A 55,296-nucleotide genomic window follows, 5' to 3' on the forward strand; every position below is an offset into this window, starting at 1 on the left:
GTGAGAGAGAACCGTCCTACCAGGGGCTTTACGTCTGCCCGCCACCGGGGCAGGGCTGCCCGAATCGTCCGGACACCAGAGCCTCATCCGGCTTCGCGTAGATCATTTCGCTGAGAAAACCTCACTGAACAGCTTTTACAAGCCTTCTCTGTTTTCTCAGTAGTTGGGGAAGTCACGACCAAAGTTTTCCGGCTGCGAGGTGGTCTCTTGTGGGACCCGCATAGAAAGGTACAGGTTAGGAATGTGGCCCCGGCCGCCCTCATAGGACGATTTCTTGGGGACCACCTGGGGACCACACGGTGTGCGCGTACCCGAACGACCGAGGCGTTCCTCGCGCAGCACCGGATCGAGAAGCACCAATTGCCCCAAGAACGGCGGCCTTCAACTGGACTGGCTGCACCAGCTCGACGAGAAGGGGCAGACCTTTCGATAGCACGGTGAAGGGTGACAAGGGACAGGGGTTGGTACGTGTCCACTGCTGAGCCCGCCACCAGTCGATCACCGATCCCACCCACGCGGCGGCCGCGAAAGCCAGCCGCGAACAGGCTCGCATGCGGCTGCCCCTTACCGACCAAATGCAGTTTGAGCAGCGGGGTTTGGATATCTATGACCGCATCCTCGGCGTCATCGACGGCGGGCTTTCCACCGGTGAGAGAGTCGCCTGATGGCCAGCAAGCGGACCACGAAGGGCCGGGACCCTGCGGCTCACTCACTTCGGCACCTCCGGCAGCGCAGGCACCGTCGAGATGGACTGGATGGTGGACTCCCACTCCCCAGTCCGCGTGTTCTTGAACCGAAGATGCAGTACCTCGAACTCGTCCGGCACCCAGTCGAACTCGCCGACCTCGTCCTGGTCGAAGATCTGGTGTTCCGCGAACAGCTTGGCGAGCTCGATGTCCGTGGACGCCTGCATGATGAACTTGCCGACCTTAACGACGTGCATCATCGGACGGCCCTGCGCCTCCGCCTCCCGGACGCTCTCCCAGAACGGCTCGTACCTCCTGGCGGACTTGGTCATCCCAACCCACTCGTCGCGCCTGATCTCGCTCACTTCGGCCCCTCCAGCTTGCTCGTCGTCACCGGCGTCCAGCTCTGCACATACTCCACCTTCGGCGCCTTCGCGACCGCTAGGCGGTTGGCCTCCTGCACGGACTCCGCTTCCGCCTCCACACGCAGCGCCGCGTGACCGTGCAGAGCCACCGTGTGTCTCGCGATTACCTCAACCCCTTGCGCCTCAGGACCATGACCACGCCGTAGAGAACGCACAGTCCCAGACTTATCCGATCAAGAAAGATCCGGACCGTACACGGGCCACACACCCCAGTCAGAGTGAGTCCGGACCAACCCGGACATCACTGTGGCTGCCATGCGCGCGGCTGGGCTCTCCATCGTTCAGTGAGCTGGGCAAAGGTGAGCAGCCCACGCCCGCCCTGGTCCATACGCTAGGCACGGCAGAGGTGCTAGGTGTGCTGTTCGGACAGGTTGGTGACACGGCTGGCTGGTGGGTGGCCGCGGGGTGCAGAGCACCATGCAGCTGTGGAGCAGAGCCCCACAGCTGGGGCGGCAACCGTGGTCGTATCGCCACGGTTGGCCCGCGCTTCCGGTAGAAACATCTTGCTGCACATGTTCGTCCGGAAGACGCGCGAGAAGCCCCCGCCCTAGTGGTCCCAGGCATTCCCCTTGGAGAACGCCTGGGACCACTGCGGTGCGGCGGTACGGGCGGGCATCGACCGCAGCGCGCCAGCTCGCGGCCAGCGTCACCCGCCGACTACTGGCCGAGGAGTAGCCGCGCAACGACGGAAGCCGCCGCCCGGGATGAGCGGGGGCCTTCCGTGCTGCTGCCGGTCGGGGGTGACGCTGCCAAGGGTGGGGACAGCAGGCAACGGAGCGTTTTCGATCTGCTCGCCGTAAGGAACGATTGAATTCGGCCACATTTAAGGCTCTGTTCGGCGGCCTGCAGTGCGTCCGTCCTGCCTCTTAAGACCACACAGGCATTCTGTACACCAGTGCAAGACGACGTAAGCGGGCTGGTCAGTGAATGCCCGCTCATGCAAACCGGCAGGTCAAATGCCCTAATTGAGCTTGCTGACGGGTTGGGTTACCCAAATTGGCCGGTGGCGGATCTGTGCGCTAGCGGTATGTGGCCGGAACAGATCCGTTATAGCGTCCTATCGCTGCTGTCACCGGACAGGGCGACAGTCACACCATGCGGCGCCAAAACACGTTGCCGCGCGGACGGCTCTCGGCATCATCCTGGGGGCGTCCTCATGCACGGCGGCCGGGTGCTCCAACACCCGGCCGCCGCAGGAACCAGCGGGCCATCATCCGCTGATCAGTAGCTCAACCCAGTCATAGATTGGAGCTCAGTTATGAGAGTACCAACCCAAATTCCGGTGAAGCCGGTTCCGTCACCTGCTGGGACGGCCAGCGGTAACCGGATTTCCGGATGGACCTCCTTCCTCGCCAGCCTGTCGATCTTGCTGCTGGCGGCCGGGGCCGCGGCGCTGATCCCCGCGCCGGAGGTCCGGCCAGCGCCGGCGCCGGTGACCGTCGAGGTGCACCAGATGTGCACGGGTGACGGTGCGGTCTGCCACTTCGAGCGGTAGCCGAACACTCGGAAAGTCCCCGCCCCGGGTATCCGGGACGGGGACCTACGTGCCCCCTCTATGGGCACTACTTCGCAGGTCAGCCCCCGCTACCCCAGCACCAGCCCCCCGCTAGCCTCAATACCGGTGACTTAAGGTTTGCTTGGTCGGGTCTTGATTGGTGGGTTGATCGGGGCGGTGCGCCAGTGCGGGGCGATGGTCACGGCGTCGGCGGGGTCGCGGGTGGGCTGGGGCCAGGTGCGGTGCTCGGCGCGTTTGACGCCGAAGTTGGACATCTTGCGTTCGACGACGCGAGGGTTGGAGCGCCTGCGTCGCGGGGCAGGAGGCGGGCGGTGATTTCGCGGAGTCCGTCGGTCAGCGCCGTGGCCAGGTGGTCAGGGGGAAAAGGCCGCCTGCGCGGTGACCTGGCGGCGGGCGAGGCGGATGGCACGGGTGAAGGAGAGCCGGTTGGGGTCGAGGTCGGCGGTCCCGGCGGCGTCGTGCATCAGGGCGCGGATGGCGTGGTGGACCAGCAGGTGTCCCCAGACCTCCTGCTCGACTCCGCCGGGTGAGCGGGAGCGCAGAACCTGGGCGGGGCCGCGCTGGTGGGTTTTCAGCTCATCCAACGCGTTCTCGAACTCCCACCGCTGGTGGTAGAGGGCGGCCAGTTCGGTGGCCGGGGCGGCCCCGGGGTCGAGGATGGTGGTGATCAGACGGTAGGGCGCCTCCGGCTCGGGCCGCCCGGAGTCGTCGAGCGTGTACTCGATGACCCGCACCACCTGCGGGTCGGCGCACCTTCGGTGGTCCCTGGCGGCGACGATCTCCGACAGATAGGAACCGTCCGGCAGTTCCTCGCGCACGGGCAGCACCTGGTGGGCACGGATGCGCCACAGCAGGTCCGCCCCGCCGGCCGACGCCGCCCGCCACAGCTCCAGACCGGTGAAGCCGCGGTCGGCCAGCAGCAGATCACCCTCGCCCAGAGCCCCGAGCACCTCACGGGCCAGCACGGGTTCGGACACGGTCCGCGGACCCAGAGCGGCGGCGGTGATGGCATGGGTGCCGCACTCGGCCAGCGCCACCACCCGCACCTGCGGGAACGCACACCGCTCGGTGCGGTGCGTCTTCGGGCGCCCAAAGTACACGGCGTTCTCCTCGCTGTCGGGAACATCGAAGACCGTGCCGTCGACGGCCATCACCCGCCACCGGCGATAGAAGGCGCCCGGGGTCGACTCTGCCGCCAACGGCCGGGCCACCCGAGCGAACAGAGCCTTCAGCGGTTCCGGACCGAGCTTCGCCCGGGCCCGGGAGATCGCCGCCGTGGTCGGCACCTGCCAGGACCCCGACCAGCGCTTCGCCCAGGCCAGCCCGTGCGTCAACAGCCGGGCCACCTCCTCGTATCCCTGGCCGGAGAACAGGCACATGGCCAGCACGAAGTAGACCACCACGCGCGGCGGCAGCAGCCGGTTGCGCTGCCCGGACCGCCCGCACTCGGCCACCACCGCATCCACCACCTCCGGCGGGAACGAGCGCGTCAGCAACCCGATCGCGATACGGTCCGACAACCGCTCGTCCGTCTCCGGCTTGACCTGACCCGGCCGCGGCATCCCGGCACCTCCCCGCCGGCACCCTACCAGCTCAGACCTTAAGTCACCGGTATTGAGGCTAGACCGCTTGGTTCAGCGACCGCCGAACACTCGCCGCAACAAAGGGAATTCGGGGAGAACCCGACACATGCCCGCAAGCAGCCGATCCCTTCAGGGATTGTCAGTGGTATGGGGGACGATAGCCTCCGTACTGATTGGCCTGTGGGGGACATGGTGCACCTGAGTCGTATTGCTGTCAGTGGCTTTCGGGCAAGCACGGAGGGGGAGATGGTCTGCGATCTCCCGGGTCGTTTCAGTGTGCTGATCGGAGCCAACGGCGCTGGGAAGACGACACTCACGGACGCCCTCTACCTGGCGCATCCCGCCAGCCGTTTCCCGGTCCTGCCTAGATACGGATCCGCCACGCTCGCGCCCGAAAGGTCCACCCGCAGCATCGAGGTTTCCTACAAGCTGGGCGACAGCCTCACTGGGGAAGGCCGCCTGGGGCGCCAGTTACACGAGGCCGACCACCGTCCCCTCGGTCACGTCGCCCAGAACTGGGGTGTCACGCTGAGCCGTCGGCTCGGAAGCGTCGCCACGAAGATCGAGAGCGCGCACGGCAGGTCCTCGGACCTGGACCCGTACAAGCTGATCTACCTGCCGGCGTGGCGCTATCCGCTCGACGAGCTGGCACGCCGCGAGGCGCGGATCCTGGTCGAACTGCTCCGTGCCGAGCAGCAGCGTCTGAACGGCACCCGGAATCTGGTGGGACTCCGGGCACGCGCCTCCCAGCTGCTCGAGGAGCTGGCCAAGGAGAGCATCATCGACACCGTCGAGAAGCGGATCGGCGGATATCTCACGGACCTGTCGGCTGGAGTGGACCGCCAGTGGCCGTACATACGCGGCCAGGTCATCGACGACACCTATCTGGCCCGCGTGCTGGAAATCATGCTCGCCGTCATGGAGGGACGGAAGTTCGCTCGGCCACTGGAAGTGTCCGGGCTGGGGTACGTCAACCTGCTGCACATCGCCGTGACACTGGCGGCGATACCGGACTCCACCGAATCTCCGCAAGCAGAGGCCTGGCCCCCCTGGGGCACCTCAGACCAGCCGCCCCTCACCGAGGAGGAGCAAATCCGAGAGGCGACTCTGAACCTCGAACAGGCACAGGCGGACGCCGACGCGGAGGAGGACTCCTTCTTCGGTACGAAGCCATTCCACGCGACGGTCGTCATCGAGGAACCCGAGGCCCACCTCCATCCGCAGTTGCAGCAGGCTCTGGTCCGCTACCTGCGCAGGACCGTCAAGAAGCGACCCGAGCTGCAGGTCGTCCTCTCCACCCACGCAACAGACGTCATCACGTCCTGTGCCCCAGAGGAGCTCGTCGTCGTCCGCCGGACGGCACGGGGAAGGGTCTGCCGCACCGTCGCCGACGTCGTACCGGACAAACACCGTGCCGTCACGCTGCGGAAGACACGGCTCCACCTGGACGCGAGCCGGTCCGCCGCACTCTTCGCCGAGCGCCTCGTGCTGGTCGAGGGCGTCACCGACGCCGCTATCGTCCGGGAGTTCGGCAGGACGTGGGCCGGCGTGGACACACGAAAACACTCGTTCGTCGACGCGCTCAGCATCGTGCACATGGGCTGGAAGGTCGGACCGTGGCCGGTGCATCTGCTGGCGACCCGGGGCAGCGAGCTGTGCACCAGGCTGGCGGTCCTCGTCGACAGCGATCTCCCCTTCGAGAGCGAAGAGCGCACGAAGCCGAAATGGATCTTCGATCACGACCCCTCGATCGTCGACGCCTTCGTTAGCCACCCGACCTTGGAACCGTCCATCACCGAGGGCAACGAGCACCTGATCGAGGCCGCCCTGAAAGAGGTCAGACTGGAGGTGCCGGAGGTGACGGCCCAGACCGTGCACGAGCTGTTTCGCAGTGCCCGGAAGCCCAAGGGCGAGCAGCCCGGTATCCCGGCGGGGCTGGGTTCCAGCAAGAAGGGCGACTTCGCGCTTGCCTTCGCCGGTCTCCTCGCAGAGGCCAACGAGGCGGGCCCCGAGCAGTCGTCGAACCTCCCGACTGTGCCCGAGCACATGCGCCAGCTGTTTGAGTTCCTCTACGCGCCCGACGCAATTGCTGAGGACGGCTCCGGGTCGGAGAAGGAGCCCTTCACGCCCCTCGAGGAGCCGGACTGGCTCGCGGTGGTGAAGGAGGAACGGGATAGGGATGACCAACCCGTTGAGGAGATGGAGGACTTCCACTGGCCGGACGAGGAGGAGAGCGACTGGGCGTCCGGATACGAACCGTTGTCGGAAGCACCGGAACCGGATGCACCGCCCTGGGATGAGCTACTTCTCAAGCGTCCCTCCCCCAAGGGGGCCTGGCCTACGGCCGCGCTTCGAACAACGGGCTCCGATGAGTAGCCGCCGGCCTGGCAGACCGGTCCTCACGCCGGAGCAACTCCTTGTCGCTGCGAGCCCTCACCGCCTTCTCTACATAGAAGCGTTCCCGGGTTCGGGGAAGACGACCGTCTCGCACCAGCGCTTCGGCCTGCACCGCTTCGCGCGCACGACCGACCACCGGGCGGTCGTGGCAGTCAGCTTCACTCGCTCGGCCACGGAGGAGATACGCAGCCGCGTGTCCCAACAGTGGGGCCCTTCAGCCCTGACTTGGCCCCATCGCATCGTCACGCTAGACACCGTCCTCAACGACCTTCTCACTCACCTCCTGCGTTCCCGGGTCCTCCAGTGGCCGGGAAACCACGAAGACCTGGAGGTGCTGGACACATGGCCAAGCCACCTGCCCACCATCCGAACAAAAGCAAAACCGGTCCTCCGCCTCGTGGGCACCCGCGTTGTCACCACCTACCAGGTGGAAGACGAACCGAATTACCACATCAAGCCGGTGGACTTCTCCTCCACGGTCGGAGAAGGGCGGTGCACCCACGAGAACGTGCGTGAGGTCCTGCGCGACGCCCTCGGTACCGAGGAGATCCGCGCCCGGGTCACGGCCTACTTCACCACGGCGATCAGGTCACTACTCGTCGATGAGGTCTACGACGCGAACGACCTGGACGTGGAGATCATCCGTGTGGCGGCGGACGCGGGACTGGCCGTCACCCTGGTGGGAGACCCCTGGCAGGCTCTCTACGCCTTTCGTGGCGCCCGCCCGGAGAGCGTGCGCCAGCTCCTCGGACTGCTGGAGTTCGAACGCGGCGAGCTCCGGACCACGTTCCGATGGCGCGACAGCGTGACCCAGACTTCACTGACACAGGGACTACGCCGCGGGGAGAGCACTATCCTCCCCTCGGGAGCGGCGAAAGACGTCGATGTCGTGCTCGCGCGGAAGTGGCATTCGCTGTGGGACTGCGCCCCTCATGTCCTCCCCCTGGCCACTGCCAGGTGGAAGATGGGGCCGCTCCAGAAAGCTTTGTGCACCTTACTTCTGAACGAACTCACTCAGACGGCCCTCGGCCTGCCGGCCTTGTTCCTCCCGGAGGCCTGGACCACCCTGGGCATCCAGGAGGTCGAGACGTTCGAGAAGCTGCGCCCGGACCTGCAGAGCGCGCTCCAACGCCTGGCGGGCCAGGACGATCTCTCCGAGGTCTGGACCGCCTTGGTGCGTACCGTGGTCGCCGCGGTACGCGTCGAACCGCCGGTGGGGCACAATCGGACACCACGCAAGGCTCTCGGCCACCTGCGCAGGCGCCTGAACGTCCAGCACGAGTGCCTGGTACTCGGTCTGACCTGTCACCAGGCGAAGGGCAGGGAATGGGACAGGGTCGGAGTGCGGCTGGAGGAGTCTGACGTGGCTGCGCTCCGCAAGGGCCTCGCCCCAGGTGACGAGGCCCACCGTGCGCTCTACGTCGCGCTTACCAGAGCACGACACCTCAGCGTCATGGTGTGAGAGCTCTTGAGCGCTGTCGTCCCCCTCCGGCCCAGCTGTGTTCACCTCTCCGAGCCACACGGAGATGTGGCCGATGACAGAGCCCGCCAGGCGTATCCACCGCCCCAGACGTAGACGATCACGATGATCAGCGTCTCATCAGACGTGCTCTGCTGCCGCACCCTTCTTCTGAACGATGAGGCAGACGGCGCGGCTGGACGACTCGCCGTCTTGGTGCCTAAGAGTTGTCCCGTAAATGATCTGTGACGTACCTGGTGGCCTGCTGGTTTCTGCGTCACCCGGCCAGGGTGAGGTTATGCAGGTGGGCGATGCCGAGCATGGCATGGTGAACGCCGTCGCCTCTGAGGCGGCAGTCGCGCAGAATCTTCCAGGCCTTCATGCGGGCAAAGGTGTGCTCGGCGCGGGCGCGGACCCGGCGGTGGGAGGCGTTGTGGTCCTCCTTCCAGGCGGGCAGGTCCCCGTCCCGGTGCCGGCGGTAGTGCGGGATGGTCAGTAGCGACAGCGATGCGTGGAGCCGCGCAAGAGCAAGCTCCAAGGCACGATGAGTCAGTTAACCCAGCAGACGTTACTCGTTACGCCCGGCCCCAGCGGAAGATCCCCTGCTCGGCTTGGGCAAAGTCCCACCGTGGGCCCCGCGAGCCCATTCAGCTCGGCCGTGAAGGCGTCGTTCAGCCCCTCTGCCAGTGCGTACCGTACGAGTCCACCACCGAGTCGACCAGTGCCGGGAGTCGTCGTTCACGCCGTTTCCGGGGCACAAGGACCGCCTCCTGTGGAAGCCGCACAAGAAGGTTCATACCGGATGTGTGGCATGGACTGCCCTCGCGCGGCAGTTCTTTGGGGACCAGCCGGGGACCACACGGTGTGCGTACACCCGAACGACCGGGGTGTTCTTCACGCAGCACCGGGCCGGAAAGCACCGATTGCCCCAAGAATGGCGTCCTTGGGCTGGACTGGGGGTCAAGGGGTCGCAGGTTCAAATCCTGTCGTCCCGACAGCACCGAGGGGCGCTCCGGCCGGGGAGAAACCCTAGCCGGAGCGCCCTTCGTGTTTGGCGGCACGTAAGCGGTTCTACTGCCCCTCTGGGGCCCACACGGGGACCATGCCCCAGAAGAACTCCTGATTTGAGTGCTTCTGCTGGGAAACCAAAAGCATGCCTGGTCTCTCCCCGGTCATGGGACGGCTATAACACCCGTCACACCATCCACGGCAGTCACTCTCCGTGACGAGACTGACGTGCCTGACCCATATTGGCGACGTGCTGCATACGCGCGAGCGCAGCCCCCTCTGGGGAGAATCTGGGGAGTATCGGCGGCGCTGGGGAGCGCCTGGGGAGAATCAACCGTGCAACGCGACACGACCCGGAAAGACGTCGAAAGGCTCATCTGCGCAGGTCAGCCATGGGCGTGGCCGCATCACCGCAGGTCAACGCCACTGGGTGGGCAACTTCACGACATAGGTGCCCAGGTCGTCGGCCTCGACGATGCCGGGCAGCGAGCCGCCCTCGCGCAGGGGCGTCACATAGCGCGTGGCGGTGACTTCGGGAAGCATTTTCACAGGCTATCCGACATGCTGACCTTGCAATCCACGGTCGGCCCCAAAGACCCTCGGACCGGGGATCCCGCCGGAACCACTCCCGAACCACCCTGGGGAGAATCCGGGGAGTTTCAGCCGGCGCCCGGCCTCCCCCGCCTGCCCCGCCTCCCCAGCAGACCGTCCATGACGGTGCGCCCCCTGCTCCCGGCCTCCGGCATGAAGTGAGCATAGTAACCGAGCGTGACGGCCGGCGAGGAGTGCCCGAGCCACCGCGCCAGGGTCACCACGGACTCCCTCGCCTCCAACACGACCGAGGCGTAGGTGTGCCGCAGCACATGGAAGCCGTCCTTCGGCGCAGCCTCCCGCGGAACAGCTCAGGGAGCCCGAGTGGTCCCCGCGCGAGCGTGGGTGGTCCGGAAGTCGGTGCGGGTGCGGTAGCCGGCCGAAGCGTTCTCACAGGTCTTCAGCGGCCCGTCGAGCGCGGCCACCGCCCCCGGGGCAGGGGCGGAGGTCGCCGTCTCCGAGCGGTTCACCGGGGCCGTATCGGTCATCGGAACGGTGAGGAACACGTTCGGCGCGGCTCCCACACCCCTCCCGCGGAGGTCCGCACACCGCCTCGGACCTCCGCGGTGCTTTTCCGTTCAGCGCCCTGCCCTGCGGCGGTCGCGGCGCTGTCCGCCCCGCCGCCGGGCCCTGGCGATGAGAGGGTCGGCGAGCGGGGCGGAACGGTCACCGGCCCGCCGCTCCCCGGCATCCGTCCGCGGGAAGGCGGCTTCTCCCCCTCGGCCGATCCTGGCCGCCAGGGCACGGATCGAGGGATGTGCGAAGAGGTCGAGCACGGAGAGGGTCCCGTCCAGTTCCTTCCGCAGGGCGCGGTGAGCGCGTACCAGGGTCAGGGACGTCGCTCCCAGTTCGAAGAACGAGCGATCGCGGTCGAGGTGCTCGGGATCGGCACCGATGAGACCGGCCAGAGCGGTGGCCACACGCAGTTCCGTGGCAAGGTCCCGTCCGTCGTCGCCGGCCGTGCGGACCGTGAGAGGCACTCGGCCTCGGACGGGCTCGGCCGGCCGCAGGCTCCGGTCGGCCAGCGCGGCGGGGTCGGCGCTCCTCCACGCGGACCGGCCGCCGGTCAGGAGGGACAGCAGATCGGTGTAGGCCGTGAAGAGCGCGTCCAGGTACCCGGGCGGGAAGGCCGCCTCCACAGCGTCCCAGTTGACGCGCAGTTCGCCGTTCTGCTCGAAGACCTGGCAGTCCAGGACGACGTGCGGGGTCTGGCTGACGGCGTACACGGTGCGGCCGAACCCGTCCAGCAGTTCGGAGGCGTCGGTGGAACCGCGCGCCCCGGAGGTGCTGCCCAGACCGCTGGAGAAGACCACCGGCAGCAGCACCTGCCGCCCCCTGCGGGCCGTCATCTCCCTGAGCACCTCGTTGCCGTGGACACCGGCGGGCCCGGAGGCGTGTTCCAGATCCGACCACAGCCGGTCCTGCGTCCGGCGGACGCGTCCGGCGATGTCCGGCGCCGGGTCCTCGACACCGAGCAGGACCGTGGAGGTGTAGTCGCCGATGACGCCCTCGTGGCGCTCGGGCCGGTCGAAGGTGGTCAGGACGAGGGTGAAGCGGTCGCTGCCCGTTCCGGCACGCAGGACGTCGGCGAAGGCGGTGAGCAGCACGGCCGTCGGTGTCACCCGGTGGCGCCGGGCGAGGTCCCGCAGCGTGCTCCACCGCTCGGCGCCGAGGACGGTCCTGCGGCGGGTGAAGCGGACTCCGTCCGGACCGGGCGGGGTGATGGGGAGTGCGGGGCCGTCCGGGAGTTCGGCGGCCCTTCGCTGCCAGTACCGCGTGGCCTCGGCCCGTCGCCGGCCGTCGGCCGCGGCGGAGCACTCGTGTGCCCACTCGGCGAATGCGGCGGACGGCGGCGGGGGCAGCGCTCCGGGGTCCCGGTAGGCGGTCAGCAGGTCGTCCACCAGCGCGACCGCACTCCGCGCGTCGCAGAAGAGCAGGTCGAGACCGAAGTGCAGCCTCCAGCCGCGCTCCTCGGTACGGGTGGCCGCGAGGTGGAGCATCGGGCTCCGCGTCGGGTCGAGGACCCGGTGGGACCTCTCGTGGCGCAGGCGCGACAGCTCCTGCCGCGCCGCGTCGGGGGCGAGGCCGCGCAGGTCGTACACGTCGATCTCGGGCAGTGGCGGTTCGGGCAGGACGGTCTGCCGGGTGTCGTCGGTGACGACGGCCCGCAGCATCGGATGCCGCCGGACGACGGTGTGCAGTGCGGCGCGGAGGCGGTCGATGTCGAGGTCGTCCAGGTCGGCCTCGGTGTAGTAGTGGGGTCCGACCGCGTTCCCCAGCCAGGTGTCGGCTCGGCCCACCAGGTAGGCGAGCTGCATCTCGGTGAGGGGAAAAGTGGAGGGAAGGGGACCGGGGAGCGGCGCTGGTGCGCCGGCGTCGGGAACGACGCCGGGAACGGCGTCGGTGCCGGAAGCGGCGTGACCGGTCACGCCCACGGTGAGCAGTGCGCCGTCGGCGCCGACGCGTACGTCGTGGAGCGTGCGTCCGTGCTCGCCGGTCCGCCGCCGCAGCTCGCGCAGCCAGCGCGCGGCGGCCTCCAGGGCGTCGGCCGGATCCTGGCCGCGGGACGGCTCCAGACGCACGGTCAGGTCCAGGCCCTCGGGTGCGGGCGGGAGCGGGAGGTGTGCGGGAGCCGGGTGGTGGGGCTCGCCGGCGGCGGCCTGCGCCGGAGCGTCGTACGCCGTGCCCGGGGCGGGTGGCGCGGCGTACGCGTCCAGCAGGTCGGTGAGCGAGTCGAAGGCCGCCAGCCGCTGGAAGGAGGGGCGCTCCGCGCCGTGGTCCTCGATGGCGTTGGCCAGCCGGACCACGTCCAGTGACGTCGCTCCCGCGGCCAGGAGTCCGGTGCCGAAGTCGGCCTGCGGTCCGAGGATCTCGCGCAGCACCGCCTCCAGGGCGCCGCGGTCGGCCCCGCCGGCGGGTTCCCCCTCCGCGGCGGGGCCGGCGGGGACGGCGGACGTCTTCGGGGTGGCGTCGTCCGCTGCCGGGCGGGGCCCGGGTACCACCGCCTGCGGGAGGGCGGGGGAGGGCTCGGCCGGCGGCTCCTCCCTCCTGGGAGAGCGGAAGGGGTCGGGAAGTCTCCTGTGGTCGACCTTGCCGTTGTCGCTGACCGGGAGGGCGTCGAGGCGGACGTACCGGCCGGGGAGCATGTAGTCCGGGAGCCGCTCGGCCAGCGCGCGGGTCAGCTCCCGGTCCGTGGGCGAGGTCGCCTCGGCCGGCGCGGTCAGGGCGATGTAGGCGACCAGCCGGGGCCTGCCGTCGGGGCCCGGGACGGCGGCGGAGACGGCCTGCCGGATTCCGGGCAGTCGGCTCAGGGCGGCGTCGATCTCGCCCAGTTCGATGCGGTGGCCGCGGACCTTGACCTGCCGGTCGGTGCGGCCCAGGAACTCGATCTGCCCGTCGGGGCGACGGCGGCCGAGGTCGCCGGTCCGGTAGAGCCGCTCTCCCAGGACCGGGTGGACGGCGAACCGCTCGGCGGTCTGTGCCTCGTCGCCCAGATAACCGCGGGCCAGCCCGTCGCCGGCGATGAACAGCTCTCCGTCGGCCCCCACCGGGCAGGGCCTGCCGTCGGTGTCGAGGACGTGGAAGAACTGCCCGCGCAGCGGACGGCCGTAAGGGATGCTCGGCCAGTCGGGGTCCACCTCGCCGATGGGATAGGTGATGGACCAGATGGACGCCTCGGTCGCGCCGCCCAGGCTCATCACGCGGGCGCCGGGGGCCAGGGCGCGCAGCCGGTCGGGCAGGGTGACGGGTATCCAGTCGCCGGAGAGCATCACCAGGCGGAGGGAGGCCAGTCGGCGGGACGCCTCGCCGGGGTCGGCCTCCGCGTACTCCACCAGCATCTCCAGGAGCGCGGGAGCGGTGTTCCACACCGTCACGCGGTGCTCGCCGATGAGTTCGCACCAGTGTTCCGGGTCGCGCTGCCGCGCGGTGTCGGGCAGGACGAGTGCCCCGCCGGCGCCCAGGAGGCCGAAGACGTCGTAGACGGACAGGTCGAAGCTGAGTGCGGACAGCGCCAGCACCCGGTCGTCGGCGGTGACCGCGAACCGGTCGGTGATGTCGTCCAGGGTGGTCCGGGCGGCCCGGTGCTCGATCGCCACGCCCTTGGGCGTTCCGGTGGATCCGGAGGTGAAGATGGCGTACGCGAGCTGGTCCGGGCGGGCGTCGCCGCGTACCGCAGCCGTGGGGCCGGTGTCCGTGCGTCCGTCGGCGTCGACGGCCAGGGGGCTTACGCCGGGGGGCAGTTGGGCGGACCCGTCGGCGGCGGTCAGGGCGAGCCGGACCCGGGCTCGGGAGCAGACGGCCTCGATACGGGCGGCGGGCCAGGCCGGGTCGACCGGCACGTATCCGGCGCCGGTGCGGGCGACCGCCAGCACGGCGGCGATCTGGGCCGGGCTCTTGGGGAGCGCCACCAGGACCAGTTCCCCGGGGCCGGCGCCTTCGGCCGCCAGCCGTCCGGCCAGCCGTTCGGAGCGTTCGGCCAGTTCGCCGTGGGTCCAGCCGGTGCCGGGGGCCAGGACGGCCGGGTTGCCGGGCAGGTCCTGCGCGGCCCGCCGCAGCGGGTCGTCCAGGAGGGGCCCGCAGTCGCCGTAGGGGGCGCGGTCCAGTCTCTCGGGTTCGATGAAGGCCGGGTCCCAGCCCAGTTCGACGCTGTGCCACGCCCGGTCGTCCTTGGCCAGCAGGCGCAGCAGCCGCTGCTGCGCCTCGGCGAGCCCGTCGGCGAACCCGGCCGGGAACGCCGCGTCCACAGTGTCCCAGCACAGCCGCAGGTCGCCGTTCTCCTGCCACACGAGGTGGTCCATGAGCACCTGGGGTGTCTGCGACACGCCGAAGACCTCGGTGCCGAGCGCGCGGGCGGGGGGCTCGTCGGTGCCGACGCCGAGGCCGGAGGTGAAGACCACGGGGTGGCGGACCGTTTCGGCGCCGGCGGTTTCCGCGCCCGCGGCGGCGGAGAGTTCGCGCATCACCTCGACGCCGGAGAAGGAGCGGTGCTCGATGGCCTCCCACAGGGTGTGGTTCACCTTGCGCGCGTGGTCGGCGAAGCCGCTCCAGGCCAGCGGGTCGGGAGGCGTGACGCGGACCAGAGCGGTCGTGGTGAAGTCGCCGACCAGGTGCTCCACCCCGGCCACGTCCTCGGGCCGGTCGTAGAGGGTGGTGTTGACGGCGAACGGCTCGGTGGCGCCCCAGCGGGCCAGCACCAGCGAGAACGCGGCCAGGAGGACGGAGGTCGGGCTGACTCCCTGCCGGGCGGCGCGCTCGCGCAGCTCCCGCCACTCCGCCGCGCGCAGGCACCGGCGGTGGCGGGTGAAGCGGGCGCCGCGGATGGTCTCGGGGGCGGTGGTGCGGGGGAGGGCCGGGCCGTCCGGCAGGGTCCCGAGCCGCTCCCGCCAGTAGGCGCGGTCACGGGCGTGGCGGGCCAGTTCCGCCGGGTCGGTCTGCCGCCGTCGCACGATGTCGGTGAAGTCGGTTTCGGCGGTGGGTAGTTCGGCTTCCGGGTCGGTGAGGAGTTCTCCCCACTGGCGCATGAGCAGCCGCCAGCTCGCGAAGTCGATCACCAGGACGTCGAAGCCGACCAGCAGTCGCGTCCTGCCGTCCGGCAGCAGGACGGCGTGCAGGTCGAACAGCGGCCATTCCTGGGCCGGGCGGACCTGGTGGGACCGCTGCTCGCGCAGGTCCGCCAGCGCCGTCTCCACCTGCCGGTCCTTCGCTCCCCGCAGGTCGGTGCGGCCGATGGTGTAGTGGGGCGGTTCGGCGAGTGTGTGCTGACGGCCGTCCCGGCCGATCACGGTGCGCAGCATGGGGTGGTGGCGAACGAGCCGGTTCCACGCCGCTTCCAGTCTGCCGAGGTCGTCCTCCTGGTCGGGGGCGGACCGCTGACCGGGGTCGCGGTCGTACTCGTGGTACCAGAAGGTGGCCACACCGCCCAGCGGGAAGTCCTCGCCTCGCCCGGCCCAGTAGGCGGCCTGGACGGCGGTGAGCGGCGCGGCGCCGGTGTCCGGGGAGTCCTCCGGCGGCGGCGCGGCGGTTCCCGGCCGCGCCGCCCGGTCCCCCCTTCCGCGTGCCGCCGTCCAGTCGAGCAGCAGCGCACCCACGGTGCGGTCGCCGAGGAAGGCCGGCAGCGGAAGCCGCACACCGGTGTGCCGTTCGACCGCCCTGCGCAGCCGCAGCGCGCCGAAGGAGTCCACTCCCAGATCGCCCAGCCGCAGGCCGGGGCGCAGCTCGGCCTTACCGCGTGCGGCGGCTTCGGCGATCAGTTCCAGCAGAGGTTCCGCCTCTGCCGGAAGCTCGGCGAAGTCCTCGGTGTCGTCGATGGCTGCGTCGGGTCGGCGCATGTCGGATCCCCCGTTCAGGTTGTCGAAGCCATGGCGGAATCCGTACCGCCTCGCACTCCGCGACCAGACTTATCGACAACGAAAACGATTGTCAATTAGTGTGTGCGGGGTCGTCGGCCTCACCCGCCGGCCGTTTGTGACCGTCAACAGCCCTGCTCGGAACGAGGTTTCGCCGTGAGCACCGACACACGGCCGTCGGCCGCCGAGGACGTACGGCCGATCGATGCGGCGCCGGACACCGCGGCGGACGGCCCCTGCGCCGGCCCGTCGTGGGAACTGCTCCGCCTGGTGCGTCCGGTCCGCGGCCGCCTCGCCCTGGCGGCGGCCGCCCAGACGGTGGCCGTGCTGGCGTCCCTGGTCCCGCTCGCCGCGGTCGCCGAACTCGGCCGGGCCCTGCTCGACGGCGACTCCGCCGCCGCGTGGCGCGCGGCATGGGCCGCGGCCGGCGCCGTGCCGGTGCGGGCCCTCTTCCTCGCCGCAGCGACGACCCTGACCCATCTCGCCGACAACGACCTCCAGCTCCTGCTGCGCCGCCGCCTGGTGGACCACGCCGGACGGCTGCCGCTGGGCGCGCTCGACGACGGAAGCGCCGGGGCCCTGCGCAAGGCCGTGGCGGACGACGTGTCGGCGCTGCACCACGTGGTCGGACACACCCTGCTCGACCTGGTGGCCTCCGTGGTGGCGCCGGCCGCCGCGCTGCTCTACCTGTTCACCGTGGACCCGCTGATGACCCTGGTGACGCTGGTGCCGGTGGCCGCCGGTCTGCTGCTGCACCGCAGAGCGCTCGCCGACGCCACGGCGCGCATGCCCGAGTACCACGCGGCCACCGCCCGGCTGAACTCCGCCGCCGTGGAGTTCGTCCACGGCATCACGGTGGTCAAGACGTTCGGACAGGCCGGCCGGGCACACCACCGCTTCGGCGAGGCCGCCGCGCGGTACGCGGACTTCGTCTCCGCCTGGGCGCGTTCGGTGACCCGGTACACCGCCTGGAGCCAGATCGCCTTCTCGCCCGCGACCGTCGTGGCGACCGTCCTGGCGGGCGGCACGGCCCTGCTGCAGACGGGGCGGCTGGAGCCGCCGGACCTGCTGCCCTTCGTGCTGCTGGGGCTGGGACTGACCGCCCCCGTCCTGGCCCTCGGCTACGCCACCCAGGACCTGCGCACCGCCCAGACGGCCGCCGCGCGCATCCGCCGCCTGCTCGCCCGGCCGCCCCTGCCGGGTCCGCGCGTACGGAGCCGGCCCGATGGAGCACGGGTGGAGTTCGACGGTGTCCGCTTCGCCTACGACGGACGCGGCGAGGTGCTGCGCGGCGTCGACCTCGTCCTCGAACCCGGCACCCTCACCGCCCTGGTCGGCCCCTCCGGCGCGGGCAAGTCCACGCTGGCCACCCTTCCGGCCCGGTTCCGGGACGTGAGTGCGGGCGCGGTGCGCATCGGGGGCGCGGACGTCCGCGACATCCCCGCCGACGAGCTCTACCGGCACGTGGGCTTCGTCTTCCAGGAGACCCGGCCGCTGCGCGGCAGCCTGCGGGACAACATCCGGCTCGGCCGCCCGGAGGCGGGCGAGGACGAGATCGAGGCAGCGGCCCGGGCCGCCCGCATCCACGACCGGATCATGGAACTCCCCCGCGGATACGACACGGTCGCCGGCGACGATGCCCATCTGTCCGGTGGGGAGGCACAGCGGGTCGCGGTCGCACGGGCACTGCTGGCCGACCGCCCCGTACTCGTCCTGGACGAGGCGACCGCGTCCATCGACCCCGAGTCGGAGGCCGCCGTCCAGGACGCGCTGGCGACGCTCGTGGCCGGGCGGACCGTCCTGGTCGTCGCGCACCGGCTGGCCACCGTGGTGGAGGCCGACCGGATCGCGATGCTGGACGGGGGGCGGCTGGTGGAGCAGGGCCGCCACGACGAGCTCCTGGCCGCCGGCGGCCGGTACGCGGCGCTGTGGCGGGCCCAGTACGGCACGAGCGGGCGGCCGGCTGCACACCACCGGCCGCGGCACGACGAGGGGCGGTCCGGCACGCCGGACCACGCGGAAGGGAACGCGCGGTGATCCGCCGGCTGTCGGAACTCCTGGACCGCGAGGAGCGGGGCCGGCTGCGGCGCGCGCTGCTGGGCACGGCGGTGTCCGCGGCCCTCCAGGGAGCCGCCTTCGCCCTCCTCGTCCCCCTGCTGCGCGTCCTGCTGGACGGCGGGCGTCCCGAGCGGGCCTGGCCCTGGGTGGCGGCGCTCGCCGCCGTGGCCGTGGCCCACGCGGTGGTGACCTACCCGTCGGTGGTCGCCGCCCGGAACACCGGGTACGCCCTCTCGCGCTCCCTGCACGACCGCCTGGGCAGCCGTCTGGTGCGTCTGCCGCTGGGCTGGTTCTCCGGCGGGAGGGTGGGCACGGTCGGCCGTCTGGTCACGTACGACGTGATGAACGTGATGAGTGTCCCGGCGCATCTGCTGGAACCGCTGGTGCGGGCCACCGTCACACCCGTCTGCATGGTGCTGGTGATGCTCGTGGCCGATCCCCGCCTGGGGCTGGCCGCCCTGGCCTGCGCTCCGGTGATCGTGCTGGTCCACCGCGTGACGGGGAGGCTGGTGCAGCGCGCCGAGCACGCCGCGGACGCGGCGGCGGCGGAGGCCGGGGCGCGGGTGGTGGAGTTCGCCCGCGAGCAGCCGGTGCTGCGTGCGTACGGCAGGACCGCCCGGGGAGTGCGCGAGGTCGACGACGCGCTCGTGGCGCAGCGGCGGGCGGGGCGGCGGATGATCCGGGTGGCGCTCCCGGGGCTGGCCGGATTCGCGCTGACCGTACAGGCGGCCTTCGTCCTGCTGCTGCTCCTGGGCACCCACCTCGCGGTGGGCGGCACGGTCGACGCCCCGGCACTGCTGGCCCTGCTGGTGCTGGCCGCGCGTTCGGCCGAACCCCTTTCGTCGGCGGCCGAGCTGGGCGCGGCGCTGCGCATGGCCGGGAACTCGGTGGACCGGCTCCAGAAGGTGTTCGACACCCCTCCCCTGCCCGAGCCGGACACACCTGAGCGAATCCGGGACAGTTCGGTCCGGCTGGAGCGGGTGAGCTTCGGGTACGGCGACGAGCCGGTCCTGCGGGACTTCTCCCTCACCGTGCCGCCGGGCACCACCACCGCGCTGGTCGGCCCGTCCGGATCGGGCAAGACCACCGTCACGCGGCTCGTCGCCCGCTTCTTCGACGTGTGGGAGGGCACCGTGCGCGTCGGCGGCGCCGACGTGCGGCGGCTGGCGCAGCAGGAGCTGATGTCCCGTCTGACCCTGGTCTTCCAGGACGTCCACCTGTTCGACGGCACCCTGGAGGAGAACATCCGGCTCGGCCGGCCCGGCGCCGGTGAGGCCGAGGTACGCGAGGCCGCGCGGCGCGCCCGGGTCGACGAGATCGCGGCCCGGCTCCCGGACGGCCTGCGCACCCGCGTCGGTGAGGGCGGCGCCCTGCTGTCGGGCGGTGAGCGGCAACGCGTCTCCATCGCGCGCGCCCTGCTGAAGGACGCGCCGATCGTGCTGCTCGACGAGGCGACCGCCTCCCTGGACACGGAGAACGAGGCCGCCGTCCTGGAAGCCCTGGAGGCGCTCACCGCGGACCGCACCGTCCTGGTGATCGCCCACCGGCTGGAGACCGTTCGGGGGGCGGACCGGATCGTGTTCCTGCGCGGCGGACGTGTCGCGGAGTCGGGATCCCATGACGAACTGCTCGCCCGGAAGGGCCCGTACGCGGCCTTCTGGAGCGAGCGCGAGCGCGCCCGCGGCTGGCGGATGCGCGCGGTACCGCAGAGCGAGGACGAGAGGGGACGGTCTTGTACGACGTCATCGTGATCGGGGGAGGACCCGCCGGTCTGGGCGGGGCCCTGCCGCTGGGACGGCAGCGCCGCCGGGTGCTGGTGGTGGACGGGGGGCGGCCGCGCAACGCGCCCGCGGAGGAGATGCACATGTTCCTGGGACGGGACGGGTTCCCGCCCGCCGAGCTGCGCCGCATCGGGCGCGAGGAGCTCGCCGTGTACCCCTCTGTGGAGTTCCGCGGCACCGAGGTGGTCTCGGTCTCCGGCGAGGCGGACGCCTTCGAGGCGGTGCTGGACGGCGGCGAGCGGGTGCGGGCCCGCCGCCTGCTGCTCGCGACCGGGCAGGTCGACCGGATGCCCGGGATCGAGGGTTTCGCCGAGTTGTTCGGCCGGGGCGTCTACCACTGCCCGTTCTGCCACGGGTACGAGACCCGGGAGCAGCCGCTGGCCGTGCTCGGTCCGGACGCCGGCCACGCCATGCTCGCCCTCTACCTCACCGACCGCTTCTCCGCGGACGTGGTGCTGTGCACCCTGGGCGGCCCGGCACCGCAGGAGCTGCGGGAGCACCTCGCGCGGCAGGGCGTGGCCGTCGAGGAGGAACCGCTGCTGAAGGTGGAGCGGCTCTCCCCCGCCGCGCTGCGGCTGCACTTCGCCTCCGGCCGCACCCTGGACCGGAGCGCCTGCTACCACCGCCCGGCCCACGGCCAGCACTCCGCGCTCGCCTCCGAGCTGGGATGCGAGCTGCTGCCCGACGGCACGGTCAGGGTGGACGAGCGGCAGCGCACCACCGTGCCGGGCGTGTACGCGGCCGGGGACATGGCCCGGCTGGAGGCCCTTCCCGCGCCGCTCGCCTTCGTGATCACCGGTGCCGCGGACGGCACGCGCGCCGCGATCTGGATGGACCAGGAGCTGTTCCTGTCCGACATGGGGCTGCGGCCGCCCGCCTGACCCCGCCGGCCGCTCCCGGGGCGGGCCGCCGGCCGGCTCAGGCAGCCTCCACCACCACCGCGCTGAACGTGAACCCGATGCCGACGCCGATCAGGCAGATCCGGTCGCCGGGCCGCAGCCCGCCGCCGCGCGCCAGGTGGTCGAGGCCGACGAGCTGGTCGGCCGCTCCCAGATGGCCGACCCGCAGTCCGAACTCGTACAGGGTGCGCCGCGGGTCGAGGCCGAGCGGGTCGGCGTACCCGGCTTGGAACAGTGCCCGCCCGACGAACGGGGTGACCACCCACCGCAGGTCGTCCACGGTGCTCCCGGCGTCCTTCAGCGCGGTCTCGACCACCCGGGTCACGCCCTCGATGTGGCGGTACAGGACCGACGCGGGGGTGTGGGCGCCGAGCCCGAAGGTCTGCCGGACGCGTTCGCGCAGCACCAGCGGACCGGGGGCGGCGCCGGGCCGCTCCTCCAGCGGCCCGGCGCCGAACTGCACGTCCGCGAGGGCCGGATCGCTGTGGGAGGCACAGCTCAGCAACTTCAGGCGGCCGCCGGTGCCGCGGGCCAGCACGGCCGCTCCGGCGCCGTCGCCCATGACGACACCCGAGTCGAAGTTCCAGCGGTCCAGGCCGGAGGGGTGGAACCGGTCGGCCGCGGTGACGAGCGCGGCGGGCACGTCGGGTCGTCCGGCCAGCACGCCGGCCGCCAGCTCCAGGCAGGCCAGCGAGCCGTTGGACAGGGCCGACACCTGGACCGACAGCCCCTCCAGCGGTGCACCGCCGAGCAGTTCGCCGGAGACCCGGCAGGCCGCCGACCACATGTCCAGTCCCTGGAACCAGGAGGCACCGTGCAGGTGCAGCGCGGGCCGCGCCGCGGTGCCGCCGGACGCGCGCAGCGCGGCCCGGCCGGCCCGCACCGCCAGTTCGGGCGGCGCCAGGTCGCAGTGGGAGACCGAGACCATGCCGGACTCGGCCGCGTCCCGGGGCGCGTACACGCCTTCCCCCACCGCCTCCGCCACGGGCACCAGGTCCCCGAGCACACCACCGGTGCCGGTGATCCAGATGTCGTCGAACCTCATCTATGTCTCCTCCAGCGTCACTGGGCCGTGGCCGGACACCGTCCGGCGGCGCTCCTCCAGAAGGCCGTCGCGCAGCTCGTACACCCGGTCGGCGCGTGCCGCGACGTCCCGGTCGTGCGTGACCGCCAGGACGGCCATTCCTTCCGCACGGCGGCGGTCGAGGACGTCCAGGAGCGCCCTCGCCGTCCCGGCGTCGAGCGCGGAGGTCGGCTCGTCGGCGAGGAGGACCTCCGGATCCGCCGCCAGGGACCTCGCGGCCACCGCCCGCTGGCGCTGTCCACCCGAGCAGGCGCCGGGCCGGCGGCCGTGCAGTTCCTCCTCCAGCCCGGTCTCGGTGAGCAGTCCGAGCGCCGCGGCCCGTGCCCTTCCCCGGGGCAGCCCGCGCAGGACGCGGGCCGGACGGGCCACTGCGGTGACCAGCCGGTGGGCGGGGTTGAGTTCCCCGTCGGGGTCCTGGCCGAGCAGTTGCACGGCCGCGCGGGCGGCGCGGTCCCGGCGGGCGGTGCGGCCTTCGGCGTCGGCCAGGGCCAGTGGTGCGCCGTGGAGCTCCACCCGGCCGGCCAGGGGCGGGTGGAGGCCGGCGAGCACGGACAGGAACGTGCTCTTGCCCGCTCCGGAGGGGCCCAGCAGCGCCACCAGTTCACCCCGGCGCAGGTCCAGGCCGGCGTCGGCCACCAGCGGCGGGCCGCTCCCTCCGGGACGGCCCACCGTCAGTCCGCGGATCCGCAGGACCACGGGGCCGCCGCTCCCCGCGGCCGGACGGGAAGGGGGCGGCGAGGGGAGAGGGGCAGGCCCCGCGGACACCTGCTCGTCCCGCGCGGCCAGTTCGACGACGCGGTGGCCGGACCGTTCGGCCCAGGAAAGGTCGTGGCTCACCACCACCGCCGCGCCGCCGCGCGCCAGATGGCGCCGGATCTCCGCGGCCACCAGGTCGGCGGTGTCCTCGTCCAGCGCGCTGGTCGGTTCGTCCAGGAGCAGCAGCCGCGGCTCGCCGACCACCGCACGGGCCAGCGCCGCGCGCTGTGCCTGGCCGCCGGAGAGCTGGTGGGGCAGGCGCCGTGCCGCGTCGTCCGGCAGGCCGAGACGGGTGAGCACCTCGGTGACGCGCCGGCCCCGTACGGACCGGGGTGTGCCGGGCGGCAGACCGTCGGCGACGGCGGGGCCGATCCGGCGCAGGGGGTCGAGCGTTCCGGCCGGGTCCTGGGCGAGGTGGCCGACATGGGCGCGCCGCCAGCGCCGGGCCGCACCGGTTCCGGGGGCCGGCAGGGGCACGCCGTCCCACCGGACGGTGCCGGCCGCCGGCTCCACACCGGGCCGGAGGGCTCCCAGCAGCAGCCGCAGCACGGTGGTCTTGCCCGCGCCGGAGGGGCCTGCCAGCACCACCGCCTCCCCCGGCCCCAGGGTGATCGGCGGACAGGGCAGGACGTGCGAGGAGTTCCGGTCCACCAGGCGCACGCCGTCGAGTTCCAGCAGGGGTCTCATCGGCCTCGGCCTCCGGAGGCCAGGTGCCGCGCCGCCAGGTCCAGCCCGACGGCGATGCCGGCGGAGAGGAGGGCGAGCGCGAGGGCCGGCGCGAGGGCGGAGCCGGGGTTGAGGGACACGCCGGGCATGTTCTCCTTGATCATCAGTGCCCAGTCCGCCGCAGGAGGCTGCGGGCCCAGACCGAGCACATGGACCGCGACGGTCAGCTGCAGGGCCGCGACGACCCGCAGCCCGGCGTCGGCCAGGACCGTTCCGCTCACCGCGGGCAGCAGTTCGCGGAAGACGATCGCGGCAGGACTCTCGCCCCGCACCAGAGCGGCCCGCACGAAGCCGGCCCCGGACAGGGGCGCGGCGGTGGCGTGCACCACCCGCGCCGACAGCGGGGCTCCGACCAGGAGCATGCCGGCCCACACCGCGACCGGTGCGGTGAAGGCGATCGCGCACACCAGGACGACCAGCAGGCCGGGCACGGCGAGCAGGCCCGCGCTCGTGCGCAGGACCAGCCGTCCGACACGCCGGTGCCGGGCGGCGGCCAGGCCGGCGGCGGTACCGACGGCGGTGGCCGCCAGCCCCGCGGGCAGGGCCACCGCCAGCAGCCCCCGCCCTCCGGCCGCCAGCCGCGACAGCACGTCCCTGCCCAGGACGTCGGTGCCCAGCCAGTGGCGGCCGTCCGGCCCGCTCCAGGGGGCGCCCTGAGGCTCCATCGGATCACCGGGGGCCAGCGCGGGGCCGCCCAGGACGGCGGCCACCAGCAGCACGAGAACGGCGACCGCGGCGGTGGCTGTGGCTGTGGCTGTGGCTGTGGCTGTGCGGACGGTCCTCCCTCCGCTCATCGCGCGGCCCCCGACCTGCGCGCCACCCGTGCTGCCACCGCGTCGGCGCCGGTCATCGCCACCAGGATCACGGCCGCGGACATCAGTGCGGCGGCCTGCACCACCGGGGTGTCCCGCGCGGCGACCGAGGTGGCCAGGAGCTGGCCCAGCCCCGGATAGCCCAGGAGCGACTCGACCACGGCGGTGCCCGCCAGCAGCGCACCGGCCAGGACGGCGGCGGCCTGGGCCAGCGGTGCCGTCAGGTGGGGCAGGACGTGCCGGGTCGCGCAGCGGGTGGCGGAGACGCCGCGCAGCAGCGCGTCCTGGACGAACCGCCGCTGGTAGACGTCCGCGGCCGGGCCCAGGAGCATCCGCGCCGTCCAGGCCGCGGCGGGCAGGGTGAGGGCGAGGACGGGCAGCACGAGGATCTCGGGCCGGTCCAGCCCCCAGCCGCCCGCCGGGACGAGCGAGACGGCGGGCAGCCAGCCGAGCGTCACCGCCAGCAGCAGTACCAGCAGGGCCACCAGTGCCGTGTCGGGGATCGCCACGACCGCCGCGGCCAACACCGCTCCCGCGTGTGAGGCACGTGAGGCGGGCGCGCGGGCGACGAGGATCGCCGCCACCGTGCCGAGGGACACGGCCAGCAGCCAGGACGGCAGGGCGATCAGCAGCGAGGCGGCGAGCCGGTCGCCGAGCAGCGGCGCGACGGCGCCGCCGTCGACCAGGGAGTGCCCCAGGTCGCCGCGGACCGCGCCGCCGAACCAGTCGGCCAGGCGCTGCCACGCGGGCCGGTCGAGCCCTGCACGCGCACGCAGCTCCGCCAGGCGCTGGGGGTCGGCCTGCGCGCCCGCGGTCGCGGTCACGGCGTCCCCGGGCAGCAGCGACGTCACCGCGAACACGGCGACGCACACCGCGAGCAGCACGGCGGCGCACCGCGCCGCGGCCCGCGGTGCCCGGCGGAGAGTGCCGCGAGGTCCTGCGGCCGGTGCCCCGCCGTCCGCCCCGGCCCGGCCGGACCGGGACCTCTTCACCGCTTCAGCCACGTCCGGTCGAGCAGCATGCGGGCGTATCCGGTGCCGTCGGGCAGCCCGCCGACGCGGGAGTCGGCCACGTCCAGGCCGTCGCCCGCGCCCCAGGCGAGCAGGCCGCCGTCGGAGGCGATCTGCCGCTGGAGTTCGGACATGGCCCTGGTGCGCCGCCCGGTGTCGGTGTCCGCCATGGCCGCCGCGAAGTCCCGGTCGAACGAGCGCTTCTTCCAGCCCGTCTCGTTGTAGGCGGAGGCCGAAAGGGCGGTCTGGCGGACCCAGGTGGGGAACCCGACGCCCGCGTACACGCCGGTGCACAGCGGTTCGCGCAGGTAGACCTCGCTCCAGTAGCGCTCCGGCGGATGCTGGCGGACGGTGACGCGGATGCCGGCCTCGCGCAGCTGGCGCTCGATCAGCGACGCGGCCGTGGCCATCGCCGGGTAGGCCGTGGTGGTGTGGAGCTCGAGGTCGAGCCCGTCCGGATGGCCGGCCCTGCGCAGCAGTTCGCGGGCCTGCTCCAGGTCTCGGGCGGGCGGGGCGAGGTCCTTGGGGTACGACGGGTCGTCGGCGCACGGCGCGTCGTTGCCGGGCGTGCCGTACCCGAGGAACACCGAGTCCACCAGTGCCTGCCGGTCGACGGCGAGCTTGACGGCGCGGCGCACCTCGGGCCGGTCGAAGGGCGCCCGGTCCAGGCGCATCAGCAGCGGGTATCCGTTGGCGGCCCGCCGCCTCAGCACCCGCAGCCCGCCGCCGTCCGCGGCGGACTTGGCGGTGGCCGGGGCCACGTCGCTCGCCACGTCGACGGCGCCGGAGGTGACGGCGGAGGCGAGGGCCTGGGGGTCGGCGAAGCCGCGGACCTCCAGTCCGTCGAGGTGGGGACGGTCGCCCCACCAGCGCTCGTTGCGGGTGAGCGCGGCGGTCTGCCCGTCCAGGGTCTTGAGACGGAACGGTCCGGAGCCCACCGGCCGCTCGAAGTCGTCCGCGCCGTCGGGCACGACGAAGACCACTCCGGCCAGGGTGCGCGGCAGTTCGGCGTCGGGCTCACCGGTGGCGATCAGGAGCGTGTGGTCGTCCTCGGCGCGGCAGCGCTTGATGTCGACGGTGCCGAGCCGGTTGCCGTTCTGCACCGCCTGGTCGGCCATGCGGCGCAGCGAGTGCAGGACGTCGGCGGCGCGGACCGCCTTGCCGTCGGTGAAGCGGGCGTCGTCGCGCAGCCGGAACCGCCAGCGCGTGGCGTTCTTCTCCGCCTCCCAGGAGAGCGCCAGCCGGGGCGCCACCTCACCCCTGCCGGCGGGGGCCACCAGGACGTCGTACAGCGCGGCCATGCGGATCCAGTCGGACTGGTTCAGCAGGGTGCCGTGGGGGTCGGTGACCGCCGTTCCGCCGCCCGCGGCGACGGTTCCGTAGCGGAGGGTACCGCCCGCCACGGGCTTGTCCTCATCGGGCGCGGAGCTGTCGGATGCGGTGCCGCCGTCGCGGCCGCAGGCGGCGAGGGCGGCGGCGCCCGCCAGGGCGAGCCCGGCGCCGAGTACGCGCCGGCGGGCGGGGTGGGTGTCGGTCGGTTCGTCGTCCGCGCGGTGGCGGCGGCCGTTGTCCATGTCGTTCTTTTCTTCCGTTCGGATGTGGCTGGGGGTGCCGGCTCTCACGGCCGGGCGGGGGCCGCGTCCGGCCCGGGGGACCCGAGTGCGCGGTTCAGGGCGGCGGCGACCTCGGTCACGGCGGGGTCGCGGAGCATGGAGTAGTGGTGGGCGGCCACGGGCACGACCTCCAGCGGTCCCGCCACGTGGGGACGCCAGCCCAGCGCCTCGTCGTCGAAGGAGTCGTCGACGCCCATGCCGATGCGGCCGTTGCGGGGGGAGGTGCGGGCCGCGCGCAGCAGCAGCACCGGAACGTCCTCGTCGAGGGGGCCCGCACGGTGCTCGGCGAGGCCGCGCAGATGGCGGGCGAACACCTCCACCCGTCCGGAGACGCTCTCCTGCGTCCCCAGCAGCCGCTCCTGGCGCAGGGACCGTTCCAGCTCGCCGGGGTCCGCGCCGTCGGTGTCGAGGTCGAGGTACGCCTCCAGCGAGCGCAGGTACCTCAGCCTCACCTCCTGCGCGGTGCGCTGCCGGTCCAGGCCCTCGATGGCGACGATGCGGTCCGGGCTGTTGGAGTCGACCATCGCCAGGAGGGCGACCTCCTCGCCCTGCCGCCGCAGTGCGCGGGCGAGTTCGTGGGCGACGGTGCCGCCCATGGACCAGCCTCCGAGCAGGTACGGCCCGTGGGGCTGGTGGTGCCGCACCACGTGCAGGTACTGGCGGACCATGTCCGGGATGCGCTCGGGGGCGGGGTGCCCGGACAGTCCGGGGTCGGCGAGGGCGACGACCGGATGGCCGGTGGTGAGGCGGCGGGCCAGCTCCATGTAGCACAGGACGTCCCCGCCGGAGGGGTGGAGCAGGAACAGCGTCGGCCCCCGCCCTTCCCGCAGCGGAACGGCGATGTCATCGACGGGCACGGTGCCGGCGGCGGCCGTGTCCCGGCCGGCTCCCTCCGCGGCGGCCCGGCCGTCGGCCGCACGCAGCGCCGCCGCGAATCCGGCGACGGTGGGGTCGGTGAGGAACGTGCGCGGTGCGACGGAGGCGCCGTGCTCCCTGGCGTACCGGGTGAGCATCCGCACGGCCAGCAGGGAGTCGCCGCCGAGGGCGAAGAAGTCCGCCGTGCGGTCGACGTCCCCGGCCGGCACGGCCAGCAGACGGGCCCACAGTTCCGCGATCGCGCGCTCGGCCCCGTCACGCGGCGGGCCGGGGTCGTGCGCGGCCGCGGCGGCCTCCGGCTCCTCACCGCGCCGGGGCGGGCCGGTCCGGTCCGGCGCTTCGGCCGGCAGTTCGACCGGCGCCTGCCAGGCCGTTCCGTCGGCCAGTTCCCCGGTGGTTCGCACCACCTCGTCGAACAGCCGGTCCAGGTCGCCGGGGCGGAACAGTTCGTCCACCGAGGCCAGGGCGAGGACGAGTTCGCCGCCCACCTCGTACAGCCGCAGTTCCAGCAGCACCTGGGGGGTGCGGATGCGCTGGTGGTGGTCGGTCTCGTCGACGGTGCCGAGCGGGCCGGCCTCGGGGTCGAGGTCGCCGCCGAGCGCGGCGCCCAGGCCCAGGGTGCTCTGGAAGACCACGGGGGCCGGGGGGCGGCGGCTGCCGGTGCGGCGGGTCAGCTCGCGCGCCACCTCCACGCCGGTGACCAGGCTGTGGGACAGCGAGCCGGTGATCTGCTCCTGGACCCTCTCGGCGAGCGCGGCGAACGGCGCGTCCCCGGTCAGGTCCACGGGCACGAGGGCCGTTCCGGAGAAGGCGCCGATCATGCGGTCGACGTCCGGGTGCATCGGATGGCGGTTGGACTGGAGGGTGTTGAGGACGAACCGGGGGTCCCCCGAGAGCCGGGCGACGGCCGCCGCGTAGGCGGTGGCCAGGACGGCGGAGGGGGTCAGCCCGTGTTCGGCGCACCGCTCGCGCAGCGCTTCCCAGCGGTGCGCGGGCAGCCGGGCCTCACGGCCGGTCATGCCGGCCGCCGTGACCGTTCCGGGGTCGGCGAGCAGCGGGAGCCCCGGCGCGGCGGGCAGATCCTCCAGCCGCTCCCACCACCAGTCGCGGTCGGCGCGCCACGCCTCGGAGGCACGGGCCTCCTCCATGGCGGTGACGTAGTCGCCGAAGTCGACCAGCAGCGGCGGCAGAACGGTGTTGGGGTCGGGGGCGTAGGCCAGGAGCTGGCGGGCGAAGATCTGCGCGGACCAGCCGTCGGCGACCATGAGGCTGAAGGCGATGTGCAGCCGGCCTCGTCCTGCGGGCAGCAGGGTGAGCCGTACGGCGAATCCGGGCCCCTGCGTCGGGTCGGGGCCGGTGCCGCCCATCTCGGCGCGGATGCCCTCCAGTGCCGCCTCGGCCTCCCGTTCGCTCGCGTCCCGCAGGTCGGTCACGGCGACGGGCGCCTCCTGCGCGGCCGGATCGTCCGGGGGCAGGATCCGCTGGCGTCCGTCGGGCAGGACGCGGGCCCGCAGCATCGGCTGCGCGGCCATCAGGCGCCGCACCGCGTCGGCGAGCGCCTCCGGCGCCTCCCCGGCGTCGACTCCGTGCAGGGCGACGTCGGTGTAGTAGTGCACCGAGTCGTACGACAGCTCCCAGCCTCCCTGCTGCCCGACGAAGTAGGCCTGTTGCAGCGGCAGCAGCGCGAACGGCTCCTCGGGGTCGGGGCGCCGGCGGAGCTTCACCGGCAGGGTCTGGGGGGCCGGTGCACCTGTGCCGCGCCGGTGGACGAGCCGTGCGAGGTGGGCCAGGGTGAGGTCGGAGCGCACCTCCGGCAGTGCCAGGACCACCCCCAGGCGCCGTCTGACCATCGCGGCCATGCGGACGGCGAGGAGCGAGTCGCCGCCGAGGCTGAGGAAGGTGGCGTCCGCCGGGATGGCCCCGGCGTCGAGGTCGAGCAGTTCCGCCCACAGGGCCCGCAGGGCCTCGGGCACGGTGTCGGAGACCGGTTCCGCGGGTTCCGCGGGTTCCGCGGTGCCCGGGGCGGGCGGCCCGGGCGCCTCGCCGCCGGGACGGGGGCCGGCGTCGAGGTCGTCCCAGACGTCCGGGTCCCCGGCCAGTTCGGCCAGCCACCCGGTGTAGGCGGCGAAGGCCGCGTCGGCGGCCTCCGCGTCGAGGACGTGCTCGGCGACGTCCCACTGCAGGACCAGGTCGCCGCGGTGCTCGTACGCCTGGTGGTCCAGCCATACCTGCGGGGTCTGGCTGACGCCGTGCACCACCGGGCCCAGCCATTCGTGGTCGTGGGCGTCGCCGTCCCCGCCGAACCGGTCCAGCCCCAGCATGCCGGTGAACACCACCGGTACGTTGCGCTGGGCACCGGTGCGGGACGCCTGCTCGGCGAGGACTTCGAGGCCGGAGAACTCGCGGTGGTCGAGGTCCTCGAAGAGCCGGTGCTGAGCGGCTCGTACCCGCTGGGAGAAGGCGGCGGGCGTGCGCAGGTCGGCCTCGTGGAGCAGCAGTGAGGAGAACTCCCCGACGACGCGGTCCACGTCCGGGTGCACCGGCGGCCGGTCGAAGACGGTCAGGGTGATCGCGAAGTGGCGGTCGCCCGACCAGGCCGCGAGCACGTCGGCGTAGGCGGCGAGCAGGACGGCGGTCGGTGTGGCGCCGAGCCGGGCGGCCCTCTCCCGCAGCGCCTGCCAGCGGCCGGCGCCGAGCACGTGGCGGCGGCGCCCGAACCCGGGCGCGCCCTGCCGGTCGCGCACCGGCAGCGCGGGAGCTCCGGGCAGGGCGGGGGCCCGGTCGCGCCAGTAGGCGGCGGCCCTCGCGTACGCCGGTCCGGAGCGCCTGGCCTCCAGTGCGCGGACGCAGTCGGCGAAGGTGACGCCGACCGGCGGCAGTTCGGCCCCCGGATCCTCGTACAGGGCGCGCAGTTCGCGGTCGACGAGGAGATAGCTGGCGGAGTCGCAGACCAGGACGTCGACGGAGAGGAGCACCCGCCAGCCGTCGGGCAGGCGGACGGCGTGGACCTCGATCAGGGGCCATCGGTCGGGGGCGGCGACCCGCCGGGAGAGGCGGTCGCGCAGTTCGGCCAGGCGCCGCTCGGCCTCGGCCGGGGCCCGGCCGGACAGGTCGGTGACGGGGATGCGGTACTCGAGCACCTGTGGCAGGACGAGGTTGTGGCCGTCGGGGGTGATGACGGCCCGCAGCATGCCGTGGCGGCCGATCACCGCGTTCCAGGCCGCCTGGTAGCGCTCCACGTCGAGTTCGGCGGCGCGGTGCTCCAGGAAGAAGTGACAGCCGACGCCGCCCAGTTCGAAGGTGTCCGAGCGCCCGACGCGGTAGGCGTGCTGAACCCGCGTGAGAGGGAAGGGCTCCCCGGCCGCGACTGCGACTGCGACTGCGACTGCGGCTGCGGGCGTGGACGCGGCGTCGCCTTCCGGCTCTTCCGCGGGGCTCTCCCCCGCCGAGTGCCCCGTGGTCTCCTCCAGCAGCCGTGCCAGTGCCCCCACCGACGGGCGGGCCAGCAGGTCGCGCAGCCTCAGTGTGGCGCCGTGCTCGTCGCGCAGCCGGGCCAGGACCCGGGTGGCGAGCAGGGAGTGCCCTCCGAGGGCGAAGAAGTCGGCCCCGGAATCGTCCACGGGGCGTCCGAGGACGTCGGCGTAGACGGCGGCCACCGTGCGCTCGGCCCAGGTTCCGGGCGCGGTCCCGCCGGTGGCTTCGGTCCCGGTCCGTGCCGTGCGGGCCGCCAGGGCCAGGGAGCGGCCGTTCAGCTCCGCGGGCGAGACGGCGAGGTGGGCCGGCGTGCCGCCCTCGGCGGCCAGGCCGGCGATGCGCAGCAGCGCGTCCAGCGCGTCGGGGGCGTTCAGCGCGTGGCGCATGGTGATCTCGGACGCCGAGGCCCGCTCCTCCTCGGTGCCGAAGCGCCAGCGGTCCCAGTCCACGGCGATCCAGCGGGTGCCGTCCGCACCGTCGAGGGTGTGCGCCAGGCCGCTCAGGTAGCGGCTGGCGGCGACGTAGGCGCCGAGGCCGAAGCCGCCGATGGTGGCGGCCGCGGAGGCCATCAGCAGGACGGTGGCTGGGCGCGCGGACGGGGGGAGCGCGGCGACGGCGTCCCTCAGCGCGAGGGCGCCGGCCACCTTCGGCGCGAGGACCGCCGCGGTCACCGCGGTGTCGGTCTCGGCCAGTGCGGCGAGTTCCACGACGACGGGGGCGTGCACCACCAGATCGATCCGGCCGTGGTCCCGCGCGACGGTGCGCAGCAGGTCTTCCAGTGCCCGGCCGTCGGTGGCGTCGGCGGTCTCCACCCGGACGTCGTGGCCGTCGGCGAGCAGTCGCCGTACGGTTTCGGCGCGGGCTCGCAGGCGCGGTTCGGCGCTGTCGCCGGGCAGCCCGTTGCGGCCGGCCAGGACCACGTGCGCAGCGCGCTCGCGGCACAGACGTTCGGCCAGGGCCAGGCCCACGTTGCCGAGGCCGCCGGTGACGACGACGACCGGCCGGTCCGGCAGGGCGGCGCCGGTGCCGGGCTGCCAGGGCTCCCACTGCCGCAGCCAGCGGTGCCCGCCGCGCAGTGCCGTCTCCCAGGACGCCGCCCGCTCCCGTCCACCGGAGGAGACCAGGTCCACGGCCTCGGCCAGGACCTTCCCGGTGAGGTCCGCGCCGGTGCCGGGGAGGTCCAGCGAGCGCCACCGGACGGCCGGGACCTCCTGGGCCAGGATCCGGGGCAGGCCGCGGACGGCGGCGGCCACGGGGTCGACCGGTTCGTCTCCCACCACCCTCTCACCGGCGGCCGTCACGTGCAGCAGCGGCAGGGTCCGCTCACCGAGCCCGCAGGAGGCGACGGCGGCCGCGAACCGGCCGTGGTCGTGGATCTCCTGTGCCAGGGCGGCGGCGTCCTCCCCCTCGGCGCGGGCACGCCGGTCCGCGCAGTGCACGACGGCCGTCAGCCCGGCCCAGTCCTGGGCCTTCTCCGGCAGGGTGTCCGCCACCTGCGCCCCCAGCCCGCGCAGTGCCGCGCGCAGGGGCTCCGCCTGCTCGCCCGTGCCGATCACCAGCCACCGGCCGCCGTCCACCGCCGCCGTGAGGGGAGGGAGCCTTCGCCAGGCGGGCAGGTGCAGGGGCTGTACGGCGTCGGGTTCGGCGGGAGCGGGCCCGAGAGCGGGGGCCCCCGCCCGCGGCGCGGGGTCCGCCCAGAAGCGGCGGCGCCGGAAGGCGTATCCGGGCAGGGGGACGCGGCGCCGCCCGGGCCTCTGCGCGGCGGTGAGGTCCACGGGCACGCCCGCGCTCCACAGGCGTCCGACGGCTTCCAGCAGTGCGGCCCGTCCGTCGCCTCCCTCGTCCGCCCGGGGGAAGGTGGTGACCGCGGTGGGAACCGCATCGGCGCCCTTCCGCGCGGCGAGCGCGGCGAGCATGCCGCCGGGGCCCGCCTGTACCAGCACCGCCGTGCCGGCGCCGAGCGCGGTGTCCAGGGCGTCGGCGAACCGGACGGTGCCGCGCAGATGGCGGATCCAGTGTTCCGGGTCGGTGAGTTCGGCGGCGGTGGCCTCCTTCCCGGTGAGGGTGGTGACCAGCGGCACGCGGGGGGCGGAGGGGCGGAGCCGTGCGGCGACCTCGCGCAGGCGGGGTATGGCGGCCTCCACCAGCCGGGAGTGCGCGGCGACCTCCACCGCGACCGGCTCCGCCGCGACACCCCTCCGCGCCAGCGCCTCGCGCAGTCCTCCGATCGCCGCCGAGGGCCCGGACACCGCGCAGGCGTCGGTGGCGTTGACGGCGGCGACGTCCAGGTCCGGATGGTCCGCCAGGAGTGCGCGGACGTCGTCCTCGCCGAGCGGGACCGCCAGCATGCCCCCGGCCGGAAGTCCGGCCATGCCCGTGGAGCGCGCCGCGACCAGCCGGGCGGCGTCGGCCCGGTCCAGTACTCCGGCGGTGACAGCGGCCGCGTACTCTCCGACGCTGTGGCCCAGGACCGCGTCCGGACGGACGCCGAAGGCCGCCAGGAGTTCGGCGGTGGCCACGGAGGCGGTGAACAGGGCGGGCAGGCCCACTCCCGGGGTGCGGGCCAGCCGCCGGGCGGCGGAGTAGCCGGGTGCGGCCAGCAGGACGTCGCGCACGTCCGCGCCGATGAGCGGTGCGAACAGCTCCGCGAGTTCGTCGGTGATCCGGGCGAAGCGCGGCTCGTCCCGGTACAGGCCCGCGGCCATGCCGGCGTACTGGGCTCCCCCGCCGGGGAAGGCGAGCACGGTCCGCGGCGGCGCGTCCGGCACGGTGACCGGCGCGGCGCGACGCAGCGCAGCGGCGGGGTCCTCGCCCGGGGCGACGGCCACGGCGGCGCGTACGGGCAGGTGCTTCCGTCCGGCGGCCAGGGTGTGTGCGGTGTCGGCGAGGCCGCCGGCGGTGGAGGAGAGTTCGTCGGCGAGGCGGCCTGCGGTGGCGCGGCAGGCTTCCGGCCCGGCGGCGGATACGACGAGGAGCTGGGCGCGGTCGTCGCGCGGGCCGGGTGCGGGGACGGGTGCCTGCTCCAGGACGACATGGCAGTTGGTGCCGCCGATACCGAAGGAGCTGACCCCGGCCCGCCGGACCCCGTCGCCTTCCCCGTCCCACTTCTCCGTGGTGTGTGCCAGGCGGAAGGCGGAGCCGTCGAGTCCCAGCTCGGGGTTGGGGGTGGCGCAGTGGAGGCTCGCCGGGACGATGCCGTTCCGCAGTGTCAGGACGGCCTTGATGAACCCCGCGATGCCCGCGGCCGAGTCGGCGTGCCCGATGTTGCCCTTGACCGAGCCGAGCAGGCACCACGGGCGGTCGGCCGGGCCGAACACCCGGCGCAGGGCGCGTACCTCGATCGGGTCGCCGAGCACCGTGCCCGTGCCGTGGCCCTCGACGTAGCCGATGTCGCGCGGCTCCAGGTCGGCCACGGCGAGTGCCTCGGCGACGGTGCGGGCCTGCCCGTCGGGGGACGGGGCGGTGAATCCGGCGCGCTCGGCCCCGTCGTTGGCGACCGCCGAGCCGCGCACCACGGCGTACACCGTGTCGCCGTCGGCCAGCGCGTCCTCCAGCCGCCGCAGCACCACCGCGCCGGCGCCCTGGGTGAAGACGGTGCCGCGGGCGTCGGCCGCGTACGGGCGGGTGCGGCCGTCGGCGGAGAACGGCCCGTCCGGCACGTGCAGATAGCCCTGCCCCTGCGGCACCCGCAGGGAGACGCCCCCGGCGATCGCGGTGTCGCACTCTCCGGCCAGCAGGGCCTGCACCGCCACGTGGACGGCGACGAGCGAGGTGGCGCAGGTGGCTCCGACGGCCACCGCGGGGCCGGTCAGGCCCAGGCGGTGGGCGGTGCGCAGCGGCAGGTAGTCGGCGACGTTGCCGGTGTGCAGCTGCAGGCTGCCCGCCGGGTCGGCGCCGCCGAGCGGGTCGAAGCGGTGGGCGAGGTTGGTGGCGAGGTAGCCGGACAGGGCCGCGCCCGCGTAGACGCCGACCGTTCCCGCGGCGCCCGCCCCGCCGTGTCCCGCGTGCTCCAGGGCGTGCCAGGCGGTCTCGAGGAAGACCCTCTGCTGGGGGTCCATCAGTTCCGCCTCGACCTCGCCGATGCCGAACGGTTCCGGATCGAAGGACTCCTGATCGTCGATCAGTCCGCCCACGGGTATGTAGGCCGAACGGCGGCGCAGCGCGGGCGGCACCCCGCGGGCCGCCAGTTCGGCGTCGGTGAAGCGGGTCAGCGCCTCCCGCTCGTCCAGCAGGAGGTTCCAGTAGGCGTCCAGGTCCGGTGCTCCGGGAAAGCGGCAGGCCAGGCCGACCACTGCGATGGAGCCGATCATCGCCGCACCTCCGGGGGAACGCGGTGGTCCGCGGGAAGGAACGGGCAGAGGGAGGTCGGCGGCATGCGGCTGCTCCTGGGCATGGGTGCGGTGCGAGGGGAACGGTGGAAGGGGCGCGGGGCCGGTGCTACGCGGGGGCCGTGGCGGCGAAGACGTACTGGCCCAGACGCGCCTGCGGCCCGTCGGGGCCGGGCAGGCAGACGGTCGGCGCGAAGCCGGCGGCGGCCAGTTCGCGCAGCCACTCCGCGCGTGTGAGGAAGATCCGGTCGAGGCCGCGGCGGAAGTCCTCGAAGTCGCGGTCCGGGTCGTCCGGGCCGGGCGACATGAGGAACTCCATCGAGGTCATGATCTGGTAGTGCTCGCGACCGGTCTCGATGACCACGAGCAGGCCGCCGGGGGTCAGCAGCCCCCGCAGCCCGGACAGGACGCGGCCGATGTGCCGGGCGTTGTGCAGCACGTTGGCGCAGACGATGACGTCGGCGGATCCCGGCCCGTAGCCCTGCGCGGCCATGTCACCGTTCACGTCGAGGAGCCGGTAGCGGATCCAGGGGCGGTCCCCCAGCCGCTCCCTGCCGGAGACGAGGAAGAAACGGGAGACGTCCGTGAAGAGGTACTCGATTCGGGAGGTGCCGTCCTCGGCGCGTTCGGCGTGGGGGGCGAGCGCGGGGAGCATGTCGATGGTGGTGCCCCCCACGCCGGCGCCGACCTCCAGGATCCGCAGCGGACCGCGTCGCCCCCACTGTGCGGCGGCCTCGCGCAGAGCGGCGGCCGCCATCGCGTTGACGTAACGGCTGACGGTGTTCTCGCGGTAGGTGCTGTCGGCCGTGTCCATGGTGCCGTCGGGGAAGAGCAGCGCCTGCAGGGCTATCTCGTCACGCAGCAGTTCCGGGAGGTGTCCGATGGCGTCCAGCAGGAAGCGGGCCATCTCCGGTCCGTGGCCGAGCGCCCGCCCTGCCTCGCGCACCTTCTGCGCCGCCCGGTCCAGTGCCTCGCCGTCCGCGGCCGCCAGGCCGCTGAAGCGGCCGTCGTCGGTGCGGGTGAGCATCCCCTCCCGCACCAGCGCGGCGAGCCAGCGGCGGACGACCCGGCGGTGGCGCGGCGCCGCCTTCACGGCGTCCAGGACCTCTTGCGTTCCGTGGCGGTCTCCGTCGTGGCGGAACAGTCCGTGGCGGCGCAGGATCCGGGCCATCGCCAGCAGTGCGACGCCGTCCAGTTCGTCGGCGAAGGCCGCCGAGCGGGTGAGGTCGGAGCCGGACAGCGCGGCCTCGGCCGCCTCCCGCATCGCGTACCGCAGTCGCTCGGGCGGAACGATCGCTCCGTCAACGGACACCTGACTCCCCCATCTTCGCCCGGCCGTTCGATACGGCGGCACCACGGCACGCCGGCCTCCCGGCGCGCCGAGACGCGGCCACCGGGCACCCGGATCATATAATGACAATGGTTTTCGTTTACAAGAGGCGCGCACAGGCCGACCCGCCGAACCGGCTGGAGGGCGCGAAACGCCCGGAACGTCCGACAACGGCACCGGCCACCCCCTCGGCGGAACCCGAGAGGATGCGGCAGCGGGAAAACGAAAATCGTTTCCTATAGAGTGGCACCATGGTCTGTGACGCCGCGTCACCGGCGGGCTTTCCCGCACCCGGAGGACCCGCATCCCATGAACCACAGGAGTTCCGTACAACGCAGCGGTCTCCGGGAAAGCCGCGGACGCGGAAGAGGCGGAGCCCACCCCGTTTCTCCGGCGAGGCGCCCGAGAGTCGGCCCGCCGCTCGAACGCACCGGGGCACCCCGGCGGACGACGCCCCCCGGCCCCCCGGCCTGTGGTCCCCGCTCCCCGGAACCCGCCGACGACAGGCGACGGTCCTGCGGGTACTCGAAGGGCTGGAGGTGTTCGCCGGCGCCCGGCAGATCCACCGGCACCTCCAGCACCAGGGGGATCCGGTCAGCCTGAGCACCGTGTACCGGGCACTCGCCGCTCTGGAACGCCTCGGCCTGGTCGACGTCGTGCGCGACAGCAGCGGGGGGAGGTCCTACCGCTACAGGGACACCACCGAGCACCGGCACTACCTGGTCTGCCGCGGCTGCGGACACAATGTGCCCTTCCCCTGCCGGGAGTTCGAGGAGTGGCTGGCGGCTGCGCAGCGGCGGCACGGGTTCGTCGACGTACGCCACGTGCTCGTCTTCGAAGGACGGTGCCGGAAGTGTCCGGACGGACGGACAGCCTGACGGCCCGCATCCCGACAACCGGAGCGAGCGGGCCGCGAAGTCCCGGCGGCGGTTCCGCGGCACCGCGCAACCGCCGGTCCTCAGTGCTCGTCCCAGTGGCCCTCGTGAAGGGCGTGCCGGCATCCGTCGTGCACGTAGTCGGTGTGGTCGCCGTGCGGGACGGCGAGGTGGCCGCAGCTCTCGCCGTGCCGGTGCGGGTGGTCACCGTGGACCGCGTGCCCTTCGGGCTCGCACTCGTCGACGTGACCCTCGTGGACGCGGTGGAGGTGGCCCTCGTGCACGTAGTCGGTGTGGTCGCCGTGCCCGAAGGCGACGTGGCCGCAACCCTCGCCGTGCCGGTGCGGGTGCTGGGTGTGTGGGGCGTGTGCGGTAGCCATGTCCTTCGCCTGCCTGTCGGAGCGTTCTGGACGCTTCAGCCGCGTATGGCTCAGGTTCCAGGTTCCTCCCGACCGGTGGTTTCTTCAAATCCCACCTGCTCCACGGCGGCCGGCGCCGCCCCCGCCGCGTCATACGGGACCGTCGCCGAGCAGGGGGCCGGGGGTCGAAGAAGGCTCTCCAGCCCTCCCGGCCCAGCGACGGTTCCGAGTCGGTGAGCAGCGTGTCGTCCGGCGCCGAGCGGATGCGTCCCTCGCCGAGGCCGACGCCGGTGAAGACGATCTGGTTGCGCCGCTCACCGTGGTAGTCGTCCCAGGACCACGGGGCGAACGTGCGTCGCTGCGGCGAGGCCGCCTCCCGGGCATGCCGGGCGTCCGCGTGGAGTGCGGTTGCCGGTGAACTCAGGGGCCCTCGGTGAGCTGCTCGGTCCAGATGGTCTTGCCGCCGGGGGTGTAGCGGCTGCCCCAGCGGTGGGCGAGCTGGGAGATGAGGAACAGGCCGCGGCCGCCCTCCTCGGACAGGCGGGCGCGGCGCAGGTAGGGCTGGGACTGGCTGGGGTCGGAGACCTCGCAGACGAGCCGGTGGTCCCTGATCAGCCGCAGGCCGATGGGGCCGCCGGCGTAGCGGACGGCGTTGGTGACCAGTTCGCTGACGATCAGCTCGGTGGTGAAGTCCAGCTCGCCCAGGTCCCACTCCGCCAGCTGGGCGGAGGCCAGGGCCCGGGCGTGCGCGACGAGGCTGGGGTCGGCGGGCAGTCGCCAGAAGGCCGTGTCCTCGGGCGGCACCCGGTCCACGCGGGCCAGGAGCAGGGCGAGGTCCTCGTCGCGGTTCTGCTCCCGCAGGCGGGCCAGGAGGCGGGGTCCGACCTCGCTCAGCGGCTGTTCGGTGCTCGCGGCGGTCCGGGCGCTCTCGCGCATCCGCTCCAGGTCCCGCTCGGTGTTCCGCGCCGCCGCGGTGAGCGGTCCGCTGTGGAAGGCGAGGACATCGCCCGGCCGCAGGAGCAGTTCCACCGGTTCGAAGGGTTCGGTGCCGCCTCCCAGCGGCGGCCCGGGACGGAGTCCGACGCTGTCGGCCGCGCAGTCCTGCCTCCTGGACAGGACGGGGCCGGGGTGGCCGGCACTGGCGACGAGGCACCGTCCGGTGACCGGGTCGTAGGCGGCGTACAGGCAGGTCGCTCCGTGCAGGGAGCTGACGGCCGGCCCCGCCCGGTGCCCCTCGTCCTCACCGATGCGGGTCACCAGGTCGTCCAGATGGCTCAGCAGCTCGTCGGGCGGCGGGTCCAGGTCGGCCAGGGTCTGCACCGCCGACCGCAGCCGTCCCATGGCGCCGGCGGCGTTCACTCCGTGCCCGGCGACCTTGCCCACCACGAAGGCCACCCGGACCCCGGACAGCCGGATCACGTCGTACCAGCTCCCGCCGGTGCCGGCCGCGGTGCTGGCCGGCGCGTACATCCCCGAGGTCTCCGCCCCGGCCAGGCGCACCACCGGAGGCGGCAGCAGGCTGCGCTGCAGGGCCTCGGCCGTGCGCCGCTCCCGGGTGTACCGGCGGGCGTTGTCCAGGCCCAGGGCCAGCCGGGAGCCGATCTCCTCGGCCAGGGTCGCGTCACTGCGGTCGAACGGAGTCCGGCCCCCGGTCCGCCACAGCGGCACGGCCCCCAGTACGGTCCCGCGCGCCCGCAGCGGGAGGACCAGGAAGGAGGTCGCGGCCTCGGGCAGGCTCAGCCGGGACCGCCGCGGATCCCGTGCCGCCGCCCTCCGCAGGCCGCTCAGGTCCGGCATGATGCCGGCCGCCCCCCGCAGCAGGTGCTCCCGCTCGACATCCCCGATCGAGAACGTCTCTCCGAGGCCGTAGACCTCCCCGGGCCACATTCCCTCCCCGGCGGCCACGGCGACGCGCCTCATGGAGGCGTCCGCGGCGAACTCCCCGAGCTCCTCCCCCGCCAGCACCTCCTCGGTCAGATCGACCGCGCCCAGATCGGCGAACACCGGCACCAGCAGATCGACCAGTTCCTCGGCGTTGCGCGCCACGTCCAGCGAACCGCCGACGCGCACCGCCGCCGCGTGCAGCAGGTCCAGCCGCTGCTGTGCGCGCGGGCTGGAGGCCAGCACACCGCCTCCGGCCAGGGCCACCCGCATCCCGAACTCGTCCTCGAGCTCGGCTCCCGCCGCGGGCACCAGCCAGACGAGGAAACGCGCCCCGCCTCCCCCCGCGAGCGCGAACACGCTCACGTCCAGGTCCACCCGGCCGCCGCCGACGCGCCGCAGCACCACGCGCCCGTCGCCGCGGCGGCCGTGCCCGGCGCTCTCGGCCAGCCCCGCCCACGCCGACGGATCCTCGAGGAAGGAGCCCAGCTCCCTGCCGCGGAGCTCCCCGGCCGAGCCGCCCAGCAACTCCAGAACGGGCTGCGTGCACGCCATCACCGCACCGGCGGCGTCCAGCACCAGCTCGGCGGGCTGCCCCCAGCCCGCCGCCCCGGTTCCGGGGGGACCGCCACGGCCGGTCATACGCCTCCCACCACGACATCGTCACAAGGTCCCGTGCCTCCCAGGAGAAGACCTCGTTCCGTCCGCCGCAACCCGGCCGCGCCCCGGGGGACAGGCGGCGGACCGCTCCGGCAGGGCCCGCCGGGGACCTCACCCCCGGCCCCGCCGGTCGGCCAGCCCAGCTCCGCGGACGCATGGCGCACCGCCTCCTCCGCGGTCAGCCGCGCGCCGCGCTCGAAGGCCTGAGTGAAGGCGGGCTCGCCCAGTGTCTCCCGGGCCGCCGACGCGATGCGGTCGACATCGCCGCGCTCGGCGGGCGGCAGCGGAGCCCCCAGGCCTCGCCGCGCCGCGTTCGCCGCCCCGAGCAGCACGGCCGCGCACGCGGCGGCCTGCCCGTGCCCATGCCCGTGACCGCGACCGAGCAGCGCCGCCGCCCCCGCGAGGCCTTCCAGGGAGAGGGCGAGGGCGCGGGGCTCGCCCAGGGAGCGGGCGACGTCCAGGCCGCGCAGGTGACAGGCGGCGGACCGGTCCGCGTCACCGCGGAGTTCGGCCACGAAACCGAGTTCGGCGAGGAGCAGGTGGTCGCCCGCCTCCGAGGACACGTCCGCGTAGCCGTCGCGGATGCGCGTCAGGTGCGCCTCGGCTCCGTCGAGGTCGCCGGAGCGGCGTGCGCCGAGCGCGAGGCCCATCTCCGAATGGATCTCGCCGTACTTGTAGCCCTGTTCCACGGCGATACGGCGTGCCCGCTCGTGCAGATCGCGGGCCCGCTCCCAGTCGCGGGCCAGCAGCGCGAGCCGGCCGAGCCCGGACAGCCGGGCCGACACCTCCGTCTCCAGGCCCAGTTCCCGCGCCATGCCCAGCCCTTCACACTGACGGCGTGCCGCGTCGTCGTAGTCGCCCCTGACCTCGGCGAGCGCGGCGAGCGGTGAGACGGTCTGCAGCTCCCCCCAGCGGTCTCCCAGTTCGCGGAAGAGTTCGGCGCTGCGCAGGCCGTCGCGGCCGAGTCCCGCGAGATCGCCGCGGATCAGCGCGAGTGTCGCCCGCAGGCCGAGGGCGGCGGCGGTCCCCCATCGGTCGCCCGCCGCGGTGAAGAGGCCCAGGGCGCGCGCGTTCAGTCCGTCGCAGGCGGCGGCTTCGCCCGCGCTGAACATCCCGTACGCGCACAGCCACAGGGCGCGGGCGCTGCGCACGGGGTCGGGGACGGCGTCGGCGGCCGCGTCGAGGTCCGCCTCGGTGCGGTCGCCGGTGAGCAGCGCGAACGCGGCGTTCAGCAGAACGGGTTCCGGCGCGTTGCCCCCGGCGGCGGACAGGACGGCCGTCAGGCCGCGGCGGGCCTCGGTGAAGCGGCCGCACAGCAGCCACCACCAGGACAGGGCGGTGGCGAGCCTCACCGCCTCGGCGGCCCGTCCCTCGGCCGCTCGGCGGACCCCCTCGTCGAGTGCGGCGCGTAGATTGCCTGCCTCGGCGTCCAGGCGTGCGAGCCAGGTCCGCTGGTCCGCGCCTCGCAGCCCTGGCTCGGCACGCTCGGCGAGTGCGAGGTAGTAGCGCAGATGGCGGTCGCGTACGGCGGTGAGGTCCTCCATCTCGTCCAGCCGCTCCGCCGCGTACGCGGTGACGGACTCCAGCAACCGGTAGCGGGGCCCGGTGGGGCCGTCCACGACGACCACCAGTGACCGGTCGACCAACCGCGTCACCAGGTCGAGCACTTCCTCACGGGCGACGCCGTCGCCCGCGCACGTCGCCTCGGCGGCTTCCAGGTCGCAGCCGTCGCTGTGCACCGCCAGGCGGCGCAGGACGATCCGCTCCGGTGCGCTGAGCAGCTCCCAGCTCCAGTCGATCATGGCCCGCAGGGTCTGCTGGCGGGCGGGCGCGCCCCGCTGCCGGGAGGTCGTCAGCACCCGGAACCGGTCGCCGAGACGGGCCGCCAGTTCCCGCACTCCCAGAGCGCGCACACGGGTGGCGGCGAGTTCGAGGGCGAGCGGGATGCCGTCGAGGCGGCGGCAGATCTCGGCGACGGCCTCCTGGTCGGACGTCTCCCGGCCGAGGCGGAAACCGGGAGCGGACGCGGCTGCGCGCTCGGCGAACAGGCGTACGGCGTCGGCGGTCCGCAGGGGCTCGACCAGGAACACGGCCTCTCCGGCCAGGCCGAGCGGCTCCTGGCTGGTGGCCAGCACGCGCAGGCCGGGCGCGGTGCGCAGCAGCAGCTCGGCCAGTTCGGCGGCGGCGTCGACGACGTGCTCGCAGTTGTCCAGGACGAGCAGGACCCGGCGGTCCCGCAGGGCGGCGGCGAGGCGCTGTGCGGGGGGCCGCTCCCCGGCACCGGTCCCGTTGCCCGGCAGCGCGGAGGGGGCGTCCTCCCGGATGCCGAGGGTGGCGGCGACGACCTGGGCGAGGTCGGCGGAGGTTCCGGCGCGAACGCCGGCGAACTCCACGAGCCAGACGCCGTCGGGGTGCCCGCCGGCCGTGGCGTCAGCGGCCGTGGCGGCGGCCGCCGCCACGGCCAGGCGGGTCTTGCCGACGCCGCCGGGCCCGGTGAGGGTCACCAGGCGCGCGGCGCCCAGGAGCCGGGAGAGCCGGGCGAGGGCCTGGTCCCGGCCGATGAGGGGGGTGAGCGGGACGGGCAGGTTCGATTCGGGGCCCGCCGCGGGCGGTGGCGCGGCCGGCCCGGAAGCCGTCCCGGCCCGGACGGGTTCCGGCGCGGACGGCACCGGGGGGAGCGGGTTCCGGTGGAGCACCGGGTCCTGGCGGAGCACCGCCTGGTGCAGCGCGCCGAGTTCGGGGCCGGGATCGACGCCCAGTTCCCCGGCCAGGTGGGCTCTCAGATCCTCGTACGACGCCAGGGCCTCGCTCTGGCGGCCCGCCAGGTAGAGAGCCCGTATCCGGACGGCGCGCAGGCGCTCCCTGAGCGGGTACCGGGCCACCAGGTCGGCCAGCTCCCCCGCGAGGAGCACGTGGTCTCCGGCCGCCAGCCGTGCCTCGGCCTGCTCCTCCAGAACGGACAGCCTCTGCTCGGTGAGGCGGTGCGCGGGCCCCCGCGCGAACTCCTCGTCCGCGAAGTCCGCGTACGCGGGTCCCCGCCACAGGCCGAGGGCCTCGGTGAGCAGCGCAGCCCGTGCGCGGGGGTCGCGTACGGGCACGGCCTCGGCCACGAGGGCCCGGAAGCGGTCGGCGTCCACCTCGTCGGCGACCGGGTCGAGCCGCAGGCGGTAGCCCGGCCCCTCCCGCACCACGCGGTCCCGGCCCAGGACGCGGCGCAGTTGGGAGACCTTGGACTGGAGGGCTCCCGCCGGCTTGCCCGGCGGTCCGTCACCCCACAGGTCGTGGACCAGGCGGTCCGTGGACACCGGGTCCCCACCGTGCGCGAGCAGGTCCGCCAGCAGCGTCCGGACCTTGGCCTCGGGAACCCTGATCGCCTTCCCCTCGTCGTCCCACACCGCGAGTGGCCCGAGTAACCCAAACCGCATGTGATCAACGGTACATGTCCGGTCCGCGCCGCACGCCCGCGTGCCCCGTCCCTCCCGCACCCGTCCTCCGGGGAGGCCGTCAGGGGAGGCCGTCAGCGGACCGTCAGCGGCTCCGAAGCCCGTCCGAAGCGTCTTCGCGCACAGTCCTGTCCGCCGGATGACGTGGCGCTCCCGGAAGCACGGGGCGCCGGAAGGGAGCGGCGGGCATGGCCAGGTACGCGGGGAGAAGGGCGGTCGTCGTCGGCCAGGCCACCGGTATCGGCCTGGCCATCGCCAAGCGCCTCGTGGAGGGGGGCGCGGAGGTCCTGCTGACCGCCCGCACCCCCGGCGAGCGCGCGTACGCGAGCGCCGAGCTGGGTTCCGCGGCCCGGGTCGTCGCCCCGGCCGCCGTCGAGCACGGCCCCCGGCCGGCCGGCCGGGGCGTCGACTTCGTGTTCGCCGACGCCGTGGCCACGGCGCGCCCGCTGCTGCCGTACCTCAGGGACGGCGGCGGGGTGGTGCTGACCACCCCCGCCGCCGTGCACGAGCTCGCCGCCGAACTCGCCTCCCGCGGCATCCGCGTCAACGCGGTGGCACCGGGTTGCATCGAGGCGTCGGCGGACGGTACCGCGCCGCTGCCGCCGCTCGGCCGTCTCGGCTCCGCCGAGGAAGTGGCCCGCGCCGCGCTGTTCCTGGCGACGGACGCGACGTTCACGACCGGCGTCCAACTCCCCGTCGACGGCGGCCTCGGCAATCCGTGACCGCACTCCGCTTCAGAAGACATCCACGTCCCCCGAGACCCGGAGCACATCACATGAGCACCTCACCCGAGATCGCGGATCCCCCCGGCCCGGGCACCCATGCCGCGCCGCCTGCGAACGGCGGGGGCCAGGAGCGGGAGAAACTGCCCCTCTTCGCCCTGCTGGCCCTGTCCACGGCCGTCTTCATCACCAGCCTCACCGAGACCCTTCCCGCCGGTCTCCTCCCCGCGATGAGCGAGGGTCTGAACGTCAGGGAGTCGGCGGCCGGGCAGACGGTCACGATCTACGCGATCGGCACCGTTCTGACCGCGATCCCCCTGAGCGCGGCCACCGCGGGCTGGCGGCGCAAGCGGCTGCTGCTGACGTCGATGACGGGCTTCGCCGTCGCCAACACCGTCACGGCCCTCTCGTCGGTCTACGGTCTGACGATGGTGGCGCGGTTCGTCGCGGGCGTCGCCGCCGGTCTGGCCTGGGCCCTGCTCGTCGGGTACGCCAGGCGCATGGCGCCCGTCCGCCTGCAGGGCAGGGCCATCGCCATCGCGATGGCGGGCATCCCGGTGGCGCTCTCCCTCGGTGTGCCCGCCGGAACCTTCCTCGGCTCGATGCTCGGCTGGCGCGCGGCGTTCCTGTCGATGACGGCCCTCACGGTGGCGCTGCTGCTGTGGATCGTCATGGGCGTGCCCGACTACCCGGGGCAGGCGCGCGGTGAGCGGCCGAAGATGCTGGGGGCGCTGCGCGTCCCGGGGGTGTCCCCGGTGCTGTTCGTCGTCCTCGTCTTCGTCCTGGCCCACACCATCCTGTACGCCTACATCGCCACGTTCGTCGACGACCTGGGCATGGGCGACGACACCGATCTGGTGCTGCTGGTCTTCGGCGGCGCCTCGCTGGTCAGCATCTGGATCGTGGGGGCGCAGATCCACAACCGGCTGCGCTCGCTGACGGTCGCCAGCGTCCTGCTGGTCGCCGTGGCCGCCGCGCTGCTCGCGGTCGTCGCCGACAACGCGGCCCTCGTGTACCTCGCCTCCGCCCTGTGGGGCCTGGGCTGGGGCGGTGTGCCCACCCTGCTGCAGACGGCCGCCGGCGACGCCGGCGGCAAGGCGGCCGACGCGGCGCAGGCGATGCTGGTGACGCTGTGGAACGTCGCCATGGCGGGCGGCGGCATCGTCGGCGGCGTCCTGCTCGACGTGATCGGCAGCGAATCCTTCCCCTGGGCCGTGATGCTGCTCCTGGCACCTGTGCTCGCGGTCGTCCTCATGGCGCACAGGCACGGCTTCCCCGCCAGGCGGCCCGGCGCGTAGGACGGGCCCGGACCCCGGTCGGCGGGGTCCGGGGCCGTCGACCGGGGCTCCCGCGGCTGCGACGCCGCTGAGCCGCCGGGGCGACCGGGGCGACCGGGGCGACCGGGGCGACCGGGGCGACCGGGGCGACCGGGAAGGACGCTAGGATGCCGCGGTCCGGAGCGCAGGACGGCCCCTTCCCCCGTCCCCGTCCCTCCCCGCGAGCACTCCCGTTTCCCGGGGCGTCCGCACTCCTCCCGGTCACCCGTACTAAGGAGTTCCCCGTGAACGCCTCCGGCTTCCCGCGGCAGTTCGCCCGCACCCGCCGCTTCTCGCTCGGTGTCCCCCGGCAGCCCGCGGTGTCGCCGGACGGTGCGCGGGTGCTGTTCGTCCGCACCGGGGGCGGTGACGACCCCGTCGGGCGGCTGTGGCTGTGGGAGGACGGCGAGGAGCGGTTGCTGGCCGCCCCGCACGGCGCGGACGACGGCGCGCGCCCGGTCCCGCCCGAGGAGCGGGCGCGGCGCGAACGGGCCCGCGAGCGGTCCACGGGCGTGGTGGCGTACGCGGCCGACAGGGAGCTGCGGCGCGCGGTGTACGCGCTCGGCGGCGCGCTGTGGGCGGTGGACACCGGCGGCGGCCCGCCGTTCCCGGTGCCGGCGGCCGGCCCCGTGGTGGATCCCCGGCTCTCCCCGGACGGGGAACTGATCGCCTACGTCACCGGCGGCGCGCTGCACGTCGTCGGCTTCGGCGACGGCGGCGACCGGTGCCTGGCCGCCCCCGAGGGCCCTCAGGTGACGTACGGGCTGACCGACCACGTGTCGGCCGAGTCGATGGGGCGGCTGCGCGGCCACTGGTGGGCGCCCGACGGCCGGGCCCTGCTGGCGGCCCGGGTGGACACCTCGGCGGTGCGGCGGCGGTGGGTCTGCGACCCGGCGCGTCCCGAGCTTCCGCCGCGCCCCATGGCCTATCCGGCCGCGGGCACGCCCAACGCCGACGTCTCCCTGCACCTGCTCTCCCTCGACGGCGGCCGTACCGAGGTCGTCTGGGACCGCGCGGCCTTCGAGTACGTGGTGGCCGCCGGCTGGGACGCCCACGGCCCGCTGGTCACCGTGCAGAGCCGCGACCAGCGCGTGCTGCGGGTCCTGGCGGTCGATCCGGCCACGGGCGCCACCCGCGTCCTGCACGAGCAGCGCGACCGGCACTGGGTGGAGCTGGTGCCGGGCGCGCCGTGCCGCACCGGATCGGGACTGCTGGTGAGGACCGAGGAGTCGGCCGGCACCCGGCGGCTGCGCGTCGGCGACACCCTCACCCCGGCGGGCCTGCAGGTCACCGGGGTGCTGGGCACGGAGGGCGAGGAGGTGCTGTTCACCGGGTGCGAGGACCCGGTCGAGGAGCATGTGTGGGCCGTGGGGCCGGGGTCGGGCTGCCGCCGCGTCAGCGACGGGCCCGGGGTGCACTCGGCCGCCGCGGCCGGCGGCACCGTGGTGCTCGACAGCCTGGCCCCGGACGGGCACACGGTCACCGTCCGGCGCGGCGGGACGATGGCGGGAGGGATCGCCTCCCTGGCCGAGGAGCCGGTCGTGACGCCCCGTCCCCTCTTCCTCGTGCACGGCGGACGGCGGTTGCGCAGCGCGCTGTTCCTGCCCTCGGGATACGACCCGCGGGCGCCGGACGCCCGTCCCCTGCCCGTCCTGCTCAGCCCTTACTCCGGGCCGGGGATGCGGCTGGTGGTGCGGGCCCGGACGTGGTGGGCGTGCGTGGCCCAGTGGTTCGCCGAACAGGGCTTCGCCGTACTGGTCACCGACGGGCGCGGCACCCCGGGGCGGGGGCCGGCGTGGGAGAAGGAGATCCGCGGCGACCAGCTCACCCCCGTGCTGGAGGACCAGATCGACGCCCTGAACGCGGCGGTGGCCGATCATCCGTACCTGGACCCGGGCCGGGTGGCGGTCCGCGGCTGGTCCTTCGGGGGCACGCTCGCCGCCGCGGCCGTGCTGCGCCGTCCGGAGGTCTTCCACGCCGCGGTCGCCGGAGCGGCGCCCACCGACCAGCGGCTGTACGACACGCACTGGAAGGAGCGCTACCTGGGCCATCCGGAGCGGGAACCGGAGAACTACGATCGCTCCTCGCTGCTGCGCGACGCCCACCGGCTGCGCCGTCCGCTGCTGCTGGTGCACGGCACCACAGACGACAACGTGGCCTTCGCGCACACGTTGCGGCTGTCCGCGGCGCTGCTGGCCGCCGGGCGCGAGCACTCGGTGCTGCCGCTGTCCGGCGCGGGGCACGGCGGCGGCGACGGGACGGCCGCCGAACGGCTGCTCGGTTTCGAGCTCGGCTTCCTGCGCGACGCGCTCGGGCTCGGGCCCGGGTGACGGTTCAGGGAGGCGGTTCCGGGAGGCGGTTCCGGGAGGACGCCTGAACGGGCGGCCCCCGCGTCAGCCGCCGATGCCGTCCGCGGCCGTGCGCAGCGCCTCCACCGCCGCCCGGATGGACGGCCTGCGGTCGGCGTCCTCCCGCCAGACCGCGTAGACGTGCCGCTTCATCGGGTGCCGGACCGGGGCGACGGCCACCCCCTTGGGCAGCGGTCCGCGGCCGAGGCGGGGGGCGACGGCGACCCCGAGTCCGGCGCCGACCAGGGCGAGCTGGGTGTGGTGCTCCCCGGCCGTGTGGCACAGTCTGGGCTCGATGCCCTGGCCGCGCAGGGTGAACAGCAGCCAGTCGTGGCAGAACTCGCCCCCGGGCCAGGAGATCCACTCGTCGTCCGCGAAGTCCGCCAGTTCCACCCACTCGGCCCCGGCACGGGGATGGGCGGCGGGCATCGCCACATCGGCGGGGTCGTCCAGGAGCGGCTCCTTGGCCAGTCCGCCGGGCAGGGACAGGGGGCGGTTGTGCCAGTCCAGGACGACCGCGAGGTCGATGTCCCCGCGCACCAGTGCCCGCACCGACTCCTCGGGCTCCATCTCCCGCATCCGGGCCCGCAGTCGGGGGTGGTCGGCGCGCAGCACGGCCAGGGCGACCGGGAACAGCCCCCGGGCGGCGGTGGGGAAGGCGCCGAGCAGCAGTTCGCCGACGGCCCGGCCGCGGTGCGCCTCCAGTTCGGCCTCGGCGAGCTCGAGTTGGGACAGGATGCGCCGGGCGTGCTCGGCGAGCAGGCGGCCGGCGTCGGTGAGCCGGACGCCGCGGCCGTTCCTGGCGAGCAGTTGCTGACCGGTCTCGCGCTCCAGTTTGGCCATCTGCTGGGAGACGGCCGAGGTGGTGACGTGCAGTGCCTCTGCCGCGCCGCTCACCGAGCCGTGGCGGGCGACCGCATGGAGGATGCGCAGCCGGTCCAGATTCAACATGTAAGCGATGCTAAGGGGTTCACTCCAGGATTTCTCGCTTGTCCTTAATCGTTGAAGGAGCGATCGTTGACGCATGTCCGCCTCCGCCCGCGTCGGTGCCGTGCCGGCTCCCGACCCCTCCGGTTCCACGGGTCCGTCCGCCGTCCCGGCCACCCCGACCGCCCCGACCACTCCGGCCCCTTCGGCGGCCCGTCGCCCGACCTCGGTCGACTGGCGCGTCCGCTTCGCCGCCCTCAGCCTGATCTGGGGCTTCAGCTTCCTGCTGATCAAGGTCGGCACCCACGGCTTCGCCCCGCTCCAGGTCACCCTCGGGCGTCTGGTGTTCGGCACGGCAGTCCTGGGTGCGGTGCTGCTGGCGCGGCGCGAACGGCTGCCGCGGGGTGTACGCACCTGGGGGCACCTGGCGGTCGCGGCGTTCCTGCTGAACGCCCTGCCGTTCACCCTCTTCTCCTACGCCGAGCTGACCATCTCCTCCACCCTGGCGGGCATCTGCAACGCCACCACCCCGCTGTGGGGCATGCTGCTCTCCCTGGTCGCCCTCTCCGACGACCGGCCCACCAGGCGCCGGATCGCCGGGCTCGGCATCGGTTTCGCGGGCGTCCTGACCGTACTCGGCGCCTGGCAGGGCTTCGGCGGGCAGGACCCCGCCGGCACGGCCATGGCGCTGGTCGCCGCGCTCAGCTACGCGGTCGGCTGGGTGTACGTGCGCCGCACGCTGGCGGGCGCCGAGGGCTCCAACGTGGCGATGGCCGGCTCCCAGCTCCTGCTCGGCACTCTCCAACTGGCGCTGGTCACGCCCTTGTTCACCTCCTTCCCGGCCTCGTTCCCCGTCGGTCCGCTGCTGGCGGTCGCGGCGCTGGGCGCGCTGGGCACCGGGGTCGCCTTCCTCCTGCAGTACGGGCTGGTGGCGGAGGTGGGGCCGACCACGGCCACTTTGGTGACGTACTTCATCCCCGTGATCGCCACGGCGGCCGGAGTGGCGCTGCTGGACGAGCAACTGGCCTGGAGCACCCCCGTCGGCGCGCTGATCGTGCTCGTCGGCGCCGCCCTCACACAGAGCCGGACGCGGAGCGCGCGGCCGTGACAGGCGGTACGGTTCACCCGTACCGCCGCGCCTCGCCGGGCCGGATCGCCGCCGCCACCGCGTCGGCGACCGGCCCGGCCTCGTCCTCGGAGAGGGTCGAGACGGTCAGCCGGACGCCGGGCGGCGAGTCGATCCGGAAGCGGGCCCCGGGGGCGACGGCCCAGCCGGCCCGCAGCAGCCGGGCGACCGCGCCGGTCTCGTCGGGCACCGGCACCCACACGTTCATCCCGCTGCGTCCGTGCGCCTCCACCCCGCGCGCGGCCAGCGCCTCGATCAGCGCGGTGCGGCGGCGGCCGTAGGAGCCGGCCACCTCGGCGGGGTCGACCGCCCGGCTCTCCCACAGGGCGGTGACGGTGTGCTGGAGCAGATGGCTGACCCAGCCGGGCCCCAGCCGCTGCCGTCCGCGCACCCGGTCGACGGTGACGGCGTCGCCGGTCAGCACGGCCAGCCGCAGGTCGGGGCCGTACGCCTTGGCGGTGGAGCGCACCAGCGCCCAGTGGCCGGCCGGGCCGCGCTCGCCCGCCAGCGGGTGCAGGGGCAGATCGACGATGCCGTGTCCGTGGTCGTCCTCGATCAGCAGCACCCGGGGGTGTCCGGCAAGGACGCGGCGCAGTTCGCGGGCGCGCGGCGCGGAGACCGCGGCGCCGGTCGGGTTCTGGGCCCGGTCGGTGACGACCAGGGCCCGCGCACCCTGCCGCAGCGCCCGTTCGACCGCCTCGGGCAGCGGGCCGTCGTCGTCCAGTGCCACCGGGAGTGTCCGCAGGCCCAGCGCCGGGACGAGGTCCAGCAGGCTCCCCCATCCGGGGTCCTCCACGGCGACCGCGTCGCCGGGCTTCAAATGGGCTGCCAGCACCCGTTCGATGGCGTCCAGCGATCCGGAGGCGGCGGCGACGGGGCCCGGTGGCACCGCGTCCGCGTCGAAGGCCGCCCGTGCCAGCCGGACCAGGTCGTCGGTGAGCCCGGGGGCGCCGTAGAGCGTCGGTTGCCGCTCGTGGCGCCGTGCGGCGGCGGCGAGCGCGGCGTCCAGCGAGGGCAGCAGCGCCGGGTCCGGGTTGCCCTTGGAGATGTCGCGCGCGCCCTCGGGCGCCTCGACGCCGATCGCCTCGCGGGCGGTGGTGGCCGGGCGCGGGCGCACCCGGCTGCCGCGCCGTCCGGCCGTCTCGATCACCCCGCGCTCGCGCAGGGTGCGGTAGGCGGCGGCGACCGTGTTGGGGTTCACGCCCAGCTCCGCCGCCAGTTCCCGCATGGGGGGCAGCGGCCGCCCCGGCTCCAACTCCCCCGAGCCGACGCCTCGTTCCACGCTGGCGGCGATTTCGGCGGCGCGCCGCCCTTCGATCCGATATCCTCCTAGCACAAAGCACAGTATGCACTAGTGCAATAAGAGGAAGCAAGTCGGCGAGCCCGGCCGCCACGCATGAGAGGGAGTCGGCAACCATGTCCACCAACGCCCCCGGGGGCGCGTACGCCCCGACCGAGCGCACCGTTCCCACCCGCGGCCGCAAGCGCGCGGCGTACGACCGCGACCTGGTGCACGCGATACTCGACGACGGCTGCCTGTGCCACCTCGGTTTCGTCCGCGACGGCGCGCCGGTCGTCCTGCCGACGCTCTACGCCCGGGTCGGCGAGCGCCTGTACGTCCACGGTTCCACCGGCTCCCGGCCGCTGCGGGCGGCGGGCTCCTCCGAGGCGGGACTGCCCGTCTGTCTGACGGTGACGCATCTGGACGCACTGGTGCTGGCCCGCTCCGCCTTCCACCACTCGGTCAACTACCGCTCGGTCGTGGTGCACGGAACCGCGCACCGGGTGGAGGACCCGGCCGAGCGGGCCATCGCCCTCGACGCCATCGTCGACCAGGCCGTCCCCGGGCGCTCGGCCGACTCGCGCCCGGCGGACGCGCGGGAACTGGCCGCCACCGCCGTCATGGCCCTGGACCTCGAGGAGGTCTCGGCGAAGGTCCGCACCGGCGGCCCGAACGACGAGCCGGAGGACCTCTCCCTCCCCCACTGGAGCGGTGTGGTGCCGGTGCGGAGGGCCTACGGCGCTCCCGTGCCTGCCGAGGACATGGCTCCGGGCGCCGCCGTGCCCGGCTACCTCGCCGCGCTCGCCACGCTCTGACGGGCGAGCCGGCAAGGCCCGAGCGGGTGCCGGCGGGGCGGGCGCGGGCAAAGAGACCGCCCACGCCCGCCCCGCCTTTCACGCCCCGCCTTTCACGCCCCGGCGCTCACGCCCCGGCTCCGCCGCCGACGCCCCCGGTCCCCCCGACGCCCGCGGCCGCCGTACGGCGTGCCCCGGCGGCCAGCCGCGCCTCGGCGATCGCCAGCCCCGTCACGGCGGCGAGCAGCAGCGCGGTGCCCACGACGGTCGCCGCGGTCAGCCGCTCGCCCAGCAGCACGACGGCGATCACGGCGGCGCTCACCGGCTCGATGAGCATGATCACCGAGGCGGTCGCCGACCGTACGACCGCCGCCCCCGCGAAGTACAGCGCGTACGCCAGCGCCGTGGGCACGGCGGCGGTGTACGCCAGCAGGAGCAGCACCCGCAGCGGGTCCTCGGCGGTGTGCGGCAGCAGTCCCTCGGCCAGCCCCAGCGGCAGCAGGCACACCGCGCCGACGCCGAACGCCCAGGTGGTGGTGGAGTACGGGTCGCCGCCCGCACCCTTGCGGCCCATCCACCGGGTCAGCAGGGTGACGGCGGCGTAGCCGGAGGCGGACAGCAGCGCGAGGCCGACGCCCAGCGGCCGCACCGTCGTCTCGTCGCCCCCCAGGCACAGCACCGTCAGGCCGGCCAGCGCGCCGACCACGGCCGCCAGACCGCCGCGCCCCAGCCGCTCGCCCATCGTCAGCCGGGCGCCGATCGCGATGAGCACGGGACCGGCGCCGAGGGTGACGACCGTGCCGACGGCGAGTCCGGTGGCCTGGACCGCGGCGAAGTAGGCGGTCTGGAAGAGCGTCAGACCCAGCCCGGTGGCCACGATCCGGCCCACCCGGCGGCGCCGCGGCCCCGGCGCGGCCGGGGCAGCGCGACCGGAGCGCCCGGGCCGGCCCGGGCGGGTTGTGCGGCGCAGGGGGAGGAACGCCAGCAGCAGGGCGATCCCGCCGACGTAGCGCCAGAAGGACAGGGCGATCGGCCCCAGGTCGCTGGCGCGGTACAGCAGGGCGGCCGCGGCTCCGGCGGTGCCCCAGGCGACTCCGGCGACGATCAGGTAGAGCAGCCCGCGCCCGACGGACAGGCCGTCGGCGGGCGCGGAACCGTATGCGGAATCATTGCTTCCGCCGGTGGGTGCGGCGGTGGACAGGGCGGAAGTGGGTTTCGACACGTGTGAGTTCTCCGCGTACGTCGGGAAGCTGTCATGTGGTCCCGTACGCGGGCAGCGATGACCTGCGCGGTGGCGTCAGCGCCCCGGCGCGGTACTCCTCGGCAGCCCGCCCTAGGCGGCGGGCGGGGGCAGTACGGTCAAATGCATGCCCGCACCCTACGGTGCGGGCGCCTCACCCGACAACCGCTCCCCTGCGCGCCCTCCCCCGCCCGGGGCCCCTCCGGCGGCTCCCTCCGCCGTCCGCCGCACGGCCGGTGCCGCGCCGCCCTCCGCGACCGGCGCGGCGGACGGCGCCGCGGGAGTGGCGCGCTGCGCGACGAACGCGCCCGCCAGCACCGCCGAACAGCTGGACCGCCGACAGCCTCTCGTCCAGCAGCACCCAGGCCAGCACGGTGGCCACCACCGCCTCCAGACAGGCCACCACCCCCGCCACCTGCGGCGAGAGCCTGCGCACCGACACCACCCCGGTCAGGTAGGCGGCCACGGTGGCCACCAGCACGATCCAGCCCAGCAGTACGGCCGCGGGCACCTGGACGCCGGCACCGGACGACCAGACTCCCGCCAGTTCGGCCCGCCCGCCCAGCACCGACCACTCCATCCGCCAGGGCCGGGCGACGGCCGTGAGCACCAGCGCGCCGATGAGCAGCCCGTAGGCGATGACCCCCAGGGGATCGGGCGCCCCTCCCTCCTCCGGGTCGCCGGTCCCGTGGTCGGACAGGACGAAGTACCCCACCTGGCAGCAGGCGGCTCCCAGCGCCAGCAGCAACCCCCAGACGTCGAAGCCGAGCCCGGCCCAGATCTCCACCACGCACGCCAGGCCGCCGACCGCGAGCACCACCCCGGCGCCCGCCGCCCGGCTCACCGGGCGGCGCTGGACGAAGCGCACCCAGCCCAGCACCAGCGCGGGCGCGAGGTACTCCACCAGCAGGGCGACTCCCACCGGGATGCGGGAGATGGCCGCGAAGTAGCACGCCTGCACGCCCGCGACGGCCAGCAGCCCGAAGCCGGCCAGCAGTGCCGGGCGCCGCCGCAGCAGGCCCCGGTGGCGCCAGGCCAGCGGCAGCAGCACCACGGCGGCGCCCGCGACTCTGAGCCAGGTGACGTGCAGCGGGTCGAGCCCGGCGTTGATCAGCGGCTTGGCCGCCGGACCGGAGCCGCCGAAGGCGACGGCGGAGACGAGGGCGAGGGTGAGGCCGGTGCTCGTCCTCGAAGGAGCGGGCGGGGATGTCGGGGCATGCACCGGCCCATCATGGCAGCACCCGACAGGAGTGTCATCGACTGTGCCCCTGACAGAGCCGCGGGGGACGGACTACGGCGATCCGCGCGGCCGCTCCCACGGGGCCGGAGGCGGTATCGGGGTCGGGATCGGGGTCGGGGCCGGGTACGCGGGAGGAGGCCGCGGGGACGGGACCGGGGACGGCGCCCGCGCGGCGCAGCACCTCCACCGCCCGGCAGCACGGATCGGCCAGCAGCGCGTCCAGCAGGTCCGTGCCCTCCACCCGTACGCCGCCCCGCGCCCGCGCCCGCCGGAGCGCGCCCTCCAGGGCCGCCTCCGCGGCCGGGGAGCAGCCGGGAGCACCGG

Annotated in this window: 30 protein-coding genes and 5 pseudogenes; 12 read left to right on the forward strand and 23 right to left on the reverse strand. The window is 74.0% G+C overall.

What is annotated here, in order from left to right; genetic code table 11:
- Positions 1 to 709: 709 nt before the first annotated feature.
- Both ACLIYP_RS08145 and ACLIYP_RS08150 read right to left on the reverse strand, forming a co-directional pair.
- Entirely contained in the window at positions 710 to 1,018 is a 309-nt protein-coding gene (locus ACLIYP_RS08145) for a hypothetical protein (RefSeq protein ID WP_412712459.1), read from the reverse strand.
- A 29-nt stretch (positions 1,019 to 1,047) separates the two neighbouring features.
- Positions 1,048 to 1,200: a hypothetical protein gene (locus ACLIYP_RS08150; RefSeq protein ID WP_412712460.1), complete on the reverse strand. Its 153-nt coding sequence runs from the start codon at positions 1,198 to 1,200 to the stop codon at positions 1,048 to 1,050.
- Positions 1,201 to 2,369: 1,169 nt separating this feature from the next.
- On the opposite strand from ACLIYP_RS08150, the gene ACLIYP_RS08155 reads away from it, so the two are divergent.
- The gene (locus ACLIYP_RS08155) at positions 2,370 to 2,606 is read left to right on the forward strand and encodes a hypothetical protein (protein ID WP_412712461.1); all 237 of its coding nucleotides are present in this window, start codon (positions 2,370 to 2,372) and stop codon (positions 2,604 to 2,606) included.
- Between the two features lie 131 nt (positions 2,607 to 2,737).
- Here the strand turns inward: ACLIYP_RS08155 and ACLIYP_RS08160 are convergent, their stop codons facing one another.
- Both ACLIYP_RS08160 and ACLIYP_RS08165 read right to left on the reverse strand, forming a co-directional pair.
- Complete coding sequence (locus ACLIYP_RS08160) at positions 2,738 to 2,881, reverse strand: hypothetical protein (RefSeq protein ID WP_412712462.1); 144 nt, start codon at positions 2,879 to 2,881, stop codon at positions 2,738 to 2,740.
- Positions 2,882 to 2,980: 99 nt separating this feature from the next.
- Positions 2,981 to 4,189 carry an IS4 family transposase gene (locus ACLIYP_RS08165; protein WP_412712463.1) on the reverse strand — a complete coding sequence of 403 codons (1,209 nt, stop codon included), beginning with the start codon at positions 4,187 to 4,189 and terminating at the stop codon, positions 2,981 to 2,983.
- Positions 4,190 to 4,456: 267 nt separating this feature from the next.
- Between ACLIYP_RS08165 and ACLIYP_RS08170 the strand changes: the two genes are divergently transcribed.
- Both ACLIYP_RS08170 and ACLIYP_RS08175 read left to right on the forward strand, forming a co-directional pair.
- Entirely contained in the window at positions 4,457 to 6,586 is a 2,130-nt protein-coding gene (locus tag ACLIYP_RS08170) for an ATP-dependent nuclease (protein WP_412712464.1), read from the forward strand.
- A complete protein-coding gene (locus ACLIYP_RS08175) occupies positions 6,579 to 8,069 on the forward strand; it encodes a UvrD-helicase domain-containing protein (RefSeq protein ID WP_412712465.1) in 1,491 nt (496 codons plus the stop codon). The genes ACLIYP_RS08170 and ACLIYP_RS08175 overlap by 8 nt, the downstream gene beginning before the upstream one ends.
- A gap of 274 nt (positions 8,070 to 8,343) precedes the next feature.
- Here the strand turns inward: ACLIYP_RS08175 and ACLIYP_RS08180 are convergent.
- The 4 genes and pseudogenes from ACLIYP_RS08180 to ACLIYP_RS08195 form a co-directional block, all read right to left on the reverse strand.
- Positions 8,344 to 8,562 (reverse strand): annotated as a pseudogene (locus tag ACLIYP_RS08180) (transposase); the annotation flags it as partial.
- Between the two features lie 950 nt (positions 8,563 to 9,512).
- A pseudogene (locus tag ACLIYP_RS08185) lies at positions 9,513 to 9,617 on the reverse strand (HipA family kinase); the annotation flags it as partial.
- 116 nt (positions 9,618 to 9,733) lie between these two features.
- Positions 9,734 to 9,961: pseudogene (locus tag ACLIYP_RS08190) on the reverse strand (hypothetical protein); the annotation flags it as partial.
- A 282-nt stretch (positions 9,962 to 10,243) separates the two neighbouring features.
- On the reverse strand, positions 10,244 to 15,994 hold the full coding sequence (locus ACLIYP_RS08195; RefSeq protein WP_412712466.1) for an amino acid adenylation domain-containing protein: 5,751 nt from the start codon (positions 15,992 to 15,994) through the stop codon (positions 10,244 to 10,246).
- Between the two features lie 174 nt (positions 15,995 to 16,168).
- Between ACLIYP_RS08195 and ACLIYP_RS08200 the strand changes: the two genes are divergently transcribed.
- Genes ACLIYP_RS08200 through ACLIYP_RS08210 form a run of 3 tightly spaced genes read left to right on the forward strand, consistent with a single transcriptional unit; the run spans position 16,169 to position 20,732 of the window.
- Positions 16,169 to 18,049, forward strand: coding sequence for an ABC transporter ATP-binding protein (locus ACLIYP_RS08200; protein WP_412712467.1), 1,881 nt, complete (start codon positions 16,169 to 16,171; stop codon positions 18,047 to 18,049).
- The gene (locus ACLIYP_RS08205; protein ID WP_412712468.1) at positions 18,046 to 19,821 is read left to right on the forward strand and encodes an ABC transporter ATP-binding protein; all 1,776 of its coding nucleotides are present in this window, start codon (positions 18,046 to 18,048) and stop codon (positions 19,819 to 19,821) included. Before ACLIYP_RS08200 ends, ACLIYP_RS08205 begins: the two co-directional genes overlap by 4 nt.
- Positions 19,803 to 20,732, forward strand: a complete 930-nt coding sequence (locus ACLIYP_RS08210) for an NAD(P)/FAD-dependent oxidoreductase (protein ID WP_412712469.1) — start codon at positions 19,803 to 19,805, stop codon at positions 20,730 to 20,732. The genes ACLIYP_RS08205 and ACLIYP_RS08210 overlap by 19 nt, the downstream gene beginning before the upstream one ends.
- Before the next feature lie 37 nt (positions 20,733 to 20,769).
- Here the strand turns inward: ACLIYP_RS08210 and ACLIYP_RS08215 are convergent, their stop codons facing one another.
- From ACLIYP_RS08215 to ACLIYP_RS08245, 7 genes are all read right to left on the reverse strand, one after another.
- Complete coding sequence (locus ACLIYP_RS08215; RefSeq protein WP_412712470.1) at positions 20,770 to 21,795, reverse strand: ketoacyl-ACP synthase III family protein; 1,026 nt, start codon at positions 21,793 to 21,795, stop codon at positions 20,770 to 20,772.
- Positions 21,796 to 23,277, reverse strand: a complete 1,482-nt coding sequence (locus tag ACLIYP_RS08220; RefSeq protein ID WP_412712471.1) for an ABC transporter ATP-binding protein — start codon at positions 23,275 to 23,277, stop codon at positions 21,796 to 21,798.
- A complete protein-coding gene (locus ACLIYP_RS08225) occupies positions 23,274 to 24,110 on the reverse strand; it encodes an ABC transporter permease (protein ID WP_412712472.1) in 837 nt (278 codons plus the stop codon). Before ACLIYP_RS08225 ends, ACLIYP_RS08220 begins: the two co-directional genes overlap by 4 nt.
- Positions 24,107 to 25,012, reverse strand: a complete 906-nt coding sequence (locus tag ACLIYP_RS08230) for an ABC transporter permease (protein WP_412712473.1) — start codon at positions 25,010 to 25,012, stop codon at positions 24,107 to 24,109. The genes ACLIYP_RS08225 and ACLIYP_RS08230 overlap by 4 nt, the downstream gene beginning before the upstream one ends.
- A 104-nt stretch (positions 25,013 to 25,116) precedes the next feature.
- Positions 25,117 to 26,712: an ABC transporter substrate-binding protein gene (locus ACLIYP_RS08235; protein WP_412712474.1), complete on the reverse strand. Its 1,596-nt coding sequence runs from the start codon at positions 26,710 to 26,712 to the stop codon at positions 25,117 to 25,119.
- Positions 26,713 to 26,756: 44 nt separating this feature from the next.
- A complete protein-coding gene (locus ACLIYP_RS08240; RefSeq protein WP_412712475.1) occupies positions 26,757 to 35,411 on the reverse strand; it encodes an SDR family NAD(P)-dependent oxidoreductase in 8,655 nt (2,884 codons plus the stop codon).
- A 127-nt stretch (positions 35,412 to 35,538) separates the two neighbouring features.
- Positions 35,539 to 36,741 (reverse strand): class I SAM-dependent methyltransferase, encoded by a 1,203-nt coding sequence (locus ACLIYP_RS08245; protein ID WP_412712476.1) that lies wholly within the window; start codon positions 36,739 to 36,741, stop codon positions 35,539 to 35,541.
- Positions 36,742 to 37,010: 269 nt separating this feature from the next.
- On the opposite strand from ACLIYP_RS08245, the gene ACLIYP_RS08250 reads away from it, so the two are divergent.
- Positions 37,011 to 37,637, forward strand: a complete 627-nt coding sequence (locus ACLIYP_RS08250) for a Fur family transcriptional regulator (RefSeq protein WP_412712477.1) — start codon at positions 37,011 to 37,013, stop codon at positions 37,635 to 37,637.
- 80 nt (positions 37,638 to 37,717) lie between these two features.
- Here the strand turns inward: ACLIYP_RS08250 and ACLIYP_RS08255 are convergent, their stop codons facing one another.
- The 3 genes from ACLIYP_RS08255 to ACLIYP_RS08265 all read right to left on the reverse strand — a co-directional run bounded on the left by ACLIYP_RS08255 (position 37,718) and on the right by ACLIYP_RS08265 (position 43,959).
- Positions 37,718 to 38,014 carry a hypothetical protein gene (locus ACLIYP_RS08255; protein ID WP_412712478.1) on the reverse strand — a complete coding sequence of 99 codons (297 nt, stop codon included), beginning with the start codon at positions 38,012 to 38,014 and terminating at the stop codon, positions 37,718 to 37,720.
- Positions 38,015 to 38,413: 399 nt separating this feature from the next.
- Complete coding sequence (locus ACLIYP_RS08260) at positions 38,414 to 40,516, reverse strand: ATP-binding SpoIIE family protein phosphatase (protein ID WP_412712479.1); 2,103 nt, start codon at positions 40,514 to 40,516, stop codon at positions 38,414 to 38,416.
- Entirely contained in the window at positions 40,513 to 43,959 is a 3,447-nt protein-coding gene (locus tag ACLIYP_RS08265) for a BTAD domain-containing putative transcriptional regulator (RefSeq protein WP_412712480.1), read from the reverse strand. Before ACLIYP_RS08265 ends, ACLIYP_RS08260 begins: the two co-directional genes overlap by 4 nt.
- Before the next feature lie 206 nt (positions 43,960 to 44,165).
- Here ACLIYP_RS08265 and ACLIYP_RS08270 point away from each other — a divergent pair, with 206 nt between their 5' ends.
- The 3 genes from ACLIYP_RS08270 to ACLIYP_RS08280 all read left to right on the forward strand — a co-directional run bounded on the left by ACLIYP_RS08270 (position 44,166) and on the right by ACLIYP_RS08280 (position 48,345).
- The gene (locus tag ACLIYP_RS08270) at positions 44,166 to 44,699 is read left to right on the forward strand and encodes an SDR family oxidoreductase (protein ID WP_412712481.1); all 534 of its coding nucleotides are present in this window, start codon (positions 44,166 to 44,168) and stop codon (positions 44,697 to 44,699) included.
- 53 nt (positions 44,700 to 44,752) lie between these two features.
- Positions 44,753 to 45,997, forward strand: a complete 1,245-nt coding sequence (locus ACLIYP_RS08275; protein WP_412712482.1) for an MFS transporter — start codon at positions 44,753 to 44,755, stop codon at positions 45,995 to 45,997.
- Positions 45,998 to 46,260: 263 nt separating this feature from the next.
- Entirely contained in the window at positions 46,261 to 48,345 is a 2,085-nt protein-coding gene (locus ACLIYP_RS08280; protein WP_412712483.1) for a prolyl oligopeptidase family serine peptidase, read from the forward strand.
- Between the two features lie 63 nt (positions 48,346 to 48,408).
- On the opposite strand, the gene ACLIYP_RS08285 is transcribed toward ACLIYP_RS08280, so the two are convergent.
- On the reverse strand, positions 48,409 to 49,314 hold the full coding sequence (locus tag ACLIYP_RS08285; RefSeq protein WP_412712484.1) for a LysR family transcriptional regulator: 906 nt from the start codon (positions 49,312 to 49,314) through the stop codon (positions 48,409 to 48,411).
- A 73-nt stretch (positions 49,315 to 49,387) separates the two neighbouring features.
- Here ACLIYP_RS08285 and ACLIYP_RS08290 point away from each other — a divergent pair, with 73 nt between their 5' ends.
- The gene (locus ACLIYP_RS08290) at positions 49,388 to 50,398 is read left to right on the forward strand and encodes a DMT family transporter (RefSeq protein ID WP_412712485.1); all 1,011 of its coding nucleotides are present in this window, start codon (positions 49,388 to 49,390) and stop codon (positions 50,396 to 50,398) included.
- A 13-nt stretch (positions 50,399 to 50,411) separates the two neighbouring features.
- Here the strand turns inward: ACLIYP_RS08290 and ACLIYP_RS08295 are convergent, their stop codons facing one another.
- Positions 50,412 to 51,752, reverse strand: a complete 1,341-nt coding sequence (locus tag ACLIYP_RS08295; protein WP_412712486.1) for an aminotransferase class I/II-fold pyridoxal phosphate-dependent enzyme — start codon at positions 51,750 to 51,752, stop codon at positions 50,412 to 50,414.
- 80 nt (positions 51,753 to 51,832) lie between these two features.
- On the opposite strand from ACLIYP_RS08295, the gene ACLIYP_RS08300 reads away from it, so the two are divergent.
- Positions 51,833 to 52,513 (forward strand): pyridoxamine 5'-phosphate oxidase family protein, encoded by a 681-nt coding sequence (locus ACLIYP_RS08300; protein ID WP_412712487.1) that lies wholly within the window; start codon positions 51,833 to 51,835, stop codon positions 52,511 to 52,513.
- 106 nt (positions 52,514 to 52,619) lie between these two features.
- On the opposite strand, the gene ACLIYP_RS08305 is transcribed toward ACLIYP_RS08300, so the two are convergent.
- The 3 genes and pseudogenes from ACLIYP_RS08305 to ACLIYP_RS08315 all read right to left on the reverse strand — a co-directional run.
- Positions 52,620 to 53,627, reverse strand: coding sequence for a DMT family transporter (locus tag ACLIYP_RS08305; protein ID WP_412712488.1), 1,008 nt, complete (start codon positions 53,625 to 53,627; stop codon positions 52,620 to 52,622).
- A 243-nt stretch (positions 53,628 to 53,870) separates the two neighbouring features.
- Positions 53,871 to 54,954, reverse strand: a pseudogene (locus ACLIYP_RS08310) (EamA family transporter).
- A gap of 31 nt (positions 54,955 to 54,985) precedes the next feature.
- A pseudogene (locus ACLIYP_RS08315) lies at positions 54,986 to 55,296 on the reverse strand (hypothetical protein); the annotation flags it as partial.

Source organism: Streptomyces nanhaiensis (genome assembly GCF_046614825.1).
Classification (GTDB): domain Bacteria; phylum Actinomycetota; class Actinomycetes; order Streptomycetales; family Streptomycetaceae; genus Streptomyces; species Streptomyces radiopugnans.

Excerpts from the sequence above, each read along its gene's own strand:
- ACLIYP_RS08145 (WP_412712459.1), bottom strand. The coding sequence starts at position 1,018 with ATGACCAAGTCCGCCAGGAGGTACGAGCCGTTCTGGGAGAGCGTCCGG.
- ACLIYP_RS08155 (WP_412712461.1), top strand. The coding sequence starts at position 2,370 with ATGAGAGTACCAACCCAAATTCCGGTGAAGCCGGTTCCGTCACCTGCT.
- ACLIYP_RS08160 (WP_412712462.1), bottom strand. The coding sequence starts at position 2,881 with ATGTCCAACTTCGGCGTCAAACGCGCCGAGCACCGCACCTGGCCCCAG.
- ACLIYP_RS08165 (WP_412712463.1), bottom strand. The coding sequence starts at position 4,189 with ATGCCGCGGCCGGGTCAGGTCAAGCCGGAGACGGACGAGCGGTTGTCG.
- ACLIYP_RS08170 (WP_412712464.1), top strand. The coding sequence starts at position 4,457 with ATGGTCTGCGATCTCCCGGGTCGTTTCAGTGTGCTGATCGGAGCCAAC.
- ACLIYP_RS08175 (WP_412712465.1), top strand. The coding sequence starts at position 6,579 with ATGAGTAGCCGCCGGCCTGGCAGACCGGTCCTCACGCCGGAGCAACTC.
- ACLIYP_RS08195 (WP_412712466.1), bottom strand. The coding sequence starts at position 15,994 with ATGCGCCGACCCGACGCAGCCATCGACGACACCGAGGACTTCGCCGAG.
- ACLIYP_RS08215 (WP_412712470.1), bottom strand. The coding sequence starts at position 21,795 with ATGAGGTTCGACGACATCTGGATCACCGGCACCGGTGGTGTGCTCGGG.
- ACLIYP_RS08220 (WP_412712471.1), bottom strand. The coding sequence starts at position 23,277 with ATGAGACCCCTGCTGGAACTCGACGGCGTGCGCCTGGTGGACCGGAAC.
- ACLIYP_RS08225 (WP_412712472.1), bottom strand. The coding sequence starts at position 24,110 with ATGAGCGGAGGGAGGACCGTCCGCACAGCCACAGCCACAGCCACAGCC.
- ACLIYP_RS08235 (WP_412712474.1), bottom strand. The coding sequence starts at position 26,712 with ATGGACAACGGCCGCCGCCACCGCGCGGACGACGAACCGACCGACACC.
- ACLIYP_RS08240 (WP_412712475.1), bottom strand. The coding sequence starts at position 35,411 with ATGATCGGCTCCATCGCAGTGGTCGGCCTGGCCTGCCGCTTTCCCGGA.
- ACLIYP_RS08250 (WP_412712477.1), top strand. The coding sequence starts at position 37,011 with ATGGTCTGTGACGCCGCGTCACCGGCGGGCTTTCCCGCACCCGGAGGA.
- ACLIYP_RS08255 (WP_412712478.1), bottom strand. The coding sequence starts at position 38,014 with ATGGCTACCGCACACGCCCCACACACCCAGCACCCGCACCGGCACGGC.
- ACLIYP_RS08260 (WP_412712479.1), bottom strand. The coding sequence starts at position 40,516 with ATGACCGGCCGTGGCGGTCCCCCCGGAACCGGGGCGGCGGGCTGGGGG.
- ACLIYP_RS08265 (WP_412712480.1), bottom strand. The coding sequence starts at position 43,959 with ATGCGGTTTGGGTTACTCGGGCCACTCGCGGTGTGGGACGACGAGGGG.
- ACLIYP_RS08270 (WP_412712481.1), top strand. The coding sequence starts at position 44,166 with ATGGCCAGGTACGCGGGGAGAAGGGCGGTCGTCGTCGGCCAGGCCACC.
- ACLIYP_RS08275 (WP_412712482.1), top strand. The coding sequence starts at position 44,753 with ATGAGCACCTCACCCGAGATCGCGGATCCCCCCGGCCCGGGCACCCAT.
- ACLIYP_RS08285 (WP_412712484.1), bottom strand. The coding sequence starts at position 49,314 with ATGTTGAATCTGGACCGGCTGCGCATCCTCCATGCGGTCGCCCGCCAC.
- ACLIYP_RS08290 (WP_412712485.1), top strand. The coding sequence starts at position 49,388 with ATGTCCGCCTCCGCCCGCGTCGGTGCCGTGCCGGCTCCCGACCCCTCC.
- ACLIYP_RS08300 (WP_412712487.1), top strand. The coding sequence starts at position 51,833 with ATGTCCACCAACGCCCCCGGGGGCGCGTACGCCCCGACCGAGCGCACC.